General features: G+C 58.0%; 37 protein-coding genes and 4 pseudogenes (1 of these 41 cut by a window edge). 35 read left to right on the top strand and 6 right to left on the bottom strand.

The features are described 5' to 3' along the window. Positions 1 to 133: pseudogene (locus AC244_RS37265) on the top strand (transposase); the annotation flags it as partial. Here AC244_RS37265 and AC244_RS35735 read toward each other — a convergent pair. Together AC244_RS35735 and AC244_RS27460 are read right to left on the bottom strand one after the other, a co-directional pair. Then, positions 129 to 400: pseudogene (locus AC244_RS35735) on the bottom strand (methyl-accepting chemotaxis protein); the annotation flags it as partial. The pseudogenes AC244_RS37265 and AC244_RS35735 sit on opposite strands and share 5 nt — an antisense overlap. Continuing rightward, positions 401 to 767: pseudogene (locus tag AC244_RS27460) on the bottom strand (transposase); the annotation flags it as partial. A 544-nt stretch (positions 768 to 1311) separates the two neighbouring features. Here AC244_RS27460 and AC244_RS35730 point away from each other — a divergent pair. Further along, complete coding sequence (locus AC244_RS35730; protein WP_082367180.1) at positions 1312 to 1842, top strand: ThiF family adenylyltransferase; 531 nt, start codon at positions 1312 to 1314, stop codon at positions 1840 to 1842. A gap of 772 nt (positions 1843 to 2614) precedes the next feature. Here the strand turns inward: AC244_RS35730 and AC244_RS27450 are convergent. Next, the gene (locus tag AC244_RS27450; protein ID WP_268750785.1) at positions 2615 to 3580 is read right to left on the bottom strand and encodes a LysR family transcriptional regulator; all 966 of its coding nucleotides are present in this window, start codon (positions 3578 to 3580) and stop codon (positions 2615 to 2617) included. A gap of 108 nt (positions 3581 to 3688) precedes the next feature. Between AC244_RS27450 and AC244_RS27445 the strand changes: the two genes are divergently transcribed. The 29 genes and pseudogenes from AC244_RS27445 (at position 3689) to AC244_RS27310 (ending at position 40100) form a co-directional block, all read left to right on the top strand. Continuing rightward, positions 3689 to 5176, top strand: coding sequence for an aldehyde dehydrogenase (locus AC244_RS27445; protein WP_053251990.1), 1488 nt, complete (start codon positions 3689 to 3691; stop codon positions 5174 to 5176). 11 nt (positions 5177 to 5187) lie between these two features. Continuing rightward, complete coding sequence (locus tag AC244_RS27440) at positions 5188 to 6852, top strand: class I adenylate-forming enzyme family protein (protein ID WP_053252000.1); 1665 nt, start codon at positions 5188 to 5190, stop codon at positions 6850 to 6852. After that, positions 6845 to 8467: a phytoene desaturase family protein gene (locus AC244_RS27435; RefSeq protein ID WP_234717043.1), complete on the top strand. Its 1623-nt coding sequence runs from the start codon at positions 6845 to 6847 to the stop codon at positions 8465 to 8467. Before AC244_RS27440 ends, AC244_RS27435 begins: the two co-directional genes overlap by 8 nt. Before the next feature lie 4 nt (positions 8468 to 8471). Beyond that, positions 8472 to 9374 (top strand): amidohydrolase family protein, encoded by a 903-nt coding sequence (locus AC244_RS27430; protein ID WP_234717042.1) that lies wholly within the window; start codon positions 8472 to 8474, stop codon positions 9372 to 9374. A 37-nt stretch (positions 9375 to 9411) separates the two neighbouring features. Beyond that, entirely contained in the window at positions 9412 to 11013 is a 1602-nt protein-coding gene (locus tag AC244_RS27425; RefSeq protein WP_053251988.1) for an ABC transporter substrate-binding protein, read from the top strand. A gap of 82 nt (positions 11014 to 11095) precedes the next feature. After that, positions 11096 to 12070 (top strand): ABC transporter permease, encoded by a 975-nt coding sequence (locus AC244_RS27420; RefSeq protein ID WP_053251987.1) that lies wholly within the window; start codon positions 11096 to 11098, stop codon positions 12068 to 12070. 89 nt (positions 12071 to 12159) lie between these two features. Continuing rightward, positions 12160 to 12951 (top strand): ABC transporter permease, encoded by a 792-nt coding sequence (locus AC244_RS27415; RefSeq protein WP_321166235.1) that lies wholly within the window; start codon positions 12160 to 12162, stop codon positions 12949 to 12951. Next, on the top strand, positions 12941 to 14584 hold the full coding sequence (locus tag AC244_RS27410) for an ABC transporter ATP-binding protein (protein WP_053251997.1): 1644 nt from the start codon (positions 12941 to 12943) through the stop codon (positions 14582 to 14584). The genes AC244_RS27415 and AC244_RS27410 overlap by 11 nt, the downstream gene beginning before the upstream one ends. Next, positions 14581 to 15675: a Zn-dependent alcohol dehydrogenase gene (locus AC244_RS27405; protein WP_053251986.1), complete on the top strand. Its 1095-nt coding sequence runs from the start codon at positions 14581 to 14583 to the stop codon at positions 15673 to 15675. Before AC244_RS27410 ends, AC244_RS27405 begins: the two co-directional genes overlap by 4 nt. A 43-nt stretch (positions 15676 to 15718) precedes the next feature. After that, complete coding sequence (locus AC244_RS27400; RefSeq protein ID WP_053251985.1) at positions 15719 to 17092, top strand: aminotransferase; 1374 nt, start codon at positions 15719 to 15721, stop codon at positions 17090 to 17092. Continuing rightward, a complete protein-coding gene (locus tag AC244_RS27395) occupies positions 17092 to 19146 on the top strand; it encodes a 3-hydroxyacyl-CoA dehydrogenase NAD-binding domain-containing protein (protein WP_053251984.1) in 2055 nt (684 codons plus the stop codon). The genes AC244_RS27400 and AC244_RS27395 overlap by 1 nt, the downstream gene beginning before the upstream one ends. A gap of 48 nt (positions 19147 to 19194) precedes the next feature. Next, positions 19195 to 19323, top strand: a pseudogene (locus AC244_RS38785) (3-oxoadipyl-CoA thiolase); the annotation flags it as partial. A 515-nt stretch (positions 19324 to 19838) separates the two neighbouring features. Beyond that, the gene (locus AC244_RS27390; protein WP_063934160.1) at positions 19839 to 21482 is read left to right on the top strand and encodes an ABC transporter substrate-binding protein; all 1644 of its coding nucleotides are present in this window, start codon (positions 19839 to 19841) and stop codon (positions 21480 to 21482) included. Next, entirely contained in the window at positions 21457 to 22494 is a 1038-nt protein-coding gene (locus AC244_RS27385) for an ABC transporter permease (protein ID WP_053251982.1), read from the top strand. The genes AC244_RS27390 and AC244_RS27385 overlap by 26 nt, the downstream gene beginning before the upstream one ends. After that, entirely contained in the window at positions 22491 to 23321 is an 831-nt protein-coding gene (locus AC244_RS27380; protein WP_053251981.1) for an ABC transporter permease, read from the top strand. Before AC244_RS27385 ends, AC244_RS27380 begins: the two co-directional genes overlap by 4 nt. Positions 23322 to 23340: 19 nt before the next feature. Beyond that, on the top strand, positions 23341 to 24999 hold the full coding sequence (locus AC244_RS27375; protein WP_321166234.1) for an ABC transporter ATP-binding protein: 1659 nt from the start codon (positions 23341 to 23343) through the stop codon (positions 24997 to 24999). A gap of 860 nt (positions 25000 to 25859) precedes the next feature. Beyond that, positions 25860 to 26741 (top strand): zinc-binding dehydrogenase, encoded by an 882-nt coding sequence (locus AC244_RS27370; RefSeq protein WP_202596126.1) that lies wholly within the window; start codon positions 25860 to 25862, stop codon positions 26739 to 26741. A gap of 39 nt (positions 26742 to 26780) precedes the next feature. Beyond that, positions 26781 to 27131, top strand: coding sequence for a TfoX/Sxy family protein (locus tag AC244_RS27365; RefSeq protein WP_053251979.1), 351 nt, complete (start codon positions 26781 to 26783; stop codon positions 27129 to 27131). Between the two features lie 548 nt (positions 27132 to 27679). After that, complete coding sequence (locus tag AC244_RS27360) at positions 27680 to 29551, top strand: TRAP transporter large permease subunit (RefSeq protein WP_053251978.1); 1872 nt, start codon at positions 27680 to 27682, stop codon at positions 29549 to 29551. A gap of 47 nt (positions 29552 to 29598) precedes the next feature. Then, entirely contained in the window at positions 29599 to 30606 is a 1008-nt protein-coding gene (locus AC244_RS27355) for a TRAP transporter substrate-binding protein (protein WP_053251977.1), read from the top strand. Between the two features lie 63 nt (positions 30607 to 30669). After that, entirely contained in the window at positions 30670 to 31473 is an 804-nt protein-coding gene (locus tag AC244_RS27350) for an SDR family NAD(P)-dependent oxidoreductase (protein ID WP_053251976.1), read from the top strand. Then, positions 31470 to 32330, top strand: coding sequence for an IclR family transcriptional regulator (locus AC244_RS27345; RefSeq protein ID WP_053251975.1), 861 nt, complete (start codon positions 31470 to 31472; stop codon positions 32328 to 32330). Before AC244_RS27350 ends, AC244_RS27345 begins: the two co-directional genes overlap by 4 nt. Then, complete coding sequence (locus tag AC244_RS27340; RefSeq protein ID WP_053251974.1) at positions 32327 to 33499, top strand: acetyl-CoA acetyltransferase; 1173 nt, start codon at positions 32327 to 32329, stop codon at positions 33497 to 33499. The genes AC244_RS27345 and AC244_RS27340 overlap by 4 nt, the downstream gene beginning before the upstream one ends. Next, entirely contained in the window at positions 33496 to 35127 is a 1632-nt protein-coding gene (locus AC244_RS27335) for an acyl-CoA synthetase (RefSeq protein ID WP_053251973.1), read from the top strand. Before AC244_RS27340 ends, AC244_RS27335 begins: the two co-directional genes overlap by 4 nt. A gap of 9 nt (positions 35128 to 35136) precedes the next feature. Further along, positions 35137 to 35895, top strand: a complete 759-nt coding sequence (locus AC244_RS27330; RefSeq protein ID WP_053251972.1) for an SDR family NAD(P)-dependent oxidoreductase — start codon at positions 35137 to 35139, stop codon at positions 35893 to 35895. After that, the gene (locus AC244_RS27325) at positions 35895 to 36734 is read left to right on the top strand and encodes a PCC domain-containing protein (protein WP_414735954.1); all 840 of its coding nucleotides are present in this window, start codon (positions 35895 to 35897) and stop codon (positions 36732 to 36734) included. The genes AC244_RS27330 and AC244_RS27325 overlap by 1 nt, the downstream gene beginning before the upstream one ends. Before the next feature lie 163 nt (positions 36735 to 36897). After that, entirely contained in the window at positions 36898 to 38439 is a 1542-nt protein-coding gene (locus tag AC244_RS27320; protein WP_063934158.1) for an ABC transporter substrate-binding protein, read from the top strand. Between the two features lie 90 nt (positions 38440 to 38529). Continuing rightward, a complete protein-coding gene (locus tag AC244_RS27315) occupies positions 38530 to 39198 on the top strand; it encodes an NAD(P)H-dependent oxidoreductase (RefSeq protein WP_063934157.1) in 669 nt (222 codons plus the stop codon). A 470-nt stretch (positions 39199 to 39668) separates the two neighbouring features. Then, positions 39669 to 40100: a YybH family protein gene (locus tag AC244_RS27310; protein ID WP_053251969.1), complete on the top strand. Its 432-nt coding sequence runs from the start codon at positions 39669 to 39671 to the stop codon at positions 40098 to 40100. A gap of 203 nt (positions 40101 to 40303) precedes the next feature. Here AC244_RS27310 and AC244_RS27305 read toward each other — a convergent pair whose 3' ends face one another. Both AC244_RS27305 and AC244_RS27300 read right to left on the bottom strand, forming a co-directional pair. After that, positions 40304 to 41263: an AraC family transcriptional regulator gene (locus AC244_RS27305; protein ID WP_053251968.1), complete on the bottom strand. Its 960-nt coding sequence runs from the start codon at positions 41261 to 41263 to the stop codon at positions 40304 to 40306. A 132-nt stretch (positions 41264 to 41395) separates the two neighbouring features. Further along, positions 41396 to 41917, bottom strand: a complete 522-nt coding sequence (locus AC244_RS27300) for a gamma carbonic anhydrase family protein (protein ID WP_053251967.1) — start codon at positions 41915 to 41917, stop codon at positions 41396 to 41398. A 498-nt stretch (positions 41918 to 42415) separates the two neighbouring features. On the opposite strand from AC244_RS27300, the gene AC244_RS27295 reads away from it, so the two are divergent. The 3 genes from AC244_RS27295 to AC244_RS27285 are packed head-to-tail and all read left to right on the top strand — an operon-like array spanning position 42416 to position 44762. Next, the gene (locus AC244_RS27295) at positions 42416 to 43087 is read left to right on the top strand and encodes an amino acid ABC transporter permease (protein WP_053251966.1); all 672 of its coding nucleotides are present in this window, start codon (positions 42416 to 42418) and stop codon (positions 43085 to 43087) included. A gap of 20 nt (positions 43088 to 43107) precedes the next feature. Beyond that, complete coding sequence (locus AC244_RS27290; protein ID WP_152976121.1) at positions 43108 to 43851, top strand: amino acid ABC transporter ATP-binding protein; 744 nt, start codon at positions 43108 to 43110, stop codon at positions 43849 to 43851. A gap of 38 nt (positions 43852 to 43889) precedes the next feature. Continuing rightward, on the top strand, positions 43890 to 44762 hold the full coding sequence (locus AC244_RS27285; protein WP_053251964.1) for a transporter substrate-binding domain-containing protein: 873 nt from the start codon (positions 43890 to 43892) through the stop codon (positions 44760 to 44762). 236 nt (positions 44763 to 44998) lie between these two features. Here the strand turns inward: AC244_RS27285 and AC244_RS27280 are convergent, their stop codons facing one another. Beyond that, on the bottom strand, positions 44999 to 46402 hold the full coding sequence (locus tag AC244_RS27280; RefSeq protein WP_234717040.1) for an ABC transporter substrate-binding protein: 1404 nt from the start codon (positions 46400 to 46402) through the stop codon (positions 44999 to 45001). Between the two features lie 305 nt (positions 46403 to 46707). Here AC244_RS27280 and AC244_RS27275 point away from each other — a divergent pair, with 305 nt between their 5' ends. Beyond that, positions 46708 to 46902 carry the 5' portion of an ABC transporter permease gene (locus tag AC244_RS27275; RefSeq protein ID WP_082367176.1) on the top strand. Its footprint extends 936 nt past the window's final position, so only the first 195 of its 1131 coding nucleotides appear in the window; the start codon lies at positions 46708 to 46710; its stop codon lies beyond the right edge, outside the window.

Here is a 46902-nt window from a genome sequence, read left to right as displayed (position 1 = left end):
TCGCTCGGCAGTCGACGATCCGGGTCGGTTCGAAAAGTCCCGCACCGTCGGTGCGTATTTTGGACTGACGCCCAAGAAATACCAGTCGGGAGAGACCGACATCGACGGCGGAGTAACCAAGGTCGGCACTGCAACCCGGAAGCGTTAATCAAGGTCTTGATCTCCTTTGCTGCCGTAGCCGAACGTTGCGCCAGTTCGCGTACTCCTGTGCGACTACCGCAAAGCCCTTACCGGCCTCACCAGCTCGGGCTGCTTCGACCCCTGCGTTGAGGGCCAGGAGGTTTGTCTGGAATGCGATGTCGTCGATCACGCCGATGATCCGAGCAACTTCCGTCGAGCCTTGCTCGATACCCTTCATGGACGCGATAGCTCTGCGGACAATCTCTCCAGATTCCTCTGCACTGACGCCGAGAAGCTTTGCCTGACGAACGACCGACAGTTCGTGTTTGCGGTTGATCATTTCTTTCCGCTCAGCAGCCCGGCTTTGCCGAGCGCACCGGATAAAAAATCATTCTCAAGCGTCAGTTCTCCGATCTTGGCATGGAGTGTTTTCACATCGACGGTGGGTGCCGTGGGCTACGCGCAGTCTCATCGCCGAAAACACCCGTCGCCCCCTCAAGGAGCTGGTCCTTCCAATGCTTGATCTGATTGGCGTGCACGTCGAACTGCTGCGACAATTCCACAAGGGTCTGCTCACCCCTCAACGCTGCAAGTGCCACTTTCGCCTTGAAAGCCGGGCTGTGGTTCCGGCGCGGTCGTCTCGTCATGCTCTCTCCTGTTTCCGGCATTTAAGCCAAAGTCAGGCAGAAATTCCACTTATACCGGCTGTCCGATTTTTCCGAGCCAGCTCTATGCCCGTTATCTCTGCCGACGAACTGCACCGCACAGCTAAATATTTTATGGGCAGCGGAAAGGCGACCAGCCACGGCGAAGCCATGACGATTCTTGAGTCCTTCAGCCTATCAATACGGGCCTCCGAATCGATGGTATCGTCTGCCTTGGAACAAACCGCTTTGTTCACGTTGGTGAATCTGGCGTCGAGAACCTTCCTTGGTGGTGTCGAAGTTGTAGGTGCGCCCGATCGCGTAACAACATCGCCGCTGTGTGAGGGCCGGAATATTCGGGATGTCGTCGTTGAACTTGGAGGCAAGCTTTCCACCTGCGCTGGGGAATGCGCGACACGCACGACCGTGCTCATAGGCAATGCGGCACCTGCGTCAAACGGAGCGCCGCAATGGCGTCTGACATGGAGCGGCTGGCGCGGCGGCGTAGTGATGGAAGGGCAGAAACGGCTCGACGAGCAGCAGGCGATTGGCCTTGCACCTGTCCTCGTCGCAGCGGTGTGCGCTGCTGAGGCATTCGCGTTCTTCTCGAATCGGCCTCGGCAACCTTGGACAAGCGTATGCCTGGGCCAAAGCGTCGCTCGATTTCGGTGGAGCAGAGAAGGCCAGACTCATGCTTCAGGACATCGACAGAATAGCTGCCTCCAATTACAGCACTTCGCTATTGTCGTTCCCAAAAGATGTGGGAACAAAGAAAGCGCGTGTCATGGCAAGATGGCTCGAGGAGCGGGGTTTTGACACCATGCTCGAAGAACGCCTGTTCGGCGACTGGAGTCGACGCACAATGTTGGAGCCGGGCGTTGCACTGTGCGGCGTTGACAACGCTGAGGCTCGTTGTGCTCTCGATTCGGCCGGATTCGGCCTCGTTGTGGAAGCCGGCCTCGATTCCTTTCAAAAGCATCGGTGTCCATACGTTTCCCGCATCGAGAAACGCAGGCCTTATTTGGGGACGGCAAATCGGCCAGTCGAATCCGTCCTTTCGGGATGCGCCGGCATATGACTCGCTCGCCAAAGATGGGATGAACAAGTGTGGGCTCGTTCGCCTGGCGACCCGGACGATCGCCGTACCGTTTGTCGGGTTGATAGCGGGCTGTATCGCTGTGTCCGAGGTGCTTCGTAGATTGCATTTTGGCATGGCGGTAGAAGTCTTGTCTGTATCGACGCTTGCTCTCGCCGATGCTGAGACTGTCTGGGCGACGGACGCAGGCCCGTATGCGTTTGGCTTTGTCAAGGGCCGGCGTTCGGTGGAACCCGGAGCTGTTCCTCGTTGACCGACAAACGCACTGACCGACAAACGCACCGCCAAAAGAGAAGGATCAAAAACGCTTCGAGCGGCACGAGCCTGTCGACCGCAAGTCCGAGAGGCGATGCTCGATATTGTGCTTGGCGGCTGTCGCTCTAACGCGTTATTGCGGCCCGCATCAAAAGGCCACGCTCTAAGCATTGGAGCGTGGCCTCATTGTTGACGCTTGATCAGTACTTAATATGTTCAACCAGCGGGCCGAGCCACTTGCGCTGGATTTTCTTAATCTCGCCGGACTCGTCGAGCTGGCGAAGAACAACATTCACATACTGCTGGAAGTTTTGTCCTGGCTAAGACAGGTCCACAATCAATCGCCGTCGACCTAGAACTGATCGGTTCGAAAGTCTCAAGGGCAACGTACGAGGGTCCTGTCCAGCGGGCATTCCTTGAGATCGTATATACGGAGGCATCGCTCAGATCGCAAGAACGTAGGCGACGAGATTGGTTGCGGTGGGGTTGCGAAGCGATGCTAGGCTTTGTCATCCAGCAGGCGGTTGGAGGCCGGCGTGACCTCTTCCATCTTACGGGTGAGCTCGTCTCGGATCACGCTGAGCAGTTCTTTGGCGGCAAGGGACAATGGCCTATTTGGCGGAATGATGAAGCGCGGTTTGATCTCGATGGTGGGCCGCAATTTCCTAATTACCAAGTTGGGAAACAGGTTCGATATCGCCGTAAACGGATCGATTAAGGCAACTCCCACACCTTCGTCGACAAGTGAACATGCCACGAGTGATTGGTTCGTGGAAATCGCAATCTCAAGCCCACCGTTCGGCTTCTGGAATTTCTGGCGCAGTTGCGCACCCACCAAGGTCTCCTCGAAAAACGAAATCAGGGTCTGTCCCTGCAGGTCGTCGAGCCCGATCGCTCCCTTGACCGCGAGCGGGTGATCGCGCCTCATGATGCAGCAGACCTGCGCAGAGCAGATGATCTCGGTCTCAAGGGAACCCTCGATTGTCGCCGCATCCGCGAGACCGAAGTCGACCTGGTTGTTTCCGACGTCCTCGACGACCTGTCGCGTCGCCATCGCCCTGATCTTGATCTGGATGTTCTGTCGCTTCGACCGATATTTTGCGACCGATGGCACGACAATGGATGCCGCCAGCGTTGTCGCCGTCGCGATCGATATCTGTCCGGCATGCCCGCGTCCGATTTGCCCGGCCAATAGTTCGACCTGCTCGATCGCTGAGAAGACGCCATCGACTTTGGGCATCAGGAGGAGGCTCTCCGTGGTGGCTTGGAGACGGCCCTTCACACGCTCAAACAGAGGGACTCCGATCTCCCATTCGATCTGCTGGAGAGTCTTTGTAACCGAAGGCTGTGATACCGCGAGCATGCGCGCCGCGCCTGAAACGCTTCCCGTCTTCATGACCGCCCGAAAAACCGCCAAATGTCGTACGTTTATCAAGATGTTACCCCCTGTGTTCCAACGCCGCACCCATAACTTATTCGCATTTTTGTGATTCCACCTTTGTATTATTTCGCTGACATCTCAAGTGGTAGCTTGGCTGAAATTCATGAAACCGTCACAAAGGACCGAACGTGTATGGGCGCTGAATCCAACATCCTCAAAACTCTCCCCAAGGCAGTGAAGCTGCCGACCCAATCCTTCATCGGCGGGAAGCATGTCAGCGCGCGTTCCGGCGCTACTCTTGAGTGTATCTTCCCCGGCGACGGCAAAGTGATCGGTGAAGTCGCGGCTTGCGACGAAGTCGATGTGGACCTTGCGGTGAGGTCGGCTCGGGAGGCGTTCGGGTCCGGCCGTTGGTCGCGGATGGCCCCGCAGGAGCGCCGCAAGATCATGCTGCGCTTTTCCGAGCTCATTCTCGCAAACCGTGAGGAACTAGGTATTCTCGAGACCCTCAACGTTGGCAAGCCCATCGTCAATGCGACCAACGGCGATATCCCATCCGCCGCAAATTGCGTGGCCTGGTTCGGCGAAGCGATCGACAAAATTTACGGTGAAGTCGGTCCTACCAGCGACGATCTGATGGCTGTGGTCACCCGGGAGCCGCTGGGCGTTGTGGCCGCGATCGTGCCGTGGAACTACCCATTGTCGATGGCCGCGTGGAAGTTCGCTCCCGCACTTATCGCCGGAAATAGCGTTGTCCTGAAGCCGGCCGAGCAGTCCCCTTACACTGCGCTCCGGATCGCCGAACTCGCACTCGAAGCTGGCATTCCCGAGGGTGTCTTCAATGTCGTGTCGGGCTTTGGTAAAACGGCCGGCCAGGCCCTCGGCCGCCACATGGACGTGGACTGCGTGACCTTCACTGGCTCCACTCAGGTGGGAAAAATGTTCCTGATCTATGCCGGCCAGAGCAACGGTAAGCGTGTCAGTCTCGAGCTTGGCGGCAAGTCGCCGCAAGTTGTCTTGGCCGACGCCGATCTCGACGCGGCCGCCGCCAGCATCGCCGCAGGTATATTCGCCAATGCAGGTCAGGTCTGCAATGCGGGCTCCCGTGTGATTGTTGAGGAGTCAGTCAAGGATGCCCTCGTCGAGAAAGTCACGAAGCACGCCGAAGCTCTGCGGGTCGGCAATCCCTTCGACGTCGAAACCAAGATGGGGCCGCTCGTCAGCCGCGAACAGTACGAGCGCGTACTCTCCTACATGGAAATCGGCGTCCAGCAGGGAGCGAGAATCGCCACGGGTGGCGGTAAAACACTGGTCGAGTCGGGCGGCTACTTCGTGCAGCCGACGATCTTTGACAACGTCCGCAACGACATGCGGATCGCACAGGAGGAAATCTTCGGACCTGTCCTCTCTGTGATTTCGGTCAAGGACGCCGAGCAGGCCGTAAAGGTCGCCAACGATACGGTCTACGGTCTGGCGGCAGGTGTATGGACCGAGAACATCCGAATCGCGCAGCGCGTGGCAAAGGGAATCCGAGCGGGCGTCGTCTGGGTGAATTGCTTCGACCGCGGCAATATGTCCGTACCGTTCGGCGGCTTCAAGCAGTCCGGCCATGGCCGCGACAAGTCGCTCCACGCGATCGACAAGTACACCGACTGGAAGGCGACCTGGTTCGCATCGTGAGGGACGCCGTCGTGAAGCGTGTTGAAGTAGTGTCCACGAAGGTGGAATCCCATGATGAAAGACGAGCTCGCATTGAAAGCGAGCCGTTACCACAGAACATTGCGGCGCTCGTGCGCGCCGCTACGTCTGCTGACGAAGAAAAGCTGCTGTGGCACTTTCTCGCGACTGACGAGAAGATGACCTATCGCGATCTCGAGCCGACTCTCAACCGCCTTGCGGCCGGTTTCGCGCGGGCCGGCATCGGCAGGGGTGTGCACGTTGCAGTCATGCTTCCCAATATCGCCGCAATGCCGCTCAGCTGGCTTGCCATCGGCATGCTCGGTGCGGTTATGGTGCCTGTCAACAACAGCTACAGCAAGCGCGAGGTTGAGTACGTAATCGGAAACAGCGAGGCAACGTTCGTCATCACTTCGGGCGAGACGCTGAGCCTTGTTGAAGAGGTCATCTCCGCCGGCGCGACGAAGTTACGAGTTGAAAACGTAATTGTCGTGGGTGACGACGTCGAGCGGCCCCATCATTCGTTCTCGGAATTGGTCCAGACCGATCCCTCAGGCCTAATCCTGCCGGATGTCGGACACGACGACCTCCTGAACATCCAGTACACCTCCGGGACGACTGGCTTTCCGAAGGGTTGCATGCTCACCCAGCGGTACTGGCTCAGTGCGGGCAAAGTGAACGCCTTCCGCGACGGGCGCGCTTACCGGAAGATTTTCGCGTCGACCCCCTTCTACTACATGGACCCACAGTGGCTCCTGTTGATGTCGCTCTATCAGGGTGCGACGCTCATCGTCGAGAAGCGGCAGAGCGCTTCCCGCTTCATGTCGTGGATCAGGGACAACGACATCGAATTCTGCCTGCTTCCCGTCCTGACTCTCAAGCAGGACCCGTCTCCTCTGGACAGCCAAAACAAAGTCATCCGTGCAAACGTGTATGGTGTTCCAACCCACCTCCACACGGCGCTGGAGGAGCGGTTCGATCTTTGTGCTCGTGAAGCTTTCGGCATGACCGAGATCGGTCCCACACTCTACGTTCCGATCGAAGCGACCCAAATGGTCGGCTCCGGTTCTTGCGGCATTCCCTGTCCATTCCGCGAGTGCAAGATCGTCGACGAAAGCGGCCACGAGGTTGCGCATGGCACCGTCGGCGAGCTCGTAGTGCGCGGACTGGGCATTATGACGGGATACTATAATAATCCTCAGGCCACCCAAGCGGCATTCCGTGACGGCTGGTTCCGAACGGGTGACCTGTTCCGACAGGACGCCGGAGGGTTCTTCTACATCGTGGGCCGCATCAAGGACACCATCCGGCGGAGTGGAGAAAACATCGCCGCACGCGAAGTCGAGTCGGTTCTTCTATCGTGCGACCTGGTCTCAGAGGCTGCCGCGATCCCGGTCAAGGACCCTGTCAGAGGCGAAGAGATCAAGGCCATTATCGTGTGGCAGGAAGGCATCTCGGGCGTACAGGACAACTTGGAAGCCCTGATTGACCACTGCAGGGGCAACCTCGCTCCGTTCAAGGTTCCTCGCTACTTCGAGACGCGGCAGGCTTTGCCCAAGACAGGCTCGTCCAAGGTGGCCAAGCACTTGCTGGTCGCGGAGTCCGAGCCTCTCGCGAACACTTTCGACCGTCAGGCGCAGCCTGCCGAAGCACTGGCAGGAGGTGTCGGTAATGTATGACGCGATCATTGTTGGCGCGGGACACAATGGTCTCGTTTGCGGAGCGTATCTAGCGAAGGCCGGCTTGAAGGTTGTCAACGTCGAGCGGCGATCCCTTCAGGGTGGCGCTTGCGTGAGTGAGGAGTCATGGCCGGGCTACAGGGTGTCGACTGGTGCGTATCTCATGTCTCTGATGCAGCCGAAGATCATTCTTGATCTCGAACTCCAGAAACACGGTCTTGAGGTCCTTGCCCACTCGCCCACATTCGTCCCGTTCGACGACGGCCGGTCGATTGTGTTCTGGGGCGATCTCGCGAAGACCTGCGCGGAATTCGCGAAGTTCTCTGAACGTGACGCCGCAGCCTATCCGAAGTTCCGCCAGAACCTCGAGCGGCTGATGCCATTCGTGCGCGATATCATCTGGGAAACACCACTCGATCCCTCCGATCTGTCCCTGAAAGGGATGATGAGGACCGGCGGATTCGCTTGGAGATACAAGAAGCACGCCGACGCAATCCACGAGCTCTACGATATCCTGACGATGAGCGCTTTCGACTACCTTTCGAGGTGGTTCGAAAGCGACGAGGTCATCACTGCGCTTGGCTACTATGTGACCGGCGGCGGCACAAACCGCTCTATGAAGATGCCGGCGACCGCATTCGCACTTCTTCGACCGCTCCTGCGAGATAACGGGACTCCCGCCGGTGCGGGCGGTTTGATCCGAGGCGGTATGGGCAGCGTCTCCGACGCCATCGCGCAATCTGGGGCGAAGCACGGGCTAGAAGTCCGCACGGGCAGCCCGGTTGAGGAAATCCTCGTGTCATCCGGCAAGGTCACCGGCGTTCGACTGGAATCGGGCGAGGTCATACAGGGCCGTTGTGTGATCTCAAACGCGGACGCTAAGACGACCTTTCTCAAGCTCGTCTGCAATTCGCCCTACGAAGACAGTTTCGAGCGCGACGTCAAGGGGATCAGGACGAAGTCGTCCATCTTCAAAATTCACCTTGCTCTCTCGAAGCTACCGAAATTCACCGCGTTCTCTCCCGAGGACCGAGGCTTCGCCTATCCCGGCTCCATAAGGATCGGGACGACGGTTGCCTATATGGAGGAGGCGTTCCATTCGCACCTTGGGGGCCATCCGTCGGAGAACCCGTTCCTCACGATCATGATCCCCAGCCTTTACGACGAGACCGTCGCCCCGCCGGGCATGCACCTCATGCAGATTATGGGCGGCCATGCGCCGTGCACGACCCAACGCATGTCGTTGCCGGAGATGAGGCAACGCTTGCTGGAGACCGCGATACGCACAATCGCCCGCCATGCGCCAGATTTTAACGCGGACATGATCGTGCATAGCGAAGTGCTCACACCGTTGGATTTGCAGGAACGGTTCGGGCTTCCAGACGGCCACGTCCACCATGGCGATCTCACACTGGATCAGACGTTCTTCCAGCGGCCGGTCGGCGGTTATGCCGATTACAGATCGCCCATCGACGGCCTCTATCTCTGCGGATCGGCAGCTCATCCGGGCGGCGGCGTGACGGGTGTGCCTGGCCACAATGCTGCTCGCGAAGTCCTGCGGGACCTGAAGAAGAGGGGACCGGTGCTCGACATGTTGACCAAGGTCGGAGGCTGACGAAATGAGTGATCTGATGAACGACGTATCCTCAAGCGCGGAATTTGGCCTGATCGACTATTCAAGCAAGCCCCCCCTCAAGGAGCTATCCATCAAGTCGGGGCATTTGTCGAACTACGACCGTGTGTACAGCAGCGTCATCGATGCTGAAACTGAGGCGTCCGAAAACGCGCTGGAAACCTATCTCGGCACTTATGACCGCGTCGGCGCGAGCCATGTCGTGATCAAGGCACGCGACCTTGAGACGACCTTCGGCAGGAAGATATCCAACGAGGATGTCGCGGAGTTCTGCAGGACACATGGACCTCGTTACATTGGCTTCGCCGGCGTCGATCCACACAAAGGGATGGCCGCCGTCCGCGAGCTCGAATACTCGGTGAAGGAACTCGGACTTCGGGGGCTGAACATTCAGTGCTTCGAGCACAAGGTCGCCATCAACGACAGACGGCTTTACCCCCTTTATGCGAAGTGCGCCGAGCTCGCGATCCCCGTGAATGTTCACTGCGGCATCAACTTCTCCTCCGACACGACCATGGCTTTCGGTCAGCCATCGCTGCTTGACGAGGTAATGATCCACTTTCCAGAACTAAAGGTCTGCGCCGCTCCTCCCGGATGGCCTTGGGTCCATGAATTGATCGGCGTCGCCTGGAAGCACCCCAATCTCTGGATCGGCGTCGTCTTTATTCGCCCGAAGGTCCTGTCGATCCCGAACTCGGGATACGAACCGCTGCTTCAGTATGGAAAAGGGTTGCTCAAGGACCGGATGATCTTTGGGTCGGGATATCCGACTCTTCCCCTTTCGAGTGCGCTTGAGGAGATCGACGGCCTTGGACTGAAGCCCGAGGTGAAGCGCGCGTGGCTTCACGGGAATGCCGCCCGTTTCCTCGGGCTGGAAACTGCAAACTAAACAAACGGGAACAATTCATCGAACCGGGAGAAATGCGATGACGGAATTTGACAGACTTGCAGGCATGGTGATGAGGGGCGCGATCTCGCGCCGCGACTTCTTGGGCAGGACCGCGGCCATATCGGCTTTGAGTGTGCTGCCTGCCGCCCTGATAGCCCCATCTGTTGCGCGAGCAGAACCCAAGCGCGGTGGGAAAATCCGCTTCGGCATGTCGGACGGCTCGGCCACCGACTCTCTTGATCCGGGCCTTTGGCCGGGAAGCTTCGCGCAGTGCGCGCTCGGTGGCGCGATGTGCAACAACCTCACTGAAATCCTGCCCGACGGCTCCATCGTCGGTGACATTGCCGAAAGTTTTGAGGCGGCCGACAACTCGAGCCGCTGGGTGTTCAAGATCAGGTCCGGTGTCACGTTTCACAACGGCAAGAGCTTGACCACGGATGACGTCATTCATTCGATCCAGCACCATATGGGCAAGGATTCCAAGTCGGCTGCGAAGTCGCTTCTCGAGCAGATCGAGGAGATCAAGGTGGACGGTCCGAACTCCGTCCAGTTCAAGCTCAAGGGACCGAGCCCGGATTTCTCCTACATGATGGCAGACTATCACCTGCCCATCCTGCCTTCGAAGTTGGGCGGTGGCATCGACATCAGCGCCCCGATGGGCACGGGCGCGTTCGTGATGCAGGGCTATTCGCCCGGCAACTCCGCGAAGCTCTCGCGGAATCCGAACTACCACAAGGAAAACAAGCCCTACCTCGATGAGGTCGAATTCATTCCGATCCTCGACGTCGCCGCCCGAGCGAACGCGCTGATGACGGGCGAGATCGACTTCATGCAGGATTGCGACCTCAAGACGTTGGGTCTGCTCAAGCGCCGCAAGGAGATCAAAATCCAGGACATCGCGAGCACCCGCCACTACACGTTCGACATGAACACCCAGCTCGAGCCGTTCAACAACCCCGATGTTCGTGAGGCGATCAAATACGCATTCCCTCGCGACGAGATCATCGAAAAGGTGTTCCTGGGCACGGCGCGCGTGGGCAACGACAACAACGTCGCCTCATCGATGAAGTTCTTCGCTGAGACGCCCCCGCAATACGCCTACGACCCGGCCAAGGCGAAGGAGCTCCTCAAGAAGGCGGGCCTCGAAACCGTGACCGTCAACCTTTCGGTCGCGGAAGCCGGCTTCCCCGGAGCCACCGACGCCGCCGTTTTGTTTAAGGCGCGTGCCGAGGCCGCTGGTGTCATCGTCAATATCGTCCGGGAGGCAGATGACGGTTACTGGAGCAAGATTTTCTTGCAGAAGCCGTTCTATGCGGTCGAGTGGTACGGTCGCGCGACTGTCGACTGGCTATATTCGACGACCATGATCGACGGTGCGCCCTGGAACACAACGAAGTTCAATAACCCACGCTTCGAGGAGCTGTACAAGGCGGCGCGATCCGAGGCCGATGACACGAAGAAGGCGGCGATGTATGCGGAAATGCAGCAGATCGTGCACGACGATGGCGGTATGATCACAGTTGCCTTCCTCAGCTACCTGAACGCCGTTTCCGAGAAGGTCAGGTTCGGAGATGTCGGAGGCATCTTCCCCGGCGACAACACCCGAATGGCGGAACGCTGGTGGGTCGACGAGGCCTGATCCGCATCGAAGTCAACCGAGCCAGCCGACGTCTCGACGTCGGCCGGCATCACCTATCTACGACTATTGGGATTGCTGTGGAATGTTCAAGAACCCGGCACTTAACCTCGTTTTGACGAGGATTGTTTTTGGAGTCGTGTCGCTTCTCGCGGTATCGGCCATCATCTTCTTCACGATAAGTCTGCTGCCGGGCGACTTCGCTTCGGAGGTCCTCGGGCAATCTGCCACCCCTGAGGTGGTCGAAAGTATCCGACGACAGTTGGGTCTGAACGAACCACTGCTGTCGCGCTACATCCAGTGGCTGCTAGGCTTCCTATCAGGCGACCTGGGCCTATCCTACGCCAGCTCGGACGGTCAATTCATAACCGTCAGTTCCGTAGTCGGCGATCGGCTCGGTTACTCTCTCCTGCTTGCCGGTATCACCGCCTTGATCGCCGTTCCGGTCTCGGTCGTTCTCGGTATTTTCTGCGCCGTACACCGTGGCAAGTTCATCGAGCGCGTACTGAACTCGAGCACGCTCGCTTCGATCTCGATGCCGGAATTCATGGTTGCCTACGTACTCATGTTCTTCCTCGGCGTCCAGCTAGGTTGGCTTCCGACGCTTTCCAAGGTCGATTGGCAGATGCCCTGGACTGAACTGGTTCTGCGTATCAGTCTTCCAGTCCTCACCCTGACCTTGACGATTATGGCCCACATGCTCCGGATGACACGCGCGGCCATCATCGGCGTGATGTCCCAGCCCTATATCGAGATGGCCCGTTGTAAGGGGCTCTCGCTTGGCAGGATAGTCTTCAAGCACGCTTTGCCCAACGCCTGGGCCCCGATCGTCAACGTCATCGCGTTCAACCTCTCCTACCTCATCGTGGGCGTGGTCGTCATCGAAACGGTGTTCAACTATCCTGGCATCGGACAGACGATGGTAGATGCCGTTCGGGCGCGAGATGTTCCCGTCGTGCAGGCCTGCGCACTCATTTTCGCGGCGACCTATATCGTCTTCAACACCTTCGCCGATCTGACGGCGACGCTCTCCAATCCGAGGCTGTTGTATCCGAGATGAACCCATTACCCTTCAAAGCACAGACCTCCGACGCGATGTCGGTATGGCGCACCTTCATCAGAAAGCTAGGCCAAGCTCCGATCTTCGCCTTGTCTGCCGCTGTCGTCGTCATCGGCGTGATCTGCATCGCCGTGTTCGCGCCATGGATCGCCCCGTACGGCGAGGCCGAAATCGTCTCCCAGATTCCGTTCGACACATGGTCGTCCCAGTTTCCGTTGGGGACCGACCAGCTCGGCCGTGACGTCCTTAGCCGCCTCATTTACGGGGCTCGCAATTCGGTCGGCATCGCGCTGGTCACGACCATTCTCGCCTTCACCATAGGAGGCGTCCTTGGCATGGCGGCGGCCCTCGCCGGCGGCGTGGTCGATAACCTTATGTCCCGTTGTGTCGACATCCTCATGTCAATCCCGCAACTCGTATTCGCCCTGGTCCTGTTGGCCATCTTCGGGGCTTCCATCCCGAACCTCATCATGATCATCGCGGTTCTCGACGCCACCCGTGTCTACCGCATCGCCCGCGCGACCGCCGCTAACGTGGTCGTGATGGAATACGTGGCTGCAGCGCAGTTGCGCGGCGAGACGTCGACATGGATCGTTTTGAGGGAAATCCTCCCCAATGTCTCACCGACATTGGTCGCGGAGTTCGGACTGCGCTTCTGCTTCATCTTCCTTACCATTTCGGCCCTGTCGTTCCTCGGCGTCGGTATTCAGCCGCCGACCGCGGATTGGGGATCGATGGTGCGCGAGAACGCCACCCTTATCTCCTATGGAGACATTACGCCACTCGTGCCCGCCGCCGCGATCGCGGTCCTGACAATAAGCGTGAACGTAGTCGTCGATTGGTATCTGGACATCATTCATGGAGGTCGCGATGGCTGCTGAAGCCACCCAAACAGTTCTCGCCGTCGACAGGCTGTGCATAGACGGCTTCAGCGATGGCAACGCTTTTCCGATCGTCCAGGACGTTACCTTTTCGCTGGCGGAGGGCGAGGTTCTCGGCCTCATTGGAGAGTCGGGGGCCGGAAAATCCACTATCGGCCTCGCGACGATTGGAATCCTCAGACCCGGTTGTCGAGTCAGGAGCGGGACCATCAAGTTCGCGGGGCAGGACATCGTCAACGTCCCCGACCGCGTGAGCCGAAAACTGCGAGGCGAACAGATCGCCTATGTGGCCCAAAGCGCAGCGGCCTCGTTCAATCCGGCCCAACGCCTCATGGACCAGGTCATCGAAAGTGTGGTCGTGCATGGTAAGATGTCCGTATTGGAAGCACGCGCCCGCGCCATCGATATCTTCAAACAGCTTCAGCTTCCGAACGCGGACACTTTTGGAAACCGTTTTCCGCATCAAGTCTCGGGAGGGCAGCTACAGCGCGCGATGATCGCGATGGCTATCATGTCGCGTCCCCGGCTTATAGTGTTCGACGAACCGACGACGGCCTTGGACGTCACTACTCAGATCGAGGTGATCGCCGCGATCAAATCCCTCGTTGCAACCAGCAGGTTGACTGCGATCTACATCACCCACGACTTGGCGCTCTGCGCGCAGATCGCCAGTCGAATGCTCGTTCTCAAGGACGGTAGGAAGGTCGAGGAGGCTACGACCCGACAGATGCTGGCCGATCCTCATGAGGAGTATACGAGGACCCTCTGGTCAGTCAGGAATCTCGACAAGGATGCCAATCCTACTTCTGCGTCTATCCTCGACGTGCGAGGTCTCGACGCCTCATATGGAAATATTCAAGTCCTCAAGTCCGTGTCGACCAGGCTCGAGCGCGGACGGACGCTTGCCATCGTGGGCGAATCCGGAAGCGGTAAGTCTACGCTCGCGCGTGTCGTAGCCGGCCTCCACCCGCCGAGCGGGGGTGACATACGCTTTAATGGCGACAAGCTTGGTCCCACTTTCAAGCATCGGTCGAAGGAGACTCTGCGGTCGATTCAGATGATTTTCCAATCAGCGGAGAATGCGCTCAATCCGAGGCAGACCGTTCGCCAACTGGTCGGGAGACAGATTGAGCGTCAGCGCGGTCTCAAGGGAAAAGAGTTGCAAGACGCAACTTTGGAACTTCTTCGCAAGGTCGAGATGGGCCCAAAGTATCTCGACCGTCGTCCGCAACAGCTTTCCGGTGGTGAAAAGCAGAGGGTCGCGATCGCAAGGGCACTGGCGGCGGAGCCGAGCGTGATCATCTGCGATGAAATCACTTCGGCTTTGGACCAGGTGATCCAGCACGACATTCTGAACCTTCTAAACCGTCTCCAGAGCGAGCTGAAGCTGTCCTACATCTTCATCACGCATGACATCGCGGCCGTCAAAGCCGTAGCCGATGAGGTTGCGGTCATGCAGCACGGCGTCGTGGTCGAGCAAGGCGAAAAAGATCAGGTTCTGGACAATCCCAGGACCCCCTACACGAAGCTCCTGTTGTCTTCGGTGCCCGAGATGAACCCGGATTGGTTGGATCGCCTTCTTTCTGAGCGGGCGGCCTCACGAAACGCGAACCTGCACGGAACTGCGGCATGAAATCGAAAGCGGCGCTACTCGTCGACTACAACGCCCCGCTCGTCATCGACGAGGTCGATGTTCAAGGGCCAAAGGAAGGGGAGGTCTTGGTCCGGATCAAGGCCGCCGGCGTATGCCATTCCGACCTCCATGCCATCAACGGCCAGTACACACACAATCTTCCGCTTGTGCTAGGGCACGAAGGCGCTGGGATCGTGGAGGACGTCGGTCAAGGTGTGACGAACGTTCGGCCAGGGGATCACGTCGTGCTTTCGTGGCTGCCAAGCTGCGGCAAATGCCGTCCCTGTCTGCGCGGCAGGCCGGCAAATTGCGAGGATGCGTCTTGGCCGAGTGCCGGTACGCTGAGGGACGGCACGAGCCGCTTTGGCAAAAACGGAAAGACGGTCTTCCACTACGGAGCTACATCCACATTCTCCGAGCTAACCGTGGTTCCGTCGCAATCGGCGGTTCCTGTCGCCCGCGATGCTCCTCTGACGGCTCTGTCCTTGATCGGTTGCGCTGTATCGACCGGTGTCGGCGCGGCATTGAATACCGCGAAATTATCACCGCAGGATCGGGTGGCTGTCGTCGGCTGCGGTGGCGTGGGACTGAACATCGTGCAGGGGGCCCGCATCGCAGGGGCGCAAACGATCGTCGCGGTTGATCGGTCTTCCGAGAACCTGGAACTCGCGCGACGGCTCGGCGCGACGCATCTCGTCAACAGTGAAGAAGGCGACGTCATAGCGAACGTGCAGGCCATCACGGACGGTGGTGTTGATTTCGCATTCGAAGCTGTGGGGCGAAGGGTCACGATAGCCCTTGCGATGGCGCTTTTGGCGCGAGGCGGCCGTCTGGTCCTCGTCGGAATGGCTTCGAGAGAGGAAGTGCTTGGGCTCGACGTGCTTGACACTGTGGTGCGGGAGGTCGGCGTCGTTGGTTGCTGGTACGGATCATGCGACCCCCAGAGGGATTTTCCGCGCCTGGTCGATTTCTACAAATCGGGTTCTCTCAAGCTCGATGAAATGATTGAAGTCCGTCCCCTCGAAGACATCAACTTGGCGTTCTCGAACCTTGCGAAGAGTACTGGTGGAAGAACGGTAATTGCGTTCTGAGCATCGCCCGGATCGCTACACGCGACACAAGAAGGAACCTACTATGGATACCTCGCTCCGGCCGAACGCGTACCCGGCCACCGAAAACGCACGTAAACACCTGCTTATGCCCGCGGAGGAAATGTCCAAGCTCGGCACAGAAGTCAGGCCGCTGCTCACACATGGCGAAGGAGTGTACCTGTTCGACGAGAGTGGCCGCCGATACATCGACGGACCTGCCGGAATGTGGTGCACGCAGATCGGCTACGGCCGTCAGGAAATCGCCAAGGCGATTGCTGATCAGGCGATGAAGCTCTCCTACAATTCGCCCTGGTACACCATCAATTCTCCGTCCTCGGAACTGGCCGCGCGGATCGCGGAGAAGACTCCGGGCGATCTCAACCGCATCTTCTTCACCACAGGCGGTTCGACGGCGGTGGACACCGCGCTGCGGTTCACGGAGTTCTACAACAACGTGCTGGGCCGGCCCGAGAAAAAGAAGATCATCGTTCGGAAGAACGGATACCACGGTAGCACCCAGCTCACCGCATCTTGCTCCGGGCGCGAGGGCAACTGGCCCAACTTCGACATTGCGAACGACCGCATCAAGTTCATCTCGAGCCCCGACAAGCGACATAGGGGGACGAGGAGCGAAGCCGCCTTCCTGCAGGACCTAGTCGAGGAGTTCGAGAGCACCATTGACGAGATCGGGCCGGACAAGGTGGCTGCGTTCCTCGCCGAACCACTGCTGGCGTCCGGTGGTGTCGTCATTCCGCCACGTGGATATCACGCCCGGATCAAGGCGATCTGCGAAAGCCATGATATCATCTACATATCCGACGAGGTCGTAACGGCTTTTGGTCGATGCGGTGAATGGTTCGCCTCCGAAAAGGTCTTCGGCGTCGTGCCTGACATCATCACCTTCGCCAAGGGGCTAACCTCCGGCTACGTGCCGATGGGCGGGTTGGCGATTTCGGAGCGCCTTCTTGCCCGGATTAGCGGCGAGGCGGCCAATGGTAGTTATTTCACGAATGGCTACACCTACACCGGACACCCAGTGAGCTCGGCCGCCGCGCTGGCGAACATGGACGTCATCGAGAATGACGGCCTCCTGGAACACGTGCGGAAAGTCGGCGTCTATTTCGCCGAGAGACTGGCAGGGCTCGCTACATTACCTTCGATCTGGGACGTACGGACCGCCGGCCTCATAGGCTGTGTCGAATGCATCACCGAGCCTGGACGCACGTTCGCCGACGAGTCGGACAAGAGGTTGACAGGGGTTGTCGACAGGCTTTGCTTCGAGCGGGGTCTAGTCGTCCGGCCGATCGCCAATATGTGTGTTCTCTCCCCGCCGCTGACGATCAACCGCCAGGAGATCGACGAGATGTGCGACATCCTCCGCAGCGCGATCATGGACGCCACCACGGAAACCCAGTGATGAGTGGAACCGCAACGTCGACCGGCGAACCCGCCGTCCTGTCCCATTGGTCTGGCGACATTCTGATCGTGTCGATCAACAATCCACCGGTCAACGTAGCGTCGCTGGCGGTGCGACGCGGATTACTGGATGCGCTTATTTCAGCGAATGGCGCGTCGGGTGTAATCCTGACTGGCAACGGCAGATCATTCATGGCCGGCGCGGACATCAAGGAGTTTTCCGGCCCGATTTTGCCACCGACGATGCCGGATGTGATAGCGGCCATCGAAACTCTCCCGATTCCGGTCGTCGCGGTCATTGACGGCATCGCCTTGGGTGCCGGATTGGAGCTCGCGCTCGGTTGCGACGCAATCGTGGCCTCCTCCAACGCGCGGCTGGGCCTTCCCGAGATCAGCCTTGGCATCATTCCGGGCGCGGGCGGCACACAGCGCTTGCCTCGACGTATCGGGATTGCAGAGTCGATCCGGATGATCTGTGGCGCGGAAATTGTCCAAGCTCAGAAGGCGGCAAGTTTGGGCTTGATCGACCGGGTCGTCACGAATTTCTCACCCATTACAGTTGCTATCGAACACTTACACTCGCTCGGCGGCCGAAAGAGGCCCTCATTGCAGCTTGCAATGCCGGAGGAATCCGCCGATGCGGCGGAGAAGGCTGAGGCCGTACTTCGAAAGCGGGGCCAACTACGACCCAACGTCGAAATCGCGCTCGGTTTGATCAAGCGCTCGGAGGGCGTTTTGCTGGCGGATGAGCGCCGGGAGTTCGAACGCCTTCGCCTTACAGAGGAGGCGGCCGCTTTGAGGCACATCTTCTTCGCCGAACGGAAGGCGGTCCAGCAGCCAGCTGACGGGGAGGCGGCGCGGGACTTCAAAGAAGTCGGTATCATCGGCGGCGGAACGATGGGTCAAGGCATCGCGAGGGCATTCCTCAACGCGGGCTACCTCGTCACGCTAATCGAGCGCGATCCAGACCTATTGCGAATGGCGATGAGCAAGATGTTCGACGCAATCGAGGCACGGCTCGAACGTGGGCGCATATCGAAAGACGAGGCGCGGAAACAGCGATCGCTTCTCACAGGTGGCTCCATCAATGACATCAGCCGTTGCGACCTGGTGGTGGAGGCCATCTTCGAGGACGCGGATGCCAAGAAGCGGCTGTTCGCCGAAATGTCCGTTCATCTCCGCCCATACACGATGGTCGCAACCAACACCTCCTACCTCGACATCAACCAATTGGGCAAAGAACTTTCGTGGGCGGACCGGCTCGTCGGACTGCATTTCTTCAGCCCGGCCGATGTCATGAAGCTTGTGGAAGTTATCGAGACCGACAAATCCGCGGCATGGGCAGTGGCGTCTGCTTTCAAGTTGTCCGGTGGATTAGGGAAGAAGCCAGTACTCGCGAAGGTCGGGGAAGGTTTCATAGCAAACCGCATCTATTCCGCTTACCGAGGCCAGGCTGAGCTTCTCGTGCTAGAGGGCGCATCCCCTGCGGCCGTGGATTCAGCCGTGCGCGAATTCGGCTTTCCGATGGGGCCGTTCGAAGTTTCGGACATGTCGGGCCTGGATATCGCATGGGCCATGAGAAGGCGTCGTGCCGAAACGCGCAACCCGCACGAACGGTACGTCGCTATTCCGGACCGACTATGTGAAGCAGGACGGCTCGGGATCAAAACAAAGCAGGGTTGGTACGATTACAGGGACGACGGCAAGCAGGAGTCTGCTGAGGCAGACCAGATCATCCGACGCGAACGTGCCGCCGCAGACATCGTGGCGACATCCTACTCGACGGCGCAAATACAGTGTGCGCTGCTCGCGGCGATTCTGAATGAAGCGGCATGCGTGCTTGAGGACGGCGTAGCCGCGGGGGCTGGTGATATCGATGTGGTCCTGGTCAACGGTTACGGTTTTCCTCGATGGCTCGGCGGACCAATTCACTGGGCTGGCACTCAGGCGCTGCGCGATATCTTGAACGCACAAGAAGAACTGTCGAAACGAATGGGCCCTGCCCATCGCCAGGGCGACGTAGAGCGGATGATCGCAGCCGTGCGCAGTAGCTGATCCGGCTCCAACCCATAGAAATTTAAGAAAGCCTAAGTGGAGGCTCGTATGAACCAGGCGTGTAGCTGCGCGTATGCACGCACTCCGATCGGTCGTTAGGGCGGAGCCCTTTCGTTGATTCGCCCCGACGATCTTGCGGCTGTGCCGTTGAGGGCACTTGTAGCCGCTCATGGTGCATGGTGTTGATTTCCACTGAGAGCTGATGGAGTGGATGCCGTCGGAAGGGGGCATCCACTCCATCAGCTCTCAGTGGAAATCAACAGCGCCGATCGCAGGCTGCGTAAACTGGTAGAGTTGCTGGTTGCAACGTGAAATGGACCGAGCCTTCCCGAGTGAGAGGCGGCAGCGGGTTACGCGTTGTAGGGAAGCCTCGGTTGAGCTCGGTGGCCAGCGGTGAAGGGGTGTGGCGCATCCTCCAATCACGAGCTGGCAACAGCTTCCGTCGAGATTGAAAGGCAAAAAGGAGCCCCGCTTCTAAGTCAGCTCAACTTCTACCATCTGCGAGCACGAGCGTGGAAATATCGTTGATTGAAAACATCCTCATTCGTATGTGAAGCATACCTATGCGATTGACAGGCCGACCGATGAGTATAGTCTGATCAAGCTTCGGACCCGAGCGGTCGCGCCCTGGAGGCGGGCGGGCCACGAGGGACTTGAGCTGAGGAGCGCACGAAGATTGGGAGGTCTTTGTAATGACGAAGTTGATCGATGCAACTTGCAGCAGACGCACGGCACTAAAACTGGCTCTCGGCGGTGGGGTGGCATTCTTGGTGCCGTGGGGTTTGACCAGCAGCGCACTCGCCGCGGATTCCCCTCAAAGCGGGGGAACGATGATATTCCTCGTTCAGCCGGAACCCCCTTCGCTGGCGCTCTATGCCTCGTCTTCTGGACCGATCGAGCAAATCGGCACGAAGATCTATGAAGGTCTTCTTGAAGTCGATGCGAAGTTGCAGCCAGCGCCAGGGCTGGCGAGCGAGTACTCGATCGCGGACGACGGTCTGAGCGCTACGTTTAAACTCCGCAAGGGCGTTAAGTGGCACGATGGCGAGCCGCTCACCAGTGCCGATGTTCAATTCTCGTTCATGGAGGTTCTCAAGAAGCTTCATCCACGGGCGTCGATCAGCCTCAAAAACCTGGTGTCGGTAGATACACCGGATGATGCTACGGTGGTCATGAAGTTCTCGGCGGCGACTCCATACTTGGCACGCGTGCTATCCGGCAAAGATACCCCGATCGTTCCGAAGCACCTAATGGCCGGCAAGGATCTCAAGAACCTTGATCTCGCCAATCGACCGGTTGGAACCGGGCCCTACAAGTTCGTCGAATGGCGACGGGGGCAGTTCGTTCTGCTTGAAAAGAACCAGGACTACTGGCGGGAGGGGCTGCCGCGGCCCGACCGGTTGGTTGGTCGGTTTATCGCCGATGCTGCAACGCGCGTCGCAGCTCTCGAGAACTCCGAAGTCCATCTTGCGGCGCTGGGCGCGATCCCCGCGATCGAAGCGAAGCGCCTCGACGCACTGCCCTATCTCAATATGTCAACCGAGGGATACGGCAGCCTGAGTTCAATATCGTTGTTGGAATTCAATACGAAAGTGCACCCCTTCGACAAGAAGGAAGTGCGGCAGGCGGTCTCGCATGTCATCGACCGCGAATACATTGTCCAGAACATCTTTCAGGGCTTCGGCACGCCCGCGAAAAGCTGCCTGTCTAGCCAATTCAGCGCTATCGGCATCAACCCTGGCGATCTGCCGAACTACCCGCGAAAACAGGACCTTGCCAGGGCGGCTGAACTCCTGGATGCCGCGGGCCTGAAGCCGGACGCGTCAGGAATTAGGGCAGAGGTTGTGCACGACATCATTCCGTATGGCGAAGAATGGCGCCGGCTCGGGGAATACATCAAGCAAGCGCTCGAGCAAGTCGGTATCCGCGTGACGTTACGGTACGAAGACGCCGCGACCTGGACGCGGCGCCTTTACACAGAATACGACTTCCAATTCAGCTCTACCTATCACTACCATCTGATTGATCCCGTATTGGGCGCGCATCGCTTCTTCCTGTCGAGTTCAATCAAGCCCGGCGTGCCGTACGTCAACGTCACGCGGTTCAGCAACGAGAAGGTTGATAAGCTGCTGGAGCAGGCCATGGTCGAATTGGATCGCGAAAAGCGCGCCGGCTTGTACCACGAATTCCAAGCCATCATCGCCGACGAAATGCCATCTCTTCATATTCACGACATGCAGTTCGCGACCGTATCAAACACGGTGGTGATGGAACACAGCACTTCCGGCTTAGGACCTTACGGCCCTTGGTATGATCTCTGGATCAAAGCGGCTTGACCGCTTCATCCGAGAGAACGAAGCAAAGGTCAGAAGAATGTCGCAAGTTTTTTGGTTTCTAAGACGGCTACTGGTAGCCGTGACGACGGTCTTCGTCGTCGCGGCTGTAAACTTCCTTCTCCTTCAACTTCCCGAGGGAGACGCGGTCGACGTGCTCGCCAGTGAGAGCGGCGGTGCGTCGCCTGAGTACGTGGAGCAAATGAAGGAGCGGTTCGGTCTCAACGAGCCGCTCCACATTCGCCTCGCCATGTACTTGTCACGGGTGGCCGTGCTGGATTTTGGTCATTCCTTCCGTTACTCGGCAGATGTTGCCGATTTGGTGTTCAGTCGGCTTGGACCGACGCTCATTCTCATGTCGGCTGCTTTGATCTTGTCCGTAATCATAGGGGTCGGGCTGGGGATCTTGGCGGGGGTCAAGGTAAACCGGCTGGCTGACACGATTATTTCGTTCGCAGTGGTCGTGGGGGCGGCGGTGCCTGCGTTCTGGCTCGGCCTGATGTTGGTCGTGATTTTCACGATCAATCTTGGCTGGCTTCCCAGTAGCGGTATGGAGACGGTCGCGGCGTTCTATACGGGCTATGACCGGGTAACTGACGTCATTTATCACATGGTCCTCCCGGTCGCCACGCTGTCCGTTTACTACATAGCCCTGTATGCGCGCCTCATGCGGGCATCGTATCTGGAACAGGCGGGTATGGATTTCGCGGTGACAGCCGTGGCGAAAGGGTTGCCGAATAGGCGCGTGGTTTCGCACATCACTCGCACTGCGATCCTTCCGGTCATGACCATGATCGGAATCCAACTCGGCGCGATGTTCGGCGGCTCCGTCGTAATCGAGGCGGTGTTCGGCTGGCCAGGGCTCGGCACTCTTATCTATGAGGCGATCCATGCTCGCGAACTGAATGTCGTGATGGGTGTGTTCCTTATATCGAGCATACTTGTCGTGGTCGCAAACCTCTTCGTCGATCTGGTCTATTCGCTGGTCGATCCAAGAATCGAGGTATCCAAATGAAATTGACGGCCACGAGACTTTTGCGAGTGGGCGGACCGCCCCTCGTCTTTGGAACGACGCTCCTTTGTGTTGTCGTTGCGATGGCGCTAATCGGTCCGATCGTTTACCCCGGCAGTCCCTTCTCGATTGTCGGTGATCCGCTCTTGCCGCCAGGCAGTTCATTCCCGTTGGGGACGGACATCCTCGGGCGGGACATCGCCGCCGGATTGGTCCATGGCGCAAGAGCGTCGCTTTTTGTCGGCGTCGTCGCCACCCTTGTTGCAGTGATCATCGGCACGTGCATCGGCGCGGTCGCGGGCTATGCCGGCGGTTATACCGATGCGCTGCTCATGCGACTGACGGAGGTTTTTCAGACAATTCCCGCTTTTGTTTTCGCGATTTTGATCTTGGCGATCTTCACGCCGACGATCAGCAACGTCGTGATCACGATTGCAATCATCTCTTGGCCACCGGTCGCGAGGTTGGTCCGGGCGGAATTCCTGTCCCTGAAGCAGCGCGAGTTCGTGTTGGCCGCAACAGGACTTGGTTTCAATCGACTTCACATCATCTTTCGAGAAATGCTGCCGAACTGCCTATCCCCTATCATCGTGATGGGGTCGCTTATGGTGGCGACGGCGATCCTCATCGAGTCCGGGCTGTCCTTTCTCGGACTCAGCGATCCAAACGTGATGAGCTGGGGCTACATGATTGGCGCGGGTCGTAGCGTGTTGCGGAGTGCCTGGTGGGTCTGCACGATCCCCGGAATCGCAGTTGCTCTCTCCGTACTGGCCATCAATCTGCTCGGGCAGGGCATAAATGATGTCCTCAATCCGCGGTTAAGAACGTAGGGGATCGAGGATGCAGAACATGCTTGAAGTACAAGGACTTTTCGTTCCCCTGCCTCTTGGTAGCGATCGCAAGTACGCTCTCGAAAATGTGTCGCTCTCGCTGCCCCATGGACAGCTGACTTGTATTGTCGGCGAATCCGGCTCGGGGAAGAGTACCCTGGCCAGAGCGGTTATGGGACTTCTCCCTCTGCAGAGGCTGGGCGTCAGTGAGGGCAGCATCGTATTGGATGGCGAAGACATCACCCACGCCTCCACCCGAAGGATGCGGGAGCTCCGTGGCAACGCCATGTCGATGATTTTCCAAGAACCAATGTCGGCGATGAACCCTGTCATGCGAGTCGGGGTTCAGACAGACGAGGTCCTGCGTTATCATGGTGTGAAATCGAAGACGGAGCGACGGTCCCGCGTACTGGCCGCTTTCGCGGACGTCAATTTGCCTCATCCCGAAGAAACTTATCAAAAGTATCCGCATCAACTATCCGGTGGACAAAGACAACGCGTCATGATCGCGATGGCGCTCTTGCTCGGCCCGAAGCTATTGATAGCAGACGAGCCGACAACCGCGCTTGACGTTACCACGCAGATGAAAATCCTGCGGCTGCTTAAGCAGCAACAACAGCAGAAAAACATGAGCATGCTGTTCGTGACCCACGATTTCGGGGTTGTGGCCGAAATCGCGGATACCGTGATCGTGATGCGGCACGGGCGGGTCGTAGAGCATGGGTCGACTGCGGCCGTGCTAGCCGCGCCACGCCATGAATACACCCGTTCGCTGCTTCGAGACCTTAAGGATCAGGAGAAAAGCCAGCCGTTCAGTGGAATGGGCAAACCGGTCCTGACGGCTACCGGTCTGTGTAAATCCTATCCCGTCCGCAAAGGCTTTTCACTCCGCCCGCAGCAACGCGTAGCACTCGCCGACTTCAATTTGGAGATACGCCCAGGCGAGACTATCGCCGTAGTAGGTGAATCAGGATCGGGAAAATCGACCGCAGCACGATGCCTCTGCCGGTTGATCGAACCCAACGATGGCAACGTGACGATCGCGAACGAGAATTTTCTTGAGTTGTCCGGAAAGTCGCTGCGACGCTTCCGCTCACGTGTCCAAATGATCTTCCAGGATCCCTATGCCTCACTCAATCCCCGCACCTCGGTAGGTGCGATCATTTCGGAGCCCGCGGTGGCTCATGGCGTACCGAGGGTCGAAGCTTCGGAAAACGCGCGCCGGCTCCTTAAAACCGTCGGCCTCGACAGCGGCGCGGCCAACCGGCTCCCGCACGAATTCTCAGGCGGCCAACGCCAAAGAATTGGCATTGCGCGTGCCTTGTCACTGCAGCCAGACATCTTGATTGCGGACGAAGCCGTGTCAGCCTTGGATGTTTCCACACAGGCTCAGATCATCAAGCTTCTCCAAGATCTTCGATCCAAATTCAAAATCGCCATCATTTTCATCACGCACGATCTGCGCGTTGCACGAAAGATCGCTGACAAGATAGTGGTTATGAAGGCCGGCGAAATCGTGGAGTTCGGCGACGCCCAGGAGCTGTTTGATCGGCCAAAGCATCCGTATACGCGGGAACTGCTTGCGTCGGTTCCGGGGCGGGAGTGGTGGGCAAGACAGGGCGCCGGCGCCGCCGAGCGAGCGGTCCAGCAACCTGCTGAGCGCAACATTTCATGCTGACCGAATGTTCCGCGGCTCGGTCCGGCAGCTAGCAAATATCGGTTCAAGGGGGCTCTTGCTCGACGTGGCAAGGGTCCCCTGGAGCCGCTCCGCTGATAAAGTTCGACCGGCGGGCGGTATACAGGGTTCGGCTGGGTGAGCGGCTGGATGCATTAGCGACTTGGAATTCAGCTCTGTTGGGCGCGCTGGAGAGTTTGGAATGTTCTGAACGCGGCCTGCGCCCGTCCGGAGGCGCGCGCGATGTGTGTTTCCTCGGAGATACTGATGTCGAGCAACAGGAAGCAGCCTCCTCTGCAGGAGAAGGAAGTAGCCCCCTTTTGGTCGATTTTAGACGAGGTCCCGCGGCCTTGGCAGAGGTCACCGGCTTGGATTGGTGTTCCGGGTGGCAACTGTGAAGTCGGACGAAGCAGTTCGGAGTTTTGCTCAACGTGGGCGTGTTTCACTGAGAGGCGCTTCCACGCTCAAATCCGAATAGCTGAAAAGTATCAGTAAATGTCTGCTTTCTGCCTTTAGTGGCCGTAAGCAATGTCGGATAATTCACAGCCTAAAGCATTCTAAGTCGGGTTCAGCGAACGGCTAGGTTCCCGATGCCGTTCATGGGGTTAGAGAGCTTCTAGGCGAGTCGAAAATCGATGGTTCCGATGTTGCGGTCGGCATGTTCGGCCGGCCCGCGGAGCACAACTGGCTGATGTCCATGATTCTTCAGCGGAAATGAGCCGATCAGCCTTTCATCGAGAGTGGAGTGAGCCATGACTAAAACCATGCGAGCAGTCGTGCTCTCTGAACCTGGCGGGGTCGACAAACTCGTCCTTGAAAACGTGCCCGTACCGCGGCGCCCCTCCGGCTAGGTTCGCATCCGCGTGAAGGCGTTTGGGGTCAACGAGTCCGAAGTTACTAGCCGGAAAGGCCTGTCCGATGCCGATTTCACGATGCCGCGCGTGCTCGGCATTGAATGCGTCGGCATCGTGGATGAAGCGCCGGAAGGTGGCGGTTTGAAGCCTGGGCAAAGGGTGGCCGCCATGATGGGGGGCATGTGGCGCTCATTCGACGGCTCATATGCCGACTACACGGTCGTTCCCGCAGCGCAGGTTATCCCGTTTGAGACGAGCCTGCCGTGGGATGTCCTCGGCGCGCTGCCCGAGATGTTTCAGACAGCCTACGGGTCGTTGACCAAGGGGCTCGACCTGCGCCGCCGTCAGACGCTGCTGATCCGAGGCGGCACCTCGACTGTCGGCCTCTCGGCGGCAACTATCGCCAAAGAGATGGGCGCGGTCGTGATCTCCACTACTCGCCGCCCAGATCGTATAGAAAAGCTGCGTGCACTCGGCGTCGACCACCCGCTGGTGGACGACGGAACGATTGCAGACGCCGTGCGAGCCCTTTTTCCAAACGGCGTCGATGCGGGGCTGGAACTGGTAGGTGGACCCACGCTACGGGACACGCTTCAGGCGACCCGGGTCCACGGCACCGTCTGCTTCACAGGCGCTCTGTCCGACGAGTGGGTGATTCAGGAATTCAGTCCGCTCGGCTACATCCCATTCGGGGTGAGGATGACCGCCTATGGCGGTGGGGCCGCTGACCTGCCATCTAGCGTCTTCAACCAACAGCTTCGGGCTATTGCGGACGGACGGTTGAAAGTCTCCGTAGCGAAGGTCTATCGCGGCCTCGAGCAGGTTCGCGACGCGCAGGCCGATCTCGAAGCGGGAACCACTCCAGGCAAGCATGTTGTCGTCCTCGACTGAACGCGGCCCGCAGAATAGTTGATCTGAAAAGGATACCAAATGTCGAAACAATCCGAACAGACGAAAAAGCTCGCTGACCACTATGTGGATCAGCTTTCAGACTGGGCGAAACTCACCACGCGGCCCCTGTTCGGCGCCATTGCGCTATATCGCACCGACCATGTTTTCGCCATGGTCTGGCATGGAGCGCTCTATTTCAAGGTAGATGACAACTCGCGAAGCGAGTATGAGGCGGCGGGCTCCCAAGCGTTGGGTTACGTGAGCGAGGGGGAAGATCACGCTCTTAAGTCTTACTGGGAAGTTCCCGCCGACGTGATCGAAGACGATGACAAGCTGCAGGCTTGGGCCGAGCGCGCCTATCATGCGGCGCTGAAGCACGGCAAGAGCTGAGGCGCAGCGTAGTCTGTCTCGGAGATGACATCGGCCGACCCCCCAAAATATCACGCATGCGCGACAGTGAGATGGGCCAGACTCGGCATCGCCCACCGTCCTTCCAGGCGCTGACCGCCAAGCCGGGCAGCTGTTCGGACTCGAAGTGGAAGTGTCTCCGAAGCGCTTTTCTTGGGGAGCGTCAAACAGGTTGGACATCGCGCTGGCGGCTTCTCCAACGCTCTGTTGATTGAACGTTATTCCGGTTTGCAGTCGACTCCGGGCAACATGTGCAGCTCCCCGGTGCTCGCCACCCTTCGCCTTCAACGTACGAGTCGTTTGCCCACCGATCGCGAGGCGGCATGGATCATAATATGAACCGAGACCTCTGCCAATTTATTCTATGATATCAATATGAAGACGTTTTCCCTTGCGTGCATATGGCAATGAGTTCTGTATTTTGAACCTAAGGGAAGGATCGCATTTCCCGACCGTGACGCCCTGGGAGGAGCGAAACGGAGTGGCAACATACAAGCCTTGGCCGCTTTAACAAGACAAAGGGAGGTGTCATGAACGCTGTGACAAATGCAGCTGGGAGTGATCTATCGGGTTCCGCCGAGGTATTGCAGACTCATCGTGGCTCGCTTCTCATGAGGCCAGTTGAGGCCCTGGCAGTCGTGTTGCTCGCAGCGATCGTCGGAATGCTGATCGCCGGTGTCGTATCACGATACTTTTTCAACCAACCGATCGTTTGGATCGACGAAGCCGCGTCCATCGCTTTCTTGTGGCTGGCGATGCTCGGAACAGCGATTGCTGTTGACCGTAACGAACACCTACGCCTGACAGTGTTGCTCTCGCGCCTGAACGAGCGGCGACAGGGAATGGCCGAAACCTTCGGCCTCGTGTTAACCGGTACGTTTCTGGTGGTGCTGCTGCCGTTCGCCTACGAGTATGCGATCGGCGAAATGGAGATAACGTCCTCCGCGCTGAACATTCCCGTGGGCTACCGAGTTGCGGCCCTTGCAATTGGTCTCGCGCTGATGCTCGTGCTGGTGTTGGCGCGGCTGTTCAAATCGTCCCACCTGATCGACGTCCTCGTCTCGGTCGCGGTCGTTCTCGGAGTGGCGGCGGCGCTTTGGTACCTGTCGCCCTCGCTTCGATCGCTGGGTGACCTCAACATCGTTATATTCCTGGCGGGAGGCACTGCATTGTGTCTTGCGCTTGGCGTGCCAATTGCCTTCTGTTTCGGCATCGCCACCCTCATGTTTCTGTCCTTCACGACGACCATGCCTCTCGTAGTGATGGTGAGCCGTATGGATGAAGGCATGTCGAGCATCATCCTGCTTTCGGTGCCGGTCTTCGTGCTGCTGGGCTGCATTCTGGACGCGACTGGAATGGGCAAAGCGATTGTCGACTTTCTCGCGTCGCTACTCGGTCACGTTAAAGCGGGAATGTCCTACGTGCTGTTGGGCTCGCTGTTTCTTGTATCCGGCATTTCGGGCTCCAAGGTTTCCGATATGGCTACGGTTGCACCCGCATTGTTTCCCGAGATGAAGCGCCGCGGCCACAAGCCGAGCGAAATGATCGCGTTGCTCGCGACGGGTGCGGCAATGGCCGACACGGTGCCGCCTTCGATCGTCTTGATTGTTCTTGGGTCGGTGGCAGGCGTCTCCATCGCGGCTTTGTTCACCAGCGGCTTTGCGATTGCAATGGTGCTGCTCGTGGCACTCGCTGCCTTCGCACGCTTCAAGGCACGGCATGAAAGCATGGAAGGCATTCATCGAGCGCCCGGCAAGTTCATCCTCAAGGCATCTTTGATTGCGCTTCCGGCGCTGGTTCTGCCCTTCCTCATCCGCAGCGCTGTAGCTGGCGGTGCGGCGACCGCAACCGAGGTCTCGACGATCGCGGTGTTGTACGCTCTCATCGTCGGCATGGTCCTCTACGGTGGAATCGCACCGCGCAAGCTCTACCGTATGCTCGTCGAGACGGCAGCCATGAGCGGTGCCATTTTGCTGATCCTGGGTACCGCGGCGGCGATGGCCTGGGCGCTGACCCAGACCGGATTCGCATTTCACCTACGTGACGCGTTGGCCACGCTGCCCGGCGGTTGGGTCTCGTTCATGTTAATTTCGATTGCGCTGTTTCTGCTTCTCGGCTGCGTACTAGAGGGCCTGCCGGCGATCGTGCTGCTTGCGCCGATCATGTTCCCGGTCGCCCGTGCACTCGGCATCCACGACGTCCATTACTCGATGGTCATCGTCACTGCGATGAATGTCGGTTTAATGGCGCCCCCGATAGGAGTCGGCTTCTACATCGCCTGCAAGGTGGGAAATGTTTCGCCGGATGAAGCTATGGGCGCGATCTGGCCATACATCGGGGCACTCCTTGTCGGCCTGCTCGCCATCGCCTTCGTGCCATGGTTCTCGCTCGCGTTCATTTGAAGGCCTCGTAATCGGCATACCGTAATCGACCAGGGAGGAGATTGGTCATGATGATAACCCGCCGTACAATGCTGGCTGGGTCGGGTGCGCTTGCACTCGGCGCGGCGTTCCACACTCGCGCACGTGCCGCCGAGTATACGTACAAATTCGCAAATAACTTGCCGACGACCCACCCGCTCAACATAAGGCTCAAGGAGGCGACCGACAAAATTCTCGAGGAGACGGGCGGCCGCCTGGCGATCAACATCTTTCCTTCAGGGCAACTCGGAAACGACACTGAAACGCTCTCACAGCTACGCAGTGGCGCCACCGAATTCTTTTCGCTGTCGCCCCTGATCCTCTCAACGTTAGTTCCCAATGCCGCCATCTCCGGGATCGGTTTCGCTTTTCCGGACTATGACGCGGTCTGGAAGGCGATGGACGGAGAGCTTGGTGCGTTCGCACGTTCTGAGATCGAGAAGAAGGGTCTCGTGCCCATGGAGAAGATCTGGGACAACGGCTTCCGGCAGATTACCAGCTCCAGCAAGCCGATCACGTCGCCGGAAGACCTAAAGGGTTTCAAGATCCGCGTTCCACCGAGCCCGCTCTGGCAATCCATGTTTTCGGCTCTGGGCGCCGCGCCCGCTACGATCAACGCCGCGGAGATGTATACGGCACTGTCCACCGGGACGGTTGACGGTCAAGAAAATCCGGTGGCCATCATATCATTGTTCAAGCTTTACGAAGTGCAGAAGTACTGCGCGATGACCAACCACATGTGGGATGGCTTCTGGTTCTTGGCCAATAAACGTGCGTGGGAAACACTACCTGAGGATATCCGCGAGATTGTCTCCGAGAATCTGAACGGCAAGGCCGACGCGCAGCGCGCCGATACCAAGAAGCTGAACGATACCGTTCGAGAGGACTTGATCAAGCTCGGAATGGCTTTCGCAGATCCGGACAAGTCAGCGTTCCGAGCGACGTTGGCGAGCGCAGGTTTTTACGGCGAGTGGAAGCAAAAGTTCGGAGACGGCGCCTGGGACATCTTGGAGCGAGCCGTCGGCGATCTTGGCTAATCGCTTTGCGACACCTCCGCGCGGCATCGTGCTGCGCGGATTTTACGCGCGCTTGAGGTTCTCATGGTTGATCGACTTAAGGGAAAAATCGCTATCGTTTTCGGAGCGGGCTCCTCCGGGCCGGGTTGGGGCAATGGCAAAGCCGCCGCCGTCCTTTACGCTCGAGAAGGGGCTTGCGTGGCTTGCATCGATCTTAGCGAGGAAGCGGCCCGGGAGACCGCTGACATTATTGCTGGCGAGGGTGGAAAGGCGATCGCCGTCGCGGCTGACGTGACCAAGCTCGCTTCCATTGAGGCGGCGGTAAAGCAAACGCAGGAAGTGTTTGGTCCAATTTCGGTGCTGCACAACAATGTCGGCGTAACCCATATGGGTGGGCCAGTGGAGCTGGAAGAGGCTCGCTTTGCGCAGGCGGTCGATGTCAATCTCGGTTCTGTCTATCGCACGGCGAAGGCAGTGATACCGCAGATGCTGGAGGCGGGCGGCGGTGCGATCATCAACATTTCGTCGCTCGCGGCCATCCGTTGGGCCGGCTATGCCTATTTTTCCTATTACGCGACTAAAGCGGCCGTCAATCAGGCGACGGTTGCGATTGCTATCCAATATGCCGCGAAGGGTATCCGCGCCAACTGCATCATGCCAGGCATGGTCGACACACCGATGATCTACAATCAGATATCGTCGCAATACGCCTCTGCTGAAGAGATGGTTGCCGCGCGCAACCGCGCGCTGCCAGGTGGCAAGATGGGTGATGCCTGGGATATCGCGCAGGCTTCACTATTCCTCGCTTCCGATGAAGCGAAGTTTATCAACGGTGTCTGCCTTCCTGTGGATGGTGGGCAGAGCGCTACGATGTCGGTGCCGCTATGACGAGCATGCAGGACACCACCGGCTCGCAAAGTGTCGACCGAGCCTTGAAGCTTCTGTCTCTGGTGGGGCGCAGTACCGAGAACGGCATGTCGCTCAACGAGATCGTCGAAGCGGGCGGATTCAATAAGGCGACCACGCGGCGCCTGTTGCTGGCGCTCATGCGGGCCCGGCTTATTGAGCAAGACGAAGGCGGGCGTCGCTACTATCTTGGGCAGGAGGCCTACGTACTCGGGACGTTCGCCGCCAATCGCTTCGGACTGCTCGAGATGTCAATGGAAAGCCTTATCCGTATTTCACGGCAAACCGGAGATACGAGTTTCCTCTCAATCCGTCGGCACACCCATTCGATCTGCCTCCATCGCGAAGAAGGAACTTTCCCCATCCGCTCGCACGTCCTGCAGAAGGGCTTCGAGCATCCACTGGGCATTGGTGCCGCTTCGCTCGCGATGTTGGCTACACTGGACGATGAGGAGATCGAAGCGATCATGGCTTACAACGCCGCAGAGATCGCGCGGGACTTTCCAACCGTCCCGCCTTCGTACATCCCCGATGGCATAGCAGCAGCCCGTATCCGCGGTTACGCCGTCAATCCTGGCATGATCTATCCGAATTCTTGGGCCATCGGCATTGCGCTTCGCTATCCCGACGGCCGTCTTGCCGGTGCGATCAGTGTTACCGCTATCGACAGCCGGATGCAGGAGCCGCGCCAGCAGGAGCTTGTCACCATCCTGCGCGATGAAGCCGCCTACATCGAGGCGAAGCTCGCCCACATGATCGAACCCGAACGGAAAGCATCGCGTTCGCGGACGCGTCGCGAAAACACGAGATTCACGCAAACAAGAAGGTTACCGCTATGAGCAAGGCGCAAATCGTGGGCTGGGCCCATTCACAATTCGGCAAAACCGAATTTCCAGACACCGAAGCACTGATGGCGTCCGTCGTCCCGTCAGCCCTCAAGCACGCCGGCGTCGCAGCAGAACAGGTCGAGGGCATTTTCGTCGGCGTCTTCAACGGTGGCTTCTCCAATCAAGAGTTCCAGGGGGCCCTGGTTGGCATGGTGGATGGAGATCTGTCGGCGGTGCCGTCTGTGCGATTGGAGAACGCATGTTCGACGGGTTCGGCCGCGCTCTTCACGGCCATGGACTTTATCGAGTCGGGACGTGGTCGCGTCGCACTTGTTGTCGGCGCGGAGAAGATGACCGGTTTGCCGACGGAGCGTGTCACCAACATTCTGCTTGGGGGGTGCTATCGGAAGAAGGAGGCGAACATTGAGGGCGGCTTTGCCGGCGTCTTTGGCCGTATCGCCGAGAATTATTTCCAGCGCTATGGCGACCGCTCCGAGGAGCTCGCAATGATTGCCGCCAAGAACCACGCCAATGCGGTCGAAAATCCGTTGGCCCATATGCGCAAAGATTTCGGGTTCGAGTTCTGCAACGAAATCTCAGAAAAGAACCCACGCGTTGCCGGTCCGCTCCGCCGCACCGATTGCTCTCTCGTTTCGGACGGTGCGGCAGCACTCGTGTTGGCGGATGAGCAGACAGCTGCAACGCTGCAGCGCGCCATCGGCTTCCGTGCCCGTACCCACGTCAACGACTTCTTCGCTTTGTCACGTCGTCGCGACGTGCTTGCATTCGAAGGGCCGCGCAAGGCTTGGGCTGCGGCCTTCGAGCAAGGTGGAGTGTCGCTCGATGATCTATCCTTCGTGGAAACACACGACTGCTTCACCATCGCGGAACTGATCGAATACGAAGCGATGGGCCTGGCCAAGCAGGGCGAGGGCTACAGGGTCGTACGTGACGGCACCGTCGCCAGGGGTGGCAAGCTGCCGGTTAACCCGTCCGGCGGGTTGAAAGCCAAGGGCCATCCGATCGGCGCGACCGGCGTTTCGATGCACGTTACGGCGGCAATGCAATTGATGGGCGAAGCCGGAGGCATTCAGGTCCCGGACGCCAAACTCGCTGGCGTTTTCAACATGGGTGGTGCCGCGGTTGCCAACTACGTCTCGATCCTGGAGCGCGTGAAATGAGCAGGCTTGATCCAAGAGGGGGCGTCGCGCCATTCTCGACGCGGGTAATGAACCTTTCAACTTTCCTTAGTCAGGCCGCTAGACGCCACCCCGACCAACCGGGCCTCGTGTGGCGTGAGCGCGTGTGGAGCTGGGAGGAGATCGAAGCACGTGTCGACGCCATGGCGCACGCGCTGGTGCATGAGTTCGGTGTAGCAAAAGGCGACCGTATTCTTGTGCAATCGGCCAACTGCAACCAGATGTTCGAAGCGATGCTCGCGACCTTCCGTGTCGGGGCAATTTGGGTGCCGACAAATTTTCGGCAGACACCGGACGAGGTGGCATATCTGGCCCAATCAAGCGGCGCGACGCTCATGATCTGCCAGGCGGCCTTCCCGGGTCACGCGGAAGCTGCCCGAGCGGCAAGCCAGTCGCTGAAACGCATCCTCGCGATTGGTGAGGCTGCCTACGGCGAGGACTATGACTCAGTCGTCGAACGCAACCTCGGCCAGAAACTGGACGCCGTGGCCGTCGATCGTGATGACCCGTGCTGGTATTTCTACACCTCGGGTACGACGGGTCGACCCAAGGCAGCCGTGCTGACCCACGGCCAGATGGCTTTCGTAATCACCAATCACCATTGTGACCTGTTTCCCGGTACCACCCAGGCCGACCGGTCGATCGTCGTTGCCCCGTTGTCCCATGGTGCCGGCGTTCACCAGCTTTGCCAGGTCGCGCATGGTGCGACGACCATTCTTCTGCCCACCGAGAAGTTCGACATAGACGGGCTTTGGCGGCTGATCGAGGAATGGAAGGTGACCAACCTCTTCACGGTGCCGACGATCGTCAAGATGCTTGTCGAAGACCCGGCGGTTGACCGTTACGATCACTCCTCCCTGCGCTACGTCATTTATGCCGGAGCACCAATGTACCGCGAGGATCAAAAGCGAGCGCTTGGCAAGCTCGGGAAGGTGCTCGTGCAGTACTTCGGACTGGCTGAGGTAACGGGGGCGATAACTGTGCTGCCGCCGATTATGCACAGCATTGAGGACGGACCGCACGCGCGCGTCGGAACGTGTGGTTTCGAACGCACCGGAATGCAAGTTCAAATCCAAGATGAGCAGGGGAATGAAGTTGCTGCGGGTGAGACGGGAGAGATATGCGCGATCGGACCAGCCGTCTTCGCGGGCTATTATCAGAATCCCGAAGCGAACGCTAAGAGTTTCCGGAACGGCTGGTTCCGTACGGGCGATCTTGGTCACAAGGACGATCAGGGCTACCTCTATATAACGGGACGCGCCTCGGACATGTACATCTCCGGCGGATCGAACGTCTATCCACGCGAGATCGAGGAAAAGCTGCTTCAGCACCCTGCTGTTAATGAGGTCGCAATCCTCGGGGTCCCCGATCCCGTATGGGGTGAGGTCGGTATCGCGGTTTGCGTGACACGGCCCGGCGAGGGCGTCGCGGCCGATGAACTCAACGCTTTCCTCGACGGAAAGGTCGCTCGCTACAAGCTGCCCAAGCGTTACGTGTTTTGGGATGAGATGCCCAAGTCCGCTTACGGCAAGATCGCAAAGAAGCTCGTACGCGAGGAGCTCAAAAGGCGCGGCGAGCTCCCCGAACTGTCCGAGCAACTGACCTCGTGAGATAGATCCATGCCCGAAGCAATAAAAAGCGTTGTTGTGACCGGCGGTGGTTCAGGCATCGGTTTGGAGATCGCCGATGTACTCAACGCCCGCGACTGGGAAGTCCATTTGGTCGACCTAAACGCCGAGGCGCTCGCAAAGGCCTGCGACAAGATCAGCGTCCCACGGGACCGTGGTCACGCCTTAAGCGTTACGGACGAGATGGCGATTGAATCGTTGCTGTCGGAGGTAAACGAGCGGGCACCGCTAGGGGCGATCGTCAACTCGGCCGGCATTGCCATCGATAAGCCGGCGGTCGACACCAGCCTCGAGGACTTCCGCCGTATTGTCGATGTAAATCTTACAGGTACCTTCATCGGTTCACGAGCGGCCGCGCGTCTCTGGCTGAAGGTTGGAACTCCCGGGGTAATCGTCAATATATCCTCGGTTTCTGGCATTGTCGGGAGCAAGGGACGCAGCGCGTATGGGGCCTCGAAGGGGGCGGTAAACCAACTGACCAAAACGTTGGCGAGTGAGTTGGGGCACAATGGGATACGTGTCAATGCGGTCGCGCCGGGAGCCATCGATACGCCGTTGTCCCGAGCCGTGCACACCGACGACGTTCGTCGCCAATGGCATGAGCGTATCCCGCTCGAGCGGTATGGCACGGTGCGCGAAGTCGCCCACACCGTGGCTTTCCTCGTTTCGGATGAAGCAAGCTACATAAATGGGCAGATTTTGGCGGTAGACGGGGGGTTTGTTTCTGCTGGGTTGGTGAACCGCCAATGATACAGCGCCACATTAGCCATCCGGGCCCGCAAAGCCAGCCGCGTGTGATATCTCAACCATGTTCCGCGCGTCGCCTGTCAATCCGTTTCCAGCCAGGGAAGTCTGTGTTGGAGGCGGTTGCCGAAGCGCTTGGTGCCGCGGGGGTGGATAGTGCCGTAATCGAGTTCGACGCGGGCAAACTACGTCCCCTGGTCTATGTCATTCCTGCCCCGAGCGCCGATGAGGCATTCGCGGCTTGGTACAGTGATATCCGGCGACCGGATGGGACCGCCCGGTTTGAGCGCGTAGTGATGTCCTATGGCCGTCGCGGAGAAGCGCCCTTCATCCATTGTCACGGAATCTGGCGCCATGCCGACGGTTTTCGCGGCGCGGGGCATCTAATCCCTCACGAGACAGTTTTTGCGGAGGAGGTGGAGGCGACGGTTTATGCGCTTTCCGGTGCAATCTTAGATCAGCAGCCTGACCCGGAGACCAACTTTCCGCTTTTAACCCCCGTTCCCAATGGTGTGGCGAGGGAAGGGGGACATCGCGCCGTACTCGTTCGCGCGAAACCAAACACTGATATTCACGCCGCGCTTGAGGAAGTGGCAAGCCGACATGGCATAAGGAACGCCAGCATCCATGGCATCGGCAGCCTTGTTGGCTGCGATTTCGTCGACGGTCGTCAAATGGTGTCCTACGCTTCCGAGCTGTTTATCCGCGAAGGACGGATCGATAGCGGAGAGGCAACCATTGATATCGGGGTGGTGGGCATAGATGCCGAAATCTTCGAGGGCGAGATCCTACGGGGAGGCAATGTGATCTGTATCGCTTGTGAATTGTTGATCGTTGAAGCCTAGACGCACGATCCTCCTTAAATCCCGCTGAAAACTCACCAAGACTGATGCTCGAACGTTCTCACAGAACTGGGACAAGCGTCCTTGACGTTTGTCCCAGTCGATATATACTCCTTCGTATAAAAAAGAACCGCTTGGAATATAACGTGAGCAAGGGGATCAAGACATGTTGGAAATTACACGTAGAACGCTGATGATGGGCACGGGAGCAGCCGTTGTCGCAGCCGCTCTTTCCGGCAAAGCCACTGCCGCTCCGAAACGAGGTGGCCATTTGAGAATTGGCCTGGCGGGAGGAACGTCCGGCGACAGCCTTGACCCCACAGTCACAGCCGTCGACTCCGGATTCCTTACGATGGCGACAGCCCGAAGCACGCTTGTCGGAATGGACGCCAAAGGGACAGTTACTCCGAACCTCGCGGAGAGTTGGGAGCCCTCAAGCGACTTTACCCAATGGGTGATCAATATCCGCAAGGGAGCGACGTTCCATAGTGGCAAAACGGTTACCGCAGACGATGTCATCGCTTCACTCAACCTCCACAGAGGCGAAAAAACGGCTTCGCCGGCGAAGGTATTGTTGGAGCCTATTACAAAGATCGCCGCCGACGGACAAAACCGCGTTGTCATCACGCTCAACAGCCCCAATGTCGAGTTTCCAAGTCTTCTCAGGACGGATGTTCTGGTGGTTCTCCCCGCAAAGGACGGCGAGATCGATAGGACGACCAAAGATGGCACCGGCCCGTATATGCTTGAAAAATTCGAGCCGGGGCAGCACATGCACTTCAAGCGAAACTCGAATTACTGGGACCTCGACAACTACGGGTTTGTGGATTCGGCAGAGGTCGTCATAATCGCCGACCCCGCAGCGAGAATGAACGCTTTGCGCTCTGGTAGGGTCGACCTAGTGAACTCGGTCGATCTGAAAACCGTTGACTTGCTCAAGCGCGTACGGGGAATCAAGGTCGATGACATTCCCAGTGGTCTCTACTACGGCTTGCCCATGCTCACTGACGTGGCACCCTTTAACGACAACAATGTCCGCCTCGCACTGAAATACGCGATCAACCGACAGGAACTGGTGGACAAAGTCCTGCTCGGACATGGCACGGTGGGCAATGATCATCCAATCTTCAAGAACGTCAAGTTCAGCAGTTCCGACATACCGCAAAGAGAATATGATCCCGACAAGGCTCGGCACTACCTGAAGAAGGCGGGTCTTGATTCGATTGACATCCCTCTGAACGTCGCTGAAATCGGCTTCCCGGGCGCCACGGCGGCTGGCCAGCTCTACGCGGCGTCGGCAAAGGCCGCGGGAATCAATCTCAATGTGAGCCGGGAGCCTGATGACGGCTATTTTGAACGCATCTGGATGAAAAGGCCGTTTTGTGCCGCCTACTGGCACCAGGCGCTCACCGCGGACGCTCGCTTCAGCGAGGCATTTCTCCCGACCGCTCCTTGGAATGAGACGCATTTTAACAATCAACGGTTCAACGAGCTTGTTGTAACTGCACGGAAAACGGTCGATGAGGGCGCTCGCGCCGGAATGTACAAAGAAATGCAACAGATCATCCACGATGAAGGTGGCCTCATCAATCCGGCTTTTGCCAACTATGTGTGGGCCATGAAGGACAACGTCAATCGCCCTGCCGACGTGTCAACGCTCGGCGATCTTGATTCCTTCCATTGCATCGCGCGGTGGTGGCTTTCCTAACGCCGGAGGCTAGCAGGACGCCAGTCGCATTGAAAGCGACGGCGTCCTCGATATCCCGGGCGGTGGCGACCCGATAGTGTTCAAGGGACCATGCATACACTAGTTATCACCGCACACCCCGAAGCGGGCTCGTATACCCATGCTGTAGCCAAGCAAGTAGTCGCCGGCATCAAGGCCACACCCGACCACACATATGAACTCCTCGATCTAATAGAAAGCGGCTTCGATCCGACTTTCAACGAAGCAGACTACTCAGTATTTCGGAGCGGCGAAAAGCCTGGTCCTGACATTTTAGCCGAGCAAGCCAGAATTGACCGAGCGGATACACTGGTTCTGGTCTTTCCCGTATACTGGTGGTCAATGCCGGCTCTGCTCAAGGGATGGATCGATCGCGTATTTACTCAGGGGTGGGCCTACGTCGATCATGATGGGCACGCCACAACTCGCCTGTTGGGAAAGCTGAAGGTTCAGATCATCGCAATTGGAGGGGCTGTCCGGGAGACCTACGAGCGTCGTGGCTATCTACAGGCAATTCAAACCCAAATCGACCATGGTGTTTTCGGCTACGTGGGCGCTCGAATTATCGGCTCGGAATTATTGGTGCCACTGGATCCTGCTTCGGCTGAGGCCGGGCTAAAACTCGCACTCGATATAGGCAAAGGTCTATTCAATGCTGTTTTGCAATCGGACGGCGAGGCCGTGACACGGTCCTCGTCGGAACAGCGGTGCGGGATGGAGATGGTCTGCAAGGAAACTTGATCAAGCCAATGCTTCTATGAGACCGCGAGGACTTCAGCGCCGTCAGACGCCGGCGAGATGGGTACGCCGCGAGGATGACATTCCACACGAAAATCCGATTAGCCAATTAAACAAAACCTAATGCTCTCCTAACCACTGTGGAGAGCCTACGCAACGTGTCCGTACCGTTCGCCAACGGCTGAACCCTGCGAAGTCAAGAAGTCCCGCCACCGCTACCCAACGCCGCGCGCTCGCCTTTTCTACGAAGTTTTCGGGGCGATGAAACTGTAGAGAGAAGCGCTTCAATCACAAGCTTCGCCAAAACCCGCTGCGGGACGGGCCTGGCTGTTTATCTGGATGCTCGCTCGCGATGCGTAGCGGGTTGGGAGAGGTAAAATGTCCGAATTATGCCAGCGATTGGCTGATCTCTGCCTTGAGAGGAAGGAGCCTTCTCAATAACTCCTTCGAGCCAACCTACGGAAGGACACAAGATGACGGTTGACGTGAAGAACGTGAGCGAGACGCTTATTGCCCTGGAACGCTCTCTCAACGAGCGATGGAGCACCGGTGACAGTAGTGGCTACTTTGACAACTACCATGAGAGCATCAGCTACTTCGATCCAGTGACCGAAACGCTTCTCGTCGGCCGCACCGCCGTCGTTGGGCATCTTTCGAAGATTTACCAAAACCCGCATATCCTGCGAAGCGAGTATCTCAATTCGCATGTGGTCGCCAGCGACGGTGGTGACCTCGCGGTGCTGAGTTACAATCTCAACACCTTCGTATCCGATGGATCTGGCGGTGAGAAGCTGCTCAGAGCATGGAACTCGACGGAAGTGTTTCGATTGATCGATGGGCAGTGGCGCATCGTCCATTCGAACTGGGCGCTGACGAAATCTCTCGCAATTCCTACGGCCTCGTGAACGAGGGGGTTGCTGCGTTGATATTAGCAGCCCATTTCTTCCGGACCGTTCGCCCTTCGGCGAACGGTCGTGCTTCGCCAAGCGGGCGGCCCTTCGGCGAGACGGTCCAACACAAGTCAGCTTTTTGGCGGGAGCGCACAAGCTCTTGGAAAATTGTCGGCCATGTTCTGAGCCCAGCGCAAATCGGCATACCAAGGCCGAAATCAGACTGTCGCCGGGAACGACGAGCGTGTTCGGAACTGCTTCGGCGTGCAGCCCGCTTCGCGCTTGAAGAACTTGGAGAAATGAGTGGGTTCCTGAAATCCCAGCTTTTCCGCAATTTCGACGATCGGCAAGGACGTGTGGGCAAGAAGGCGTTTCGCCTCGAGATTGATGCGCCTGGATATGAACGTTTTCGCATTGATACCGACGACCGCGGTTGTCGCGCGTGTAAGACTCTTCTCGGTGCAGGCGAGGCAACGTGCATAGTCGCTCAGCTGGTTCCAGCTAGAGAAGCGCTCTTCGACCAGATTTCGGAATTTATTAAACCTCTGCAGGACGCCGTTCGGGAGGCCGTCGTGCGTATGTTGTTGCCGCTTGCCGTGTAATACGCCAATCCAGGCCACCAGTGCATAGAACTGGTAACGCAGGAGCGCATGGACGTCGGCAGTCGTGTTGTCCACATGAGCGGTGACCCGGTCGGAAGCCGAAACGGCTGACAATTTTCCCGTGTCTATCAGCCCGTCGTCGCGGATACGGCGGATCGTGTCTTCGGCACGATGCAGTTCGCCTTCATCAAGGTCCACGCGCGAGGGAAGGAATTCGATATCCCACGCGGGCAGGCTCTGGGATGGCGTAGGCAGCAGGAACTCGGGGCGAACCAGAATCATCCACCCGTCCCATGCATCTTCTTGTCCGAAATTGTGAGCTTGGCCCGGGCGCAGCACGAAAAATGTCCCGGGGCCACAAGGAATGGCTTCGAAGTCCACGAACTGAATCGTGCGTCCTTCGGTGACAAGGATCAGGATGAAGAAGTCGTAGCTATACGTCCGACGCATTGCCAGAGCGCCGCTCCTGCGCCTTAGGTCAGACAAGCGAAAAACCTCTATGTCGTAGGGGTAGGGCTTTGACGGTCGATAATCGAGGTGGGTGATGTCATGTTTATGTTGGGAGTGAAGGTTCATGCTCGGACCATCCTGCCTCGCTTGCGAGGCATCTCGCGCTTGATTGAGGCCACGATTTCACCGCCGTAAACCTCTGGCCCTTATGCAATCTCGCTATCGAAAAGAAGTGAGGCGACGGACCGAACAGGCATGTCAAATGAAAGTTGTCCGGAATTTTGCACCGTTTTTCACGTAATGCCTAGCTGACGCACGGTTACGCTCGACCTCGGCGTCGGTGAGAACTCGAACCAGTTTTGCGGGGCTCCCGATTACCAGGGAGTTCTCAGGAAACTCCTTTCCTTCGGTCACCAAGGCACCCGCAGCGACTAGGGAATTTTTCCCGATCTTAGCTCCATTGAGAACGATCGCGCCCATTCCGATCAGGCAGTTGTCTTCCACCGTGCACCCGTGAAGGAGCGCGCGATGTCCCACCGTACAGCCGTCGCCGACGTTTAGCGGAAAGCCTGGGTCGGCATGCATCACGACGAGGTCCTGGATATTGCTGCCTTGGCCTATCGTGATCTTTTCAACGTCGGCGCGGATGATCGCTCCGAACCATACCGTCACTTCACGTCCAAGACTAACGTCCCCTACGATGATCGCGTTCGGAGCGACCCAATTAGTCGAGCTCTCATCAAATTTGGGAAATTGTCCGCCAACTGCATGAACTGACATCGGCAAATCCTTATCCTGATCGATCTGTGTCGCGAACGTGCGCGAACGTGCGCGAACGTTTAGATACTTCTCAGAATAATCTTTTCATGGCAAGCCGGTAATCGGGCGATGTAGGTCGTCCCCGCAAGTAGCTACTCTTCGCTTACCCGACGATAGGGTTGGCTGTCAGCGCATTTGCGGCACCGAACCCTAGCCGGGCTTGCGAAACAAAGTCGAGCGTGAAATACTAATGAGAATTTTTAAGTACCAATGGAGATAATCGCGTGGCAGTTTTGCTTGCTGACTTCCCGGAAGATCGCGATCCGACCAGACGGTGGTTCTGCAGTTCGGGCAAAGATGTGAGCGCGGGAACGACGTCCGTCATTAGCACGACAAACCCTTCGTGACACAAAACCCCGGATCTCTCGGAGATCGGGCTCTCAATGCTGCCTATGCACGAAACCGGGTCAGCAGTCTCCTGGTGACGTGCGCTGAAAATGTACGAACATGGGGATCTAAATGTACCAATGGGATTGGGGTGTCATCTGGGACTATCGCCAGCTACTCATAAGCGGGGTGGCTTACACCGTCGTTTTTTCCATGATCACGATTGCCGGCGGCATGCTCTATGGCCTCGGCTCGGCATTTGCTCGCCTCTCCGGAAGTTCTTTGATCAGTCTCCCCTTCGGAGCTCTGACTGAATTGTTCCGCTGCACGCCGCTCATTGTTTCACTAATTTGGTTCTACTACGCCCTACCTGCACTCATGGGTATCGAAATCAACGCGGCGACGGCCGCGTTTATCGCGCTGTCGCTGTACGGGGGTGCTTTTTATGGTGAAATCATACGCGGAGGTATTCTCTCGGTAGAAGAAGGCCAGGCCGAGGCAGCTCGGGCTCTGGGAATGCGTAGAAATGCGGTCATGTTTCGCATCGTGCTGCCCCAGGCGCTCAGGAAAATGGTTCCCCCGCTGGTCAACCAATCGATCCTGCAATTGAAAAACACGTCGTTGATATCGGTCCTCTCGCTGCCGGACCTCATCTATCAATCGACTCTGATAACGCATGAGACCTACAGGCCACTTGAGATGTACACCGCGGTGGCGGCGATCTACTTCGCTGTCCTGTTTCCAGCAACGTTTTTCGCAAAACGCCTTGAACTCGGATCGGGCAATAGAAAGGCCGCGGCATGATTTCGAATAGCGAGAACATCATGATCGAGGTCGACAATGTCGACAAATTTTACGGCAGCCATCAGGTACTGAAGAACGTGTCGTTCAAGGTCAAGAGAGGCGAGGTCGTAGCGCTAATAGGACCATCCGGCTCCGGAAAATCGACGCTTTGCCGTTGTCTAAATCTGTTGGTAACTCCAAGCGCGGGACGCATTTCTGTCGGGGGAACCCGGTTTCAATTCGAAAGCAAGACAAAACTTCCGTCAGACAAGTTGTTATCGAAGTATCGGTCCCAGATCGGGATGGTCTTTCAAAACTTCAATCTGTTTCCCCATCGGACCGTTATCGACAACGTTTCCGAAGGGCCGGTTGCGGTTCTGGGTCGTTCGAGGGCGGACGCTCGAAAGGAAGCGCTGGAGCTACTTGCTAAAGTAGGTATGGCGCACAAGTCCGAAAGTTATCCCAATCAATTGTCGGGTGGGCAGAAGCAGCGAGTAGCAATTGCTCGCGCTCTCGCGATGAAGCCTGATGTGATGCTTTTCGACGAAGCCACATCGGCTCTCGATCCGGAACTGGTCTCTGAGGTCCTCTCGGTCATGCGCGACCTTGCCAAAGAGGGCCGCACAATGGTGGTCGTCACGCATGAAATGGCCTTTGCCAAAAACGTAGCGGACCGCGTCATATTCATGAAGGACGGCTCAATATTGGAGAATGATGTCTCCTCGAACTTCTTCGCGAACCCCGTGACGCCCGAGGCGAAGTCATTCCTTTCGCATCACTCGTGATGCCCTCAACTCAGTAGACAGGTAAAAGGGGAACAAGCATGCTAGAACAATCAACACTCACGAACCGTCGTGCGTTCGGGAAGCTCCTCATCGGCTCGGGCATGGCTGTCGCGGCGGCGGCAGCAAGTCAAAGTCAATCGTTAGCGCAAACCTCACCCTCCGGCTCCCGGCTAAAGACGATCAAGGACCGAGGAGTTTTACGTGTGGCCGCGCCAGTAGGCGAGCCGCCCTACTTCATGAAGGACCTGAAGTCCGGCGAGATCGTCGGGGCGTGCGTGGAAATGGCCAAAGATATCGCGAGTATCTTGAAGGTAGAGGTGGAATTCGTCGATTCGACCTGGGGTCAGCAAATCATCCAGCTTCAAACGGACAAAGTTGATCTTGGAATGGTATCAACAGTCGATCCGGGGCGCGCTCTTTCTGTTTCCTTCAGCGTGCCTTACCTACAGCAGCCTCTAGGCATCGTCGCGCGACCCAACTTCAGTGGGGCAACGTGGGCCGACATCAACAAGCCGGAAGTTCGCGTAGGTTTCGACATCGGATCGTCTCACGAAGCCGCCGTCCGTCAGAACGCGCCGAATGCGACCTCCACCGGGTTTACGACGCGTGATGAAGTCCTTCTAGCACTCCAGGCAGGCCGCTTGGACTGTGCGGCTTTCCTCACGATCCCCGCGCTTACCGCTATCAAGAAGGTGCCGAATCTCGGTCGTTTTGTCGTGATCAACGATCCGCTAGTCACGCTGCCGGCCGGGCTCGTGATCCCAAAGGAAGAAAATCGAGAGTGGCGCGATTTTCTCGATGTCTGGGTATACAGCAATACAGCCTCTAAGAAGATTGGCGCGTGGATGCGCGCTGCATTCGCTCACTCGGGCATAGCGGAAGCGGACATCCCCTCTGAGGTGCATTTCTGACGGGCGGATCGTGTGAGAGCGAGCAGATTTTGCTCGCTCGTGACGGCGCCAAAGTCAGATCGGCGGCGAACCGCCGATCTGACTGCTAAATTTTTGTAGCCCAAAGCCGGCGAAAGCCCTACACCGCCGGAGATAAACGTTGAGGTCGCTTGTTCGAATCCCGTCGGCCCTATTCCAGCGACGGTAACGCTCGGCGGACCGGTTTCGGACAGCCCGCCGAGCGCAGGGACTAGTTGTTACGCGTTCTCGAACCACCAGCGTTCGATGCAGCGGAAACCGTCCAGATCGCCCTTTGTGGACAACTCGGCCGAGTGTGCGACGTTCGCTTTGGTGGCCCAGACGTAGTTGGCGAACATCGGAATGACGGCGCCGCTCTCCTCGTGAACCAGGCGCTGCATCTCGTTGTACATTTCCGAACGCTTGCTCTCGTCCAGCGTTGCGCGGGCCTCGACAAGCAGATCGTTGAATCGGGCGTTGTCGAAGTGCGTTTCGTTGAACGGCGATCCCGGGAAGAAGCCCTGTGTAAACTGAGCGTCCGCCGATGCGAGCTTTGTCCAATAGTCTGCAGTGAAGGGTTTCTTCATCCAGACGTTTTCGAAATAGCCGTCATCGGGCTCCCTGGTGACATCGATGGTTACTCCGGCTTGCTCCGCGGACGCAGCGTAAAGCGAACCGGCGGCGACGGCACCTGGGAACGCTGCCTCGGCGACGCTCAGCGATACCCTGAGTTCGGACAAACCCGCCTGTTTGAGATGGAAGCGAACCTTGTCCGGATCATATTCGCGCTGCACCAGGCTTTTATCGAAATACTTGTGGGCCCTGTCCAGCGGTTGGTCGTTGCCGACTGTTCCATGTCCCAGCAGGATCTTGTCGACCATTTCCTGACGGTTGATGGCGTATTTGAGGGCCTGACGAACATTCTTGTCCTTGTACGGGTCAGCATCCGACATCATGCCGAATATGTAGAAGCGCCCACTCGGAACATCTTCCACCTTGATGCCCGGAACACGCTTGAGCATGTTGAGGGTCTTCAGGTCCGCGAGGTTGATGACGTCGACCTGGCCTGATCGCAAAGCGTTCATACGCGCCGCCGCGTCAGTGATCACAATGACTTCGGCCGTGTCGAAGAAACTCGCATTCTCCGCGTCCCAGTAGTTCGGATTCCGCTTGAAGCGAATACGCTGGCCTGGCTCGAAGCTCTCGATGACGTACGCGCCCGTTCCGTCCAAAGTCTGACGGTCGGCTTTGCCGTCCTTGGCGGGAACGATCACAAGTCGAAGATCCGTCAACACCGCGGGAAAATCGACGTTTGGGCCGCTGAGCTTTACGACGATTTTGTTGCCGCCGTCCGCGGCGATTTCGGTGACCGGCTCCATGAGGGACTTCGCCGGAGATGTCGAGTCTTCCCCACGGTGAAGGTTCAGCGATGCTATGATGTCCTCGGCCTCTAGCTTCTTGCCGCTATGGAATGCCACTCCTTGGCGAATTTCGAAAGTCCACTGCGTTACGTCGGCCGATGGCTCCCATTTTACCGCGAGGCCGGGCGACAGATCCCCGTTCGGCTCTACGTTGACAAGCGTGTTTCGAGCGGTCGCCATCGTAAGATAGGCGGTGTCGTAAACGACGCTGGCGGGATCCACGTTGTCCTGGGACGATCCGCCCGCAAGACCGATACGGAGGTGTCCGCCGCGTTTGGGAGCGGCGTTTGCAGGGCGGTAGATCGAGGATGCGAGCACGGTCGCCGCCGCGCCCTGAATGAAGGTTCTGCGAGTAAGGTCGAGCATCGGAAAGATTTCCCTTGTACCGAGCGGTTATTTTTTATACTAACGAGTACATGATAAATCGCGGCTACAATGTGTCAAGCCATAAGCCGCGCAGGGCTCCTCCCCCGAAGAGCAGACATCTCGCTAGCTCCCGGTGAAGGAACCAACAGGGGCAACAGGACATGGATCAGCATATCGCGGGTGCGATCGAGAACATTAACCCACCGGGAACGACTGTTATGAGAAGTCGTAAAAGCCAAGGCGTGGTGCGACGGCTTGTATCAATCATAGTCCAGCGTCTGGCGCTCGCCGTCGCGTCACTCTTCGTCGTTTCGTTGATTATTTTCGGATCGGTCACTCTGTTGCCGGGCAACTAT

Source organism: Ensifer adhaerens, assembly GCF_001270265.1.
In the GTDB taxonomy this organism is placed as follows: domain Bacteria; phylum Pseudomonadota; class Alphaproteobacteria; order Rhizobiales; family Rhizobiaceae; genus Ensifer; species Ensifer adhaerens_B.
This window is presented reverse-complemented; position numbering and strand designations above follow the sequence as displayed.

Coding starts and splice junctions, on each gene's coding strand:
- AC244_RS27430 (WP_234717042.1), top strand. CDS start 8,472: ATGAGTGATCTGATGAACGACGTATCCTCAAGCGCGGAATTTGGCCTG.
- AC244_RS27385 (WP_053251982.1), top strand. CDS start 21,457: ATGATCTCTGGATCAAAGCGGCTTGACCGCTTCATCCGAGAGAACGAA.
- AC244_RS27305 (WP_053251968.1), bottom strand. CDS start 41,263: ATGAACCTTCACTCCCAACATAAACATGACATCACCCACCTCGATTAT.
- AC244_RS27320 (WP_063934158.1), top strand. CDS start 36,898: ATGTTGGAAATTACACGTAGAACGCTGATGATGGGCACGGGAGCAGCC.
- AC244_RS27390 (WP_063934160.1), top strand. CDS start 19,839: ATGACGAAGTTGATCGATGCAACTTGCAGCAGACGCACGGCACTAAAA.
- AC244_RS27295 (WP_053251966.1), top strand. CDS start 42,416: ATGTACCAATGGGATTGGGGTGTCATCTGGGACTATCGCCAGCTACTC.
- AC244_RS27355 (WP_053251977.1), top strand. CDS start 29,599: ATGATGATAACCCGCCGTACAATGCTGGCTGGGTCGGGTGCGCTTGCA.
- AC244_RS27380 (WP_053251981.1), top strand. CDS start 22,491: ATGAAATTGACGGCCACGAGACTTTTGCGAGTGGGCGGACCGCCCCTC.
- AC244_RS27350 (WP_053251976.1), top strand. CDS start 30,670: ATGGTTGATCGACTTAAGGGAAAAATCGCTATCGTTTTCGGAGCGGGC.
- AC244_RS27405 (WP_053251986.1), top strand. CDS start 14,581: ATGAAATCGAAAGCGGCGCTACTCGTCGACTACAACGCCCCGCTCGTC.
- AC244_RS27290 (WP_152976121.1), top strand. CDS start 43,108: ATGATCGAGGTCGACAATGTCGACAAATTTTACGGCAGCCATCAGGTA.
- AC244_RS27300 (WP_053251967.1), bottom strand. CDS start 41,917: ATGTCAGTTCATGCAGTTGGCGGACAATTTCCCAAATTTGATGAGAGC.
- AC244_RS27310 (WP_053251969.1), top strand. CDS start 39,669: ATGACGGTTGACGTGAAGAACGTGAGCGAGACGCTTATTGCCCTGGAA.
- AC244_RS27315 (WP_063934157.1), top strand. CDS start 38,530: ATGCATACACTAGTTATCACCGCACACCCCGAAGCGGGCTCGTATACC.
- AC244_RS27445 (WP_053251990.1), top strand. CDS start 3,689: ATGGGCGCTGAATCCAACATCCTCAAAACTCTCCCCAAGGCAGTGAAG.
- AC244_RS27365 (WP_053251979.1), top strand. CDS start 26,781: ATGTCGAAACAATCCGAACAGACGAAAAAGCTCGCTGACCACTATGTG.
- AC244_RS27335 (WP_053251973.1), top strand. CDS start 33,496: ATGAGCAGGCTTGATCCAAGAGGGGGCGTCGCGCCATTCTCGACGCGG.
- AC244_RS27330 (WP_053251972.1), top strand. CDS start 35,137: ATGCCCGAAGCAATAAAAAGCGTTGTTGTGACCGGCGGTGGTTCAGGC.
- AC244_RS27420 (WP_053251987.1), top strand. CDS start 11,096: ATGTTCAAGAACCCGGCACTTAACCTCGTTTTGACGAGGATTGTTTTT.
- AC244_RS27375 (WP_321166234.1), top strand. CDS start 23,341: ATGCTTGAAGTACAAGGACTTTTCGTTCCCCTGCCTCTTGGTAGCGAT.
- AC244_RS27425 (WP_053251988.1), top strand. CDS start 9,412: ATGACGGAATTTGACAGACTTGCAGGCATGGTGATGAGGGGCGCGATC.
- AC244_RS27285 (WP_053251964.1), top strand. CDS start 43,890: ATGCTAGAACAATCAACACTCACGAACCGTCGTGCGTTCGGGAAGCTC.
- AC244_RS27345 (WP_053251975.1), top strand. CDS start 31,470: ATGACGAGCATGCAGGACACCACCGGCTCGCAAAGTGTCGACCGAGCC.
- AC244_RS27400 (WP_053251985.1), top strand. CDS start 15,719: ATGGATACCTCGCTCCGGCCGAACGCGTACCCGGCCACCGAAAACGCA.
- AC244_RS27340 (WP_053251974.1), top strand. CDS start 32,327: ATGAGCAAGGCGCAAATCGTGGGCTGGGCCCATTCACAATTCGGCAAA.
- AC244_RS27360 (WP_053251978.1), top strand. CDS start 27,680: ATGAACGCTGTGACAAATGCAGCTGGGAGTGATCTATCGGGTTCCGCC.
- AC244_RS27435 (WP_234717043.1), top strand. CDS start 6,845: ATGTATGACGCGATCATTGTTGGCGCGGGACACAATGGTCTCGTTTGC.
- AC244_RS27410 (WP_053251997.1), top strand. CDS start 12,941: ATGGCTGCTGAAGCCACCCAAACAGTTCTCGCCGTCGACAGGCTGTGC.
- AC244_RS27395 (WP_053251984.1), top strand. CDS start 17,092: ATGAGTGGAACCGCAACGTCGACCGGCGAACCCGCCGTCCTGTCCCAT.